This is a genomic window from Mesorhizobium sp. B2-1-3 (genome assembly GCF_006442495.1).
Taxonomy (GTDB): Bacteria; Pseudomonadota; Alphaproteobacteria; order Rhizobiales; family Rhizobiaceae; genus Mesorhizobium.
In genome coordinates, this window is sequence record NZ_VFWL01000015.1 from 55239 (window position 1) to 110834 (window position 55596).

At 63.6% G+C, this 55596-nt stretch carries 56 protein-coding genes and 1 pseudogene (2 of these 57 running past the window's edge); 26 read left to right on the forward strand and 31 right to left on the reverse strand.

The window, feature by feature from the left end; all coding sequences use genetic code 11:
• The 3 genes from FJ973_RS22410 to coaD form a co-directional block, all read right to left on the reverse strand.
• Positions 1-123, reverse strand: partial view of a peptidylprolyl isomerase gene (locus tag FJ973_RS22410; RefSeq protein ID WP_140525351.1) — the start only. 390 nt of this gene lie to the left of the window's left edge; only the first 123 of its 513 coding nucleotides appear in the window; it begins with the start codon at positions 121-123; its stop codon lies off the left edge, out of view.
• Between the two features lie 27 nt (positions 124-150).
• Positions 151-645, reverse strand: coding sequence for a peptidylprolyl isomerase (locus tag FJ973_RS22415; protein ID WP_224518951.1), 495 nt, complete (start codon positions 643-645; stop codon positions 151-153).
• A gap of 110 nt (positions 646-755) precedes the next feature.
• Positions 756-1256 carry a pantetheine-phosphate adenylyltransferase gene (coaD, locus tag FJ973_RS22420; RefSeq protein ID WP_140498825.1) on the reverse strand — a complete coding sequence of 167 codons (501 nt, stop codon included), beginning with the start codon at positions 1254-1256 and terminating at the stop codon, positions 756-758.
• Positions 1257-1450: 194 nt separating this feature from the next.
• Here coaD and FJ973_RS22425 point away from each other — a divergent pair, with 194 nt between their 5' ends.
• Positions 1451-1603, forward strand: a complete 153-nt coding sequence (locus FJ973_RS22425; protein WP_140498827.1) for a hypothetical protein — start codon at positions 1451-1453, stop codon at positions 1601-1603.
• 67 nt (positions 1604-1670) lie between these two features.
• On the opposite strand, the gene gyrA is transcribed toward FJ973_RS22425, so the two are convergent.
• Positions 1671-4469: a DNA gyrase subunit A gene (gyrA, locus tag FJ973_RS22430; RefSeq protein ID WP_140557758.1), complete on the reverse strand. Its 2799-nt coding sequence runs from the start codon at positions 4467-4469 to the stop codon at positions 1671-1673.
• Between the two features lie 183 nt (positions 4470-4652).
• Positions 4653-5483, reverse strand: a complete 831-nt coding sequence (locus FJ973_RS22435) for an AraC family transcriptional regulator (RefSeq protein ID WP_140557823.1) — start codon at positions 5481-5483, stop codon at positions 4653-4655.
• Positions 5484-5570: 87 nt separating this feature from the next.
• Between FJ973_RS22435 and FJ973_RS22440 the strand changes: the two genes are divergently transcribed.
• Both FJ973_RS22440 and FJ973_RS22445 read left to right on the forward strand, forming a co-directional pair.
• Positions 5571-6107 (forward strand): hypothetical protein, encoded by a 537-nt coding sequence (locus FJ973_RS22440; protein WP_140498831.1) that lies wholly within the window; start codon positions 5571-5573, stop codon positions 6105-6107.
• A gap of 173 nt (positions 6108-6280) precedes the next feature.
• Positions 6281-6910, forward strand: a complete 630-nt coding sequence (locus FJ973_RS22445) for a MarC family protein (protein WP_140498833.1) — start codon at positions 6281-6283, stop codon at positions 6908-6910.
• 5 nt (positions 6911-6915) lie between these two features.
• Here the strand turns inward: FJ973_RS22445 and FJ973_RS22450 are convergent, their stop codons facing one another.
• From FJ973_RS22450 to FJ973_RS22460, 3 genes are read right to left on the reverse strand one after another with little or no spacing between them, the layout of a single operon-like run.
• Positions 6916-7341, reverse strand: a complete 426-nt coding sequence (locus FJ973_RS22450) for an OsmC family protein (RefSeq protein ID WP_140498836.1) — start codon at positions 7339-7341, stop codon at positions 6916-6918.
• Positions 7342-7363: 22 nt separating this feature from the next.
• Positions 7364-7777 (reverse strand): DUF2306 domain-containing protein, encoded by a 414-nt coding sequence (locus FJ973_RS22455; protein ID WP_140557759.1) that lies wholly within the window; start codon positions 7775-7777, stop codon positions 7364-7366.
• 40 nt (positions 7778-7817) lie between these two features.
• On the reverse strand, positions 7818-8330 hold the full coding sequence (locus FJ973_RS22460; RefSeq protein WP_140498840.1) for a single-stranded DNA-binding protein: 513 nt from the start codon (positions 8328-8330) through the stop codon (positions 7818-7820).
• A 236-nt stretch (positions 8331-8566) separates the two neighbouring features.
• On the opposite strand from FJ973_RS22460, the gene FJ973_RS22465 reads away from it, so the two are divergent.
• The 9 genes from FJ973_RS22465 (at position 8567) to FJ973_RS22505 (ending at position 17039) form a co-directional block, all read left to right on the forward strand.
• Positions 8567-8881 carry a metalloregulator ArsR/SmtB family transcription factor gene (locus FJ973_RS22465; protein ID WP_140515307.1) on the forward strand — a complete coding sequence of 105 codons (315 nt, stop codon included), beginning with the start codon at positions 8567-8569 and terminating at the stop codon, positions 8879-8881.
• Positions 8878-9381, forward strand: coding sequence for an SRPBCC domain-containing protein (locus tag FJ973_RS22470; protein WP_140515306.1), 504 nt, complete (start codon positions 8878-8880; stop codon positions 9379-9381). The genes FJ973_RS22465 and FJ973_RS22470 overlap by 4 nt, the downstream gene beginning before the upstream one ends.
• Before the next feature lie 31 nt (positions 9382-9412).
• The gene (locus FJ973_RS22475) at positions 9413-10018 is read left to right on the forward strand and encodes an ATP-dependent Clp protease proteolytic subunit (RefSeq protein ID WP_140498846.1); all 606 of its coding nucleotides are present in this window, start codon (positions 9413-9415) and stop codon (positions 10016-10018) included.
• A 95-nt stretch (positions 10019-10113) separates the two neighbouring features.
• Positions 10114-10395: a hypothetical protein gene (locus tag FJ973_RS22480; RefSeq protein WP_140557825.1), complete on the forward strand. Its 282-nt coding sequence runs from the start codon at positions 10114-10116 to the stop codon at positions 10393-10395.
• 708 nt (positions 10396-11103) lie between these two features.
• Positions 11104-14025: an excinuclease ABC subunit UvrA gene (uvrA, locus tag FJ973_RS22485; RefSeq protein WP_140515305.1), complete on the forward strand. Its 2922-nt coding sequence runs from the start codon at positions 11104-11106 to the stop codon at positions 14023-14025.
• Between the two features lie 28 nt (positions 14026-14053).
• Positions 14054-14524, forward strand: coding sequence for a GNAT family N-acetyltransferase (locus FJ973_RS22490; RefSeq protein ID WP_140557761.1), 471 nt, complete (start codon positions 14054-14056; stop codon positions 14522-14524).
• Between the two features lie 42 nt (positions 14525-14566).
• Positions 14567-15379 (forward strand): DUF72 domain-containing protein, encoded by an 813-nt coding sequence (locus FJ973_RS22495; RefSeq protein ID WP_140557762.1) that lies wholly within the window; start codon positions 14567-14569, stop codon positions 15377-15379.
• 138 nt (positions 15380-15517) lie between these two features.
• A complete protein-coding gene (locus tag FJ973_RS31455; RefSeq protein ID WP_140557764.1) occupies positions 15518-15775 on the forward strand; it encodes a hypothetical protein in 258 nt (85 codons plus the stop codon).
• A gap of 112 nt (positions 15776-15887) precedes the next feature.
• Positions 15888-17039 (forward strand): GGDEF domain-containing protein, encoded by a 1152-nt coding sequence (locus FJ973_RS22505; RefSeq protein ID WP_140557766.1) that lies wholly within the window; start codon positions 15888-15890, stop codon positions 17037-17039.
• A gap of 51 nt (positions 17040-17090) precedes the next feature.
• Here FJ973_RS22505 and FJ973_RS22510 read toward each other — a convergent pair whose 3' ends face one another.
• From FJ973_RS22510 to urtA, 6 genes are all read right to left on the reverse strand, one after another.
• A complete protein-coding gene (locus FJ973_RS22510) occupies positions 17091-17267 on the reverse strand; it encodes a hypothetical protein (protein WP_140498860.1) in 177 nt (58 codons plus the stop codon).
• A gap of 230 nt (positions 17268-17497) precedes the next feature.
• Positions 17498-18193: an urea ABC transporter ATP-binding subunit UrtE gene (urtE, locus tag FJ973_RS22515; protein ID WP_140557767.1), complete on the reverse strand. Its 696-nt coding sequence runs from the start codon at positions 18191-18193 to the stop codon at positions 17498-17500.
• A gap of 69 nt (positions 18194-18262) precedes the next feature.
• Positions 18263-19009 (reverse strand): urea ABC transporter ATP-binding protein UrtD, encoded by a 747-nt coding sequence (gene urtD, locus FJ973_RS22520; protein WP_140557769.1) that lies wholly within the window; start codon positions 19007-19009, stop codon positions 18263-18265.
• A gap of 6 nt (positions 19010-19015) precedes the next feature.
• Positions 19016-20245, reverse strand: a complete 1230-nt coding sequence (gene urtC, locus FJ973_RS22525) for an urea ABC transporter permease subunit UrtC (protein ID WP_140557770.1) — start codon at positions 20243-20245, stop codon at positions 19016-19018.
• Positions 20242-21858 (reverse strand): urea ABC transporter permease subunit UrtB, encoded by a 1617-nt coding sequence (urtB, locus tag FJ973_RS22530; RefSeq protein ID WP_140557772.1) that lies wholly within the window; start codon positions 21856-21858, stop codon positions 20242-20244. Before urtB ends, urtC begins: the two co-directional genes overlap by 4 nt.
• A 106-nt stretch (positions 21859-21964) precedes the next feature.
• A complete protein-coding gene (gene urtA / locus FJ973_RS22535; protein ID WP_140498870.1) occupies positions 21965-23275 on the reverse strand; it encodes an urea ABC transporter substrate-binding protein in 1311 nt (436 codons plus the stop codon).
• Between the two features lie 313 nt (positions 23276-23588).
• Here urtA and FJ973_RS22540 point away from each other — a divergent pair, with 313 nt between their 5' ends.
• Positions 23589-23987, forward strand: coding sequence for a hypothetical protein (locus FJ973_RS22540; protein WP_140498872.1), 399 nt, complete (start codon positions 23589-23591; stop codon positions 23985-23987).
• 66 nt (positions 23988-24053) lie between these two features.
• Here the strand turns inward: FJ973_RS22540 and FJ973_RS22545 are convergent, their stop codons facing one another.
• The 3 genes from FJ973_RS22545 to FJ973_RS22555 form a co-directional block, all read right to left on the reverse strand.
• The gene (locus FJ973_RS22545; RefSeq protein ID WP_140557774.1) at positions 24054-25625 is read right to left on the reverse strand and encodes a GMC family oxidoreductase; all 1572 of its coding nucleotides are present in this window, start codon (positions 25623-25625) and stop codon (positions 24054-24056) included.
• A 47-nt stretch (positions 25626-25672) separates the two neighbouring features.
• Positions 25673-26203, reverse strand: coding sequence for a gluconate 2-dehydrogenase subunit 3 family protein (locus tag FJ973_RS22550; RefSeq protein ID WP_140557776.1), 531 nt, complete (start codon positions 26201-26203; stop codon positions 25673-25675).
• A 72-nt stretch (positions 26204-26275) separates the two neighbouring features.
• Positions 26276-26671: a VOC family protein gene (locus FJ973_RS22555; protein ID WP_140498876.1), complete on the reverse strand. Its 396-nt coding sequence runs from the start codon at positions 26669-26671 to the stop codon at positions 26276-26278.
• Positions 26672-26917: 246 nt separating this feature from the next.
• Here FJ973_RS22555 and FJ973_RS22560 point away from each other — a divergent pair, with 246 nt between their 5' ends.
• Entirely contained in the window at positions 26918-27223 is a 306-nt protein-coding gene (locus FJ973_RS22560; protein WP_140498878.1) for a ribbon-helix-helix domain-containing protein, read from the forward strand.
• A gap of 70 nt (positions 27224-27293) precedes the next feature.
• Here the strand turns inward: FJ973_RS22560 and FJ973_RS22565 are convergent, their stop codons facing one another.
• From FJ973_RS22565 to FJ973_RS22575, 3 genes and pseudogenes are all read right to left on the reverse strand, one after another.
• Complete coding sequence (locus FJ973_RS22565) at positions 27294-28016, reverse strand: DeoD-type purine-nucleoside phosphorylase (protein ID WP_140557778.1); 723 nt, start codon at positions 28014-28016, stop codon at positions 27294-27296.
• A gap of 143 nt (positions 28017-28159) precedes the next feature.
• Positions 28160-28384, reverse strand: a pseudogene (locus FJ973_RS22570) (transposase); the annotation flags it as partial.
• Between the two features lie 82 nt (positions 28385-28466).
• Complete coding sequence (locus FJ973_RS22575) at positions 28467-29309, reverse strand: oxidoreductase (protein ID WP_140557780.1); 843 nt, start codon at positions 29307-29309, stop codon at positions 28467-28469.
• Between the two features lie 49 nt (positions 29310-29358).
• Here FJ973_RS22575 and FJ973_RS22580 point away from each other — a divergent pair, with 49 nt between their 5' ends.
• Positions 29359-29985, forward strand: coding sequence for a TetR/AcrR family transcriptional regulator (locus FJ973_RS22580; protein WP_140498884.1), 627 nt, complete (start codon positions 29359-29361; stop codon positions 29983-29985).
• A gap of 55 nt (positions 29986-30040) precedes the next feature.
• On the opposite strand, the gene FJ973_RS22585 is transcribed toward FJ973_RS22580, so the two are convergent.
• Positions 30041-32617 (reverse strand): response regulator, encoded by a 2577-nt coding sequence (locus FJ973_RS22585; RefSeq protein WP_140557782.1) that lies wholly within the window; start codon positions 32615-32617, stop codon positions 30041-30043.
• Between the two features lie 244 nt (positions 32618-32861).
• Between FJ973_RS22585 and FJ973_RS22590 the strand changes: the two genes are divergently transcribed.
• Positions 32862-33596, forward strand: a complete 735-nt coding sequence (locus FJ973_RS22590; RefSeq protein ID WP_181168436.1) for a flagellar biosynthetic protein FliO — start codon at positions 32862-32864, stop codon at positions 33594-33596.
• Between the two features lie 133 nt (positions 33597-33729).
• Here the strand turns inward: FJ973_RS22590 and dksA are convergent, their stop codons facing one another.
• On the reverse strand, positions 33730-34146 hold the full coding sequence (gene dksA, locus FJ973_RS22595) for an RNA polymerase-binding protein DksA (protein ID WP_140498888.1): 417 nt from the start codon (positions 34144-34146) through the stop codon (positions 33730-33732).
• A 271-nt stretch (positions 34147-34417) separates the two neighbouring features.
• On the opposite strand from dksA, the gene FJ973_RS22600 reads away from it, so the two are divergent.
• From FJ973_RS22600 to FJ973_RS22615, 4 genes are all read left to right on the forward strand, one after another.
• Positions 34418-34921, forward strand: a complete 504-nt coding sequence (locus FJ973_RS22600) for a histidine phosphatase family protein (protein ID WP_140557784.1) — start codon at positions 34418-34420, stop codon at positions 34919-34921.
• Between the two features lie 62 nt (positions 34922-34983).
• On the forward strand, positions 34984-36462 hold the full coding sequence (locus FJ973_RS22605; RefSeq protein ID WP_140557785.1) for a YcjX family protein: 1479 nt from the start codon (positions 34984-34986) through the stop codon (positions 36460-36462).
• Complete coding sequence (locus FJ973_RS22610; protein WP_140498894.1) at positions 36459-37580, forward strand: YcjF family protein; 1122 nt, start codon at positions 36459-36461, stop codon at positions 37578-37580. The genes FJ973_RS22605 and FJ973_RS22610 overlap by 4 nt, the downstream gene beginning before the upstream one ends.
• A 90-nt stretch (positions 37581-37670) precedes the next feature.
• On the forward strand, positions 37671-38222 hold the full coding sequence (locus tag FJ973_RS22615) for a hypothetical protein (RefSeq protein ID WP_140498896.1): 552 nt from the start codon (positions 37671-37673) through the stop codon (positions 38220-38222).
• Between the two features lie 86 nt (positions 38223-38308).
• On the opposite strand, the gene FJ973_RS22620 is transcribed toward FJ973_RS22615, so the two are convergent.
• On the reverse strand, positions 38309-38575 hold the full coding sequence (locus tag FJ973_RS22620) for a hypothetical protein (RefSeq protein WP_140547541.1): 267 nt from the start codon (positions 38573-38575) through the stop codon (positions 38309-38311).
• 263 nt (positions 38576-38838) lie between these two features.
• Between FJ973_RS22620 and FJ973_RS22625 the strand changes: the two genes are divergently transcribed.
• On the forward strand, positions 38839-40674 hold the full coding sequence (locus tag FJ973_RS22625; RefSeq protein WP_140557787.1) for a monovalent cation:proton antiporter-2 (CPA2) family protein: 1836 nt from the start codon (positions 38839-38841) through the stop codon (positions 40672-40674).
• Positions 40675-40685: 11 nt separating this feature from the next.
• Positions 40686-41231, forward strand: coding sequence for a DUF924 family protein (locus tag FJ973_RS22630; protein WP_140557789.1), 546 nt, complete (start codon positions 40686-40688; stop codon positions 41229-41231).
• Here the strand turns inward: FJ973_RS22630 and folK are convergent.
• From folK to folP, 3 genes are read right to left on the reverse strand one after another with little or no spacing between them, the layout of a single operon-like run.
• A complete protein-coding gene (gene folK, locus FJ973_RS22635; RefSeq protein WP_140498903.1) occupies positions 41223-41750 on the reverse strand; it encodes a 2-amino-4-hydroxy-6-hydroxymethyldihydropteridine diphosphokinase in 528 nt (175 codons plus the stop codon). The genes FJ973_RS22630 and folK overlap by 9 nt on opposite strands.
• Positions 41734-42093 (reverse strand): dihydroneopterin aldolase, encoded by a 360-nt coding sequence (folB, locus tag FJ973_RS22640; protein WP_140498905.1) that lies wholly within the window; start codon positions 42091-42093, stop codon positions 41734-41736. The genes folK and folB overlap by 17 nt, the downstream gene beginning before the upstream one ends.
• A 3-nt stretch (positions 42094-42096) precedes the next feature.
• Entirely contained in the window at positions 42097-42951 is an 855-nt protein-coding gene (gene folP, locus FJ973_RS22645; protein WP_140557791.1) for a dihydropteroate synthase, read from the reverse strand.
• Between the two features lie 119 nt (positions 42952-43070).
• On the opposite strand from folP, the gene FJ973_RS22650 reads away from it, so the two are divergent.
• Positions 43071-43688 (forward strand): DUF922 domain-containing protein, encoded by a 618-nt coding sequence (locus tag FJ973_RS22650; protein WP_181170937.1) that lies wholly within the window; start codon positions 43071-43073, stop codon positions 43686-43688.
• A 240-nt stretch (positions 43689-43928) separates the two neighbouring features.
• The gene (locus FJ973_RS22655; protein WP_140557794.1) at positions 43929-45404 is read left to right on the forward strand and encodes an MDR family MFS transporter; all 1476 of its coding nucleotides are present in this window, start codon (positions 43929-43931) and stop codon (positions 45402-45404) included.
• A gap of 11 nt (positions 45405-45415) precedes the next feature.
• Here the strand turns inward: FJ973_RS22655 and FJ973_RS22660 are convergent, their stop codons facing one another.
• The 3 genes from FJ973_RS22660 to FJ973_RS22670 form a co-directional block, all read right to left on the reverse strand.
• The gene (locus FJ973_RS22660) at positions 45416-46450 is read right to left on the reverse strand and encodes an NAD(P)/FAD-dependent oxidoreductase (protein WP_140557796.1); all 1035 of its coding nucleotides are present in this window, start codon (positions 46448-46450) and stop codon (positions 45416-45418) included.
• A 333-nt stretch (positions 46451-46783) separates the two neighbouring features.
• Positions 46784-47104: a 2Fe-2S iron-sulfur cluster-binding protein gene (locus tag FJ973_RS22665; RefSeq protein ID WP_137931040.1), complete on the reverse strand. Its 321-nt coding sequence runs from the start codon at positions 47102-47104 to the stop codon at positions 46784-46786.
• Between the two features lie 98 nt (positions 47105-47202).
• Positions 47203-47571 carry an Hpt domain-containing protein gene (locus tag FJ973_RS22670; protein WP_140498914.1) on the reverse strand — a complete coding sequence of 123 codons (369 nt, stop codon included), beginning with the start codon at positions 47569-47571 and terminating at the stop codon, positions 47203-47205.
• A gap of 272 nt (positions 47572-47843) precedes the next feature.
• Between FJ973_RS22670 and FJ973_RS22675 the strand changes: the two genes are divergently transcribed.
• Positions 47844-53996, forward strand: coding sequence for a kinesin (locus FJ973_RS22675; RefSeq protein ID WP_140557797.1), 6153 nt, complete (start codon positions 47844-47846; stop codon positions 53994-53996).
• Positions 53997-54094: 98 nt separating this feature from the next.
• Complete coding sequence (locus FJ973_RS22680; RefSeq protein WP_140557798.1) at positions 54095-54709, forward strand: 3'-5' exonuclease; 615 nt, start codon at positions 54095-54097, stop codon at positions 54707-54709.
• Between the two features lie 27 nt (positions 54710-54736).
• On the opposite strand, the gene FJ973_RS22685 is transcribed toward FJ973_RS22680, so the two are convergent.
• Both FJ973_RS22685 and FJ973_RS22690 read right to left on the reverse strand, forming a co-directional pair.
• A complete protein-coding gene (locus FJ973_RS22685) occupies positions 54737-55336 on the reverse strand; it encodes an ABC-type transport auxiliary lipoprotein family protein (protein WP_224518948.1) in 600 nt (199 codons plus the stop codon).
• Between the two features lie 94 nt (positions 55337-55430).
• A protein-coding gene (locus FJ973_RS22690) for an MlaD family protein (RefSeq protein ID WP_140498920.1) crosses the window boundary here: on the reverse strand, positions 55431-55596 show its 3' portion. It continues 1208 nt past the right edge of the window; 166 of the gene's 1374 nt are visible here — the last part of the coding sequence; its start codon lies off the right edge, out of view — the gene reads right to left on this strand; the stop codon is at positions 55431-55433.

The following is a 55596-nucleotide window of genomic DNA, read 5'->3' on the forward strand; positions in this document are numbered from 1 at the left end:
GCGGGCCAGTTCCTTGATGCGGGCGACATGGCCGGGCGCCAGGTCGGGAAGCATTTCGATGACGACCTTGCCCTTGGTCGTTTCCATGATGAGCGCGTTTTCGCGATCCTTGATGTCGGCCATGTCTGATATCCTTTTCAAAAAACAGAACTATTTGTCGGCGGCGATGCGCACTTTGATCATCCGGTCGGGATCGGTGACCGTGCCGTTGTCGGCCTCGTCGCCCTTCTTGATGTGGTCCACCAGTTCCATGCCGCTGACGACATTGCCCACGATCGTGTACTGGCCGTCGAGCGGCGGCGCCGGCGCGAACATGATAAAGAACTGCGAGTTTGCCGAATTCGGATCCTGCGAGCGTGCCATGCCGACCACGCCGCGCTTGTAGTGCTCGGTCTGCGAGAATTCCGCCGGCAGGTCCGGCAGGTCGGAGCCGCCGGTACCGACAGCCTGGGCGTTGAAGCCCTTGTTCATGTTGCCGAATTTGACGTCGCCTGTCTGCGCCATGAAGCCGTCGATGACGCGGTGGAAGGCGACGTTGTCATAGGCATGCTCACGCACCAGCTTCTTGATCTGCGCGACATGCTTGGGCGCGAGATCGGGACGCAGCGCAATGGTCACGTCGCCGTCCTTCAACGTTATGATCATGGTGTTTTCCGGGTCGGCGGCATAGGCTGAGGCCGATGCTGTCACGAGACCGGCAAGCACGACGAGGAACGAGGCGAGCTTTTTCAGCTGCATGGTCTTCTCCGAGAAACCTATTTTGCGAATTTAGCGGTGAGCGCACCGGCAACGGCGGCCGGCACGAAAGGGCGGATGTCGCCGCCCATCGAGGCAATCTGGCGGACAAGTGTGGCGGTAATGGTTCTGACCGAGGGGCTGGCGGGCAGAAAAACCGTTTGCAGCTCAGGCGCCATCGTTTCGTTCATGCCGGCCATCTGCATCTCGTAGTCGAGATCGGTGCCGTCGCGCAGGCCGCGGATCATGATCGAGGCTCCCTGTTTCCTGGCCGCATCGATGACCAGCCCGTCGAAGGCGACCACCTTGATGCGTGTGCCGTCGCGGCCGAATTCGGCCTTGGTCGCGGCCTCGATGAGTTCGACCCGCTCCTCGAAGGAAAACAGCGGCTTCTTGCCGGGATGGATACCGATCGCCGCATAGACGATGTCCGCCACGGCCAGCGACGCCTTCAGCACGTCGAGATGGCCGTTGGTCAACGGGTCGAAGGAGCCGGCATAAAGGGCGATGCGCTCGGTCATGCCGGTGCTTCTAACGGGCGCGCGGACGGAAGGCAAATCTCATTGATGCGATCCCCTTGAACCTTTTTGCAGGGATGAACGACAGATGAATGCGCCGATCACGAACGCTTCACGCAGCGTTCACTACCTTGCCCCTTTAAGAAGATGAAACCAAAGTCCCATGTAAGCGTTGTAGAGCGCAGGAGAACACGCACATGCTGATCTACATGCTCGCCACTGCAATGACCGTCGCCATGCTGATCGCCACTGTATTCGGGCTGCATCAGGAGGCCCAGCGCGTCCGCATCAAGACCAACGCCAAACGCTTCGAAGGGTTCGGGCCCCGCAAGCCTCACCGTCACTATTGAGTTAGCCTGAATTTGTTGCGACGCGCCGGCCGATTGGCCGGCGTTGCCATGTCTGTCCAAGCCAGACTTATTGCGCATCATCCAGGCCGGCATCGGCCGCCGGATCGATCTCGGCACCAACCTCGACGATTTCTTCCTCGTCCGATTGCGGCTCGGAAATCCGCTCGACCGAAACCACCTTCTCGCCTTCCGCCGTGTTGAAAATGGTCACGCCCTTGGTGGCGCGGCTGGCGAAGCGGATGCCATTGACCGGCACCCGGATAACGGTACCGCCGTCGGACACCAGCATGATCTGGTCGTCATTGCCGACCGGGAAGGTTGCCACCAGCCTGCCGATCTCGGCCGTCTTCGACACGTCGGTGGCCCGAATGCCCTTGCCGCCGCGTCCGGTCAGACGGAAATCATAGGACGATGAGCGCTTGCCGTAGCCGTATTCCGTCACCGTCAGCACGAACTGCTCATGCGCCTTGAGGAACTCATAGCGCTCGTCCGACAGCTCCGCCTCCTCGCCGACCTCTTCGTTGGTCAACGCGATCTCTTCCTCCTCGCCTGCCGGGATGCCGGCGGCCAGGCGCCGTTCGGCCACCACGCGCTTCAGATAGGCGGCGCGTTCGGCCGGCGGCGCATCGACATGCTCGATGACGGCCATCGAAATGACGCGATCGGTTTCGGCCATGGCGATGCCGCGCACGCCGACCGAGTTGCGGCTCTGGAAGACGCGCACGTCGCCGACGGAAAAGCGGATGCACTGGCCGGAGCTGGCGGTCAGAAGCACGTCGTCATTGTCGGTGCAGGTCTCGACGCCGAGGATCTCGTCGCCCTCCTCCTCCAGCTTCATGGCGATCTTGCCGTTGCGGTTGACCTGGACGAAGTCGGAAAGCTTGTTGCGGCGCACCGTGCCGCGCGTGGTGGCGAACATCACGTCGAGCTCGCCCCAGCTCGTCTCATCCTCCGGCAGCGGCATGATGGTGGTGATGCGCTCGCCCTGCTCCAGCGGCAGCATGTTGATCAACGCCTTGCCGCGCGACTGCGGATTCCCGATCGGCAGGCGCCAGACCTTCTCCTTATAGACGATGCCGCGCGAGGAGAAGAACAGCACCGGCGTGTGCGTATTGGCCACGAACAGGCGGGTGACGAAATCCTCTTCCTTGGTCGACATGCCCGAGCGACCCTTGCCGCCGCGGCGTTGCGCCCGGTAGAGCGACAATGGCACGCGCTTGATGTAGCCGGAATGGCTCACCGTCACGACCATGTCCTCGCGCTGGATCAGGTCCTCGTCTTCCATGTCCGCGCCGCCTTCGCTCAGCTCGGTGCGGCGCGGCGTGCCGAATTCGTCGCGCACGGCCGCGAGCTCGTCCTTGACGATCTGCTGGACGCGGGCGCGGGACGAAAGGATATCGAGATAGTCGACGATCTCGGCGCCGATCGTGTTCAACTCGTCGGCGATTTCGTCGCGGCCGAGAGCCGTCAGGCGCTGCAGGCGCAACTCCAGGATCGCGCGCGCCTGTTCCTCGGACAGATTGTAGGTGCCGTCCTCGTTGATGCGGTGGCGCGGGTCGTCGATCAGGAGGATCAGAGATTCGACGTCGCCGGACGGCCAGCGCCGCTCCATCAACTGCTCGCGCGCCGTCTGCGGGTCCGGCGCGGTGCGGATCAGCTTTATCACTTCATCGATGTTGGCGACGGCGATTGCGAGGCCGACCAGCACGTGGGCCCGGTCGCGCGCCTTGCGCAGCAGGAACTTCGTGCGCCGGGTAACCACCTCCTCGCGGAAGGACACGAATGCCCTCAGCATATCGGTCAGCGTCAGCAGTTCGGGCTTGCCGCCATTCAGCGCCACCATGTTGGCGCCGAAAGAGGTTTGCAGCGGCGTGAAGCGATAGAGCTGGTTGAGGATGACGTCGGCCACGGCGTCGCGCTTCAGCTCGACGACGACCCGATAGCCCTGGCGGTCGCTCTCGTCGCGAATGTCGGAAATGCCCTCGATGCGCTTGTCGCGCACCAGTTCGGCCATCTTCTCGATCATCGACGATTTGTTCACCTGGTAGGGAACCTCGGTGATGATGATCGATTCGCGGTCATTGCCGCGGGCCTCGATGTTGACCTTCCCGCGCATGACGATGGAGCCGCGGCCGGTCGAATAGGCGCTGTAGATGCCGGAGCGGCCGAGCACGATGCCGCCGGTCGGGAAATCCGGCCCCGGAATGATTTCCATCAGCGCCGGCAGGTCGATGGCCGGATTGTCAATGATCGCGATCGCGGCGTTGCAGACTTCGCCCAGATTGTGCGGCGGGATGTTGGTGGCCATACCGACGGCGATGCCGCCCGAGCCATTGACCAGCAGATTGGGAAAGCGCGCCGGCAGGACCTTCGGCTCGCTGCCGGAAGCATCGTAAGTGTCCTGGAAATCGACCGTATCCTTGTCGATATCCTCCAGCAGTTCATGCGCGACCTTGGTCAGCCGCGACTCGGTGTAGCGCATGGCCGCCGGCGGATCGCCGTCGATCGAGCCGAAATTGCCTTGCCCGTCGATGAGCGGCACGCGCAGCGACCAGTCCTGCGCCATGCGCACCAGGGCGTCATAGATAGAGGCGTCGCCATGCGGATGGTATTTACCCATCACGTCGGCGACCGGGCGCGCCGACTTCACATATTTGCGGTTCCAGTGATAGCCGCTCTCATGCGCGGCGAAGAGAATGCGGCGATGCACCGGCTTCAGGCCGTCGCGCACGTCGGGCAGCGCACGGCTGACGATCACGCTCATGGCGTAATCGAGATAAGAGCGCTGCATCTCCTCGATGATCGAAATCGGCTCGATGCCGGTGGGGCCGCCGTCGGCGCCGCGCGGTGTTTTTTGGTCGGTCAAATCGGATCACAATCTAAACAGGAATCACTTGCCGTATATATAGGAAGCGCGGCCGAAACTCCAATGTCGACGGCACTTTTCCCGTGTCGATTTTGGCGGTGATTTCAAAAGGATACCGGTGATTGCGACGATATGGCCGATGTGCTTTTCGGAGCCGTCGACGCAAAGGCCCGCCATCTCGTGTTAGCGGCGGCCCGCGCGGCGGGCGCGATAGCCGCCGGGCGTCTCGCCCATTTCGCGCCGGAAGCGGCGATTGAAGGTCGAAAGGTCCCCGAAGCCGGCCTCGAAGGCGACCGTCGAGATGGCCTCGTCCGAAGCGTGGAGCCGCACTGCTGCCCGGTGCAGCCTGGTCCTCAGCAGAAACCGGTAAGGGGTCATTCCGGCAATCTGCCGGAATGTGCGCAGGAAATGATACGGACTGGTCGCCGTCTCCCGCGCCAGCACGGCCAGCGAAAGTGGCTGATCGGCATCGATCTCGATACGCCGAACCGCCTCCGCGACCCGTTTCTGGTCGCGGCGGCTGGGTGTCCGCGTCATCTTGGTGTGCCCTGAGCTTGCGGCGACAGCCGCGCCGGCAATGCGCAAGCCGAGTTCCTCGAAAGCAGCGGTTTCGGCCATATCGCGCGCGGCCTCCGCTTCGGCCAGCAGCGGCATCAGCATCGGCAGTGGCGGCAACCTTGGCGCCTCGAAGGCCAGCATTCTGGCGCCTGGTACGTTCTCCACGATCCGTTCCATATGAGCCGGAGCAAAATGGAAGGAGAGGCAGCGGTCGCCGGCGCCGTGCTCGTGGCCGCATTCGTAGCATGTGCCGGGATTGCCAAGCAGCACCGCGCCTGGCGCGAGCATCGCGGTACCCTGGCTGGCGCGATAGCGGAAGGTGCCGCTGGTCACCGCGGCGACGCAGAATGTCCTGTGCTCCTCCTCGAACGGCCGGTCGCCGGCGCCGGCCGTGCACACCACGTCCGACACCTGCCAGCCTGGCCCCGAGGCAATGATCCTGTCGCTCGTCGTCATAGCCTGAAAGATAGCAATTTTTCCCAAGCGCAGAACCCTGCCCCGGCCTATCGCTTGCGGTCTCTTGACAGCATGAAGGCACCAGCCATGACCAACCAGCCCACTTTTACCGAAGCCCTGCACAGCGACGGGCCCGCCCCCGGCTTTGCCGAGAATTTGGATCTCTACGGCCGCTTCGTCGGCGCCTGGACCTTCGATGCCAGCCGTCATCTCGAGGACGGCACCGTGCTGACCGGACGCGGCGAGGTGCATTTCGGCTGGGTGCTGGAAGGCCGCGCGATCCAGGACGTCTGGATCCTGCCCGCGCGCGATGCCGGCCCCTCGCCTTCTCTCGGCAAATGGACCTTTTATGGCACGACCTTGCGCGTCTACGATCCCGGCGCAAACGCCTGGCATATTTTCTGGAGCGATCCGCGCAACCAGTATTACAGCCGCCAACTCGGTCGCGCCGAAGGCGACACGATTGTCCAAGTGGGCGCCGACGGCACCGGTTCCTCCGTACGTTGGAGCTTTTCACGAATAACCGAAAATTCCTTCCGCTGGCTCGGCGAGCGCTCGCACGACAATGGCGCGACATGGCGGCTCGAAGTGGAGTTCCTGGCGCGGCGCTCTGGCCGTACCTGATCAAGCAAGCCCGCGACGCAAACTCAGGCATTCCCTGCGTTCTTTCGCGTCTCCCTCGGCCCAGCCGGCTTTCGCAGAGTTCGCGAGCCGCCTCTCCCCAGCCGGTTTCCTCCGTCCCTGCTTTGCTCTACCAATGTCGGGATGCGGGCTCGGCCCGGCGGGAGGGGTGAGAGATGCCGAGTTTCGACAGCCTGTTCAACGCCTTCGTCACCATTCTGGTGACCATCGACCCGCCCGGGCTGGCGCCGCTGTTTCTGGCGATAACGCGCGGCATGAACCGCGAGGAGCGCCAGCAGGTCTCGGTCCGCGCCTCGGTCATTGGCTTCCTTGTGATGGCGCTGTTCGCGGTTGCCGGCGCGTCGATCCTGTCGGTGTTCGGCATCACGCTGCCGGCATTCCGCGTCGCCGGCGGGTTCCTTCTGTTCTTCATCGCTTTCGAAATGGTGTTCGAGCGCCGGCAAGACCGCAAGGAGAAGATCGGCGACGTCGCCATCACCAAGGACATGATCCACAACATCGCCGCTTTCCCGCTGGCGATCCCGCTGATCGCCGGCCCCGGCGCGATTTCGGCGACTGTCCTGCTCTCCGGCTCGTTTCAGGGCTTTGGCGCCCAGGCGGCACTGGTCGGCATCATCTTCGTCTGCCTCGCCATCACCTATCTCGTGTTCGTGCTGTCGGAGCGCATCGACCGCATCCTCGGCCAGACCGGCCGTTCGATCCTGACCCGCCTGCTCGGCGTTATCCTGGCGGCACTTGCCGTCCAGTTCGTGGCTGACGGCATCAAGGCGCTGATGGCCTCATAGGCCGCTTATTTTGCCGTCGTGTCGATAATTTCGAAATCGTGGGTAATGGCGGCGGTCTTGGACATCATGGCCGAAGCCGAACAGTATTTTTCGATCGAGAGATCGATCGCCCGCTTCACCTTGTCGGGCGACAGCGCCCTGCCCTTGACGATGAAATGCATATGAATGCGGGTGAACACCTTGGGATCGGTCTCGGCTCGGTCGGAATCGAGCTCGACCACACAGTCCTCGATCGCCTCGCGCCCCTTTTCGAGGATATGGACGACATCATAGGCCGAGCAGCCGCCGGTGCCGATCAGCACCAGTTCCATCGGGCTCGGCCCCGGCGTTCTCCCTTCAGGGCCGAACGCGGTCCCCAGTACGACCTTATGGCCTGTGCCGGACTCGCCGACGAAGGTGCGTTCCTCGACCCATTTGATGCGTGCTTTCAACTGATATTCCTTCCACTCGGGATCACGGTCTGGCTTGCGCGACGCCGAAGACCACGTCGTGCAAGATTCTGCCGGGCACCAGCGTAAAGACACCGGCACCCACCAGTGCAAAGATATACAACGCAATCATCGCCTTGCGGTGCTTGGCGACGCGGTGATTGCGTGCATGCCAGACCGCCAGCGGCACCGTGACCAGCACCAGGATCGACAAGAGATGGATCGGGCTGAAAGGGCCAATGAGCTGTATCTGCTGGATCCAGAAACTCGAGATGGCGACGGCCAGCATCAGCGCCGCCCAGAGATAGCCCATCGCGCGGTGGCGCAGCGTGCCTTTCGGCAGCGCCAGCTGCACGCCGCCTATCGCCAGCGCGGCAAAGGCCGCGAGCGCATGCCATGGGATCGGAGGACGTGCCGATAGGAGCGGTCCGAGCGACATCGCGCCCTCTCCTCAAATGCCCGTCACGCCGTGTCGATGCTCAGAACGGAATTTCGTCGTCCAGCTCGCGCGACGAACCCCCGCCGCCCTTGGGAGCGCCGCCGCCACGATTGAAGCCTTCGTTCGGGCCGGACTGGCCGAAATCGGAACCACGGCTGCCGCCGCCGGAATAACCCCCGACCTGGCCGCCCTCACCCTGGCCGCGCGCGTCCAGCATCTGCAGCTCGCCGCGGAATCTCTGCAGCACGACTTCCGTCGTGTATTTGTCGGCACCGGTCTGGTCTTGCCATTTGCGTGTCTGCAACTGGCCCTCGACATAAACCTTCATGCCCTTCTTCAGATACTGCTCGGCAACCTTGGCGATGCCCTCATTGAAGATGACGACATTGTGCCACTCGGTCTTTTCCTTGCGCTCGCCGGAATTCTTGTCGCGCCAGCTTTCCGATGTTGCGATGCGGATGTTGACGACCGGCTCGCCAGAATTCAGGCGGCGGATCTCCGGGTCCGCTCCGAGATTGCCGACCAGAATGACCTTGTTGACGCTACCCGCCATGATACTTCTCCGCGCTCGTCCGAAACAAATTTTTGTCGCAGCACCTTACAGGTTGCGCACACCCGTTGCCTGCTGTGGCTGCCTTTTCCCACAAGGTTTTTGTTCTCTTTTCGTTCCTATATGCATCGCCGCTCATTGTCAAGGAATGGCAGCAATGCCGGAGCCGCCAGCTTCCCTTCATATGGGCCGTAAAACATCGCTTGCCAAATCGATAAGTATCGACTTATGCTTTCGCCATGATCGAAGCGGAAATTTTCCGGGCGCTGGCCGACCCCACCCGACGCGCCGTCTATGAACGCCTCGCCACCAGCGAGATGACGGTGTCGCAGCTGCGCACCGGCATGACGGTATCGCAGCCGGCTGTGTCGCAGCACCTGGCGGTGCTGCGCGGCGCAGGCCTGGTGGTCGAGCGGCGGGCGGGCCGCAACGCCTATTACCGCGCCGATCCGCAAGGGCTCGACCCGCTGCTTGGCTGGATCGAACGCTACCGGACGTTCTGGCCCGAGCGCATCGAAAAACTGAGGACGGTTCTCAAGGACATGGACCAATGACGCACGCACCAGTGACCGACGAAAGCCCTGCGCGGACCGCCCCCGACGCGATCGAGTTCGAGTGCGATCTCCCCGAGCCGCCGGAAAAGGTATGGCGGGCGCTGACCGTGCCCGAATTGCTTGCGGCCTGGATGATGCCCAACGACATCAATCCTGAGATCGGCAGCAATTTCGCCTTTGCCGGGCCGGATGCGCCGATCGAATGCGAGATCCTCGATGCCGAGCCCGGAAAAAGGCTTCGCTATTCCTGGCGGGAACAGCCGCGGCCCGACGAGGAACGGAACCCGCTCGACAGCATCGTCACCTTCACGCTCGCCCGCACCGTTTCGGGCGGCACGCATCTGCATATTATCCATGAAGGCTTTGCCCGTGCGGCGACATCCGCCGCCAGGCCCATGGTGACCATGGCAGGCGCCGGCTGCCGGCTTTCATTCGCTGCGCGTGCCTCCGGCCGCCGCCCCGCAGCCAATTCATTTTGCCTTCTGCAGCGCGCCGCTTGAGTGGCCGACACATGAAAAACGGAGAGAGACGATGACCGGTTTTGCCAATCTGGTGCCGATGGTGATCGAGCAGTCGAGCCGCGGCGAGCGCGCCTTCGACATTTTCTCGCGGCTGCTGCGCGAGCGCATCGTCTTTATCAACGGCGAGATCAACGACGGCATGTCGGCGCTGGTCTGCGCCCAGCTTCTGTCGCTGGAATCGGATAATCCCGACAAGGAGATCTCGCTTTACATCAACTCGCCTGGCGGCGTGGTGACCAGCGGCTTCGCCATCTACGACACGATGCAATATGTCAGCTGTCCGGTGTCGACGGTGTGCATGGGCTTTGCCGCCTCGATGGCTTCGTTCCTGCTGATGGCTGGCACGCCGGGACGGCGCATCGCGCTGCCCAACGCCAGCCTCGTCCTGCACCAGCCGCTGGGCGGCTTCCAGGGTCAGGCATCGGACATCCAGCGTCACGCCGAAGGCATCCTGCGCACCAAGCGGCAGATGACCGAACTCTATGCGCGTCATTGCGGCCGCACCTATGAAGAGGTCGAGCGCACGCTCGACCGGGACTATTTCATGACCGCCGAGGAAGCGAAGGCATGGGGTCTCGTCGATCATGTCTACGATACCCGCAAAAAGGCGGCGTGACCGGCACAAGCACGATGAATTGCGACGCCCCGCCGTCCGGCGATTTGATGACCGCCGGTCTGGCCACCTCGGCGGGGCGGCGCTATAACCGCCCGATGATCGACAGCCGCTTATTCCGACCTTGGCGTCTTGCCGTCACTATTTTCGCCGGTGCGCTCATGCTGGCCGGCGGCGCCTTTGCCAACGACAGCCAGAAAGGCAGCCTGCCCGGTGTGGCCGGCGATTATCGCATCGCCAAGCCGGCCCCGCAGCCCGAACCCGATGACGCCTCCCCCGCCAACGGTAACGGCCGGTTCAAGATCGGCGATACCGATGTCAGTATTTCCGGCAGCATCACGGTCGATGTCGGCGCTGGCGGGATCAAACCGCCGCGGTAGCTGACATGTCGGGGCCGTCAGTACCTGCGCGTTCCCCCAAAAGAGCAGCCCCGCCGTGCTTTTAGCAAACGGACGGGGCTTTTCTGGATCTATAATCCAATCTTTCGCCGGGAATGTTTTACCGGCTTTCGATTTCGGATGCTTCGCGGCGTTCAGCCGACGATCCGACCAGTAGTCTCTGATTTTGGTGCATCCGGCAGGGTCACGTCGGAAGGCGCTCGCGTCTCCCTGGCATTCATGCCTGCCGCGGCTCCAGTCACTGCTGGAGCCTCAAGGGACTGTCCGGTGGCGTCATGCTCCACTCCTGTGTCCGTTGCGACAATCGTCGTCAGAAGCACTGATCGCAGTAGCCCGCGGCGTCTCGCAGGCCGCCTTTGGGCGGCGAGGCCATCGAAAGACAGCCGGCTTCATTGACGTGTGGAGTCTGCTCCCCTCAGCCGGGGACGTCAACCGCTCGATGTCCGATCGGAAAAATTGTGATCGAGCGACATATCCCCTGATGGGAACCACGCCGCCTGCTCCACCGCTTTTGTCAGGAGCGTGTTCGGTCTTTGTTCTTTCCGCTTGCCCGTTCGTGCGAAAGACGGTTAAACGACTTGGTCGAGAATTGTGGCGTCTCTCGACGCGGCGGCAAAAATACCTACATAGGGGACGGCCGGGGAAAACCCGCCGATCCCACAAATTCCAGATCTGAGGCGGCGACCGGCAATGGCCGACCATAAATATCTTTCCATTCGCGGGGCGCGCGAACACAATCTGAAGAATGTCGATCTCGACCTGCCGCGTGACAGCCTGATCGTCATGACGGGCCTGTCGGGCTCCGGCAAATCGTCGCTTGCCTTCGACACCATCTATGCCGAAGGCCAGCGCCGCTATGTCGAGAGCCTGTCGGCCTATGCGCGGCAATTCCTCGAAATGATGCAGAAGCCGGATGTCGACCAGATCGACGGCCTTTCGCCGGCCATCTCCATCGAGCAGAAGACCACTTCGAAGAACCCGCGCTCGACGGTCGGCACCGTCACCGAGATATACGACTACATGCGGCTTCTATTCGCGCGTGTCGGCGTACCCTATTCGCCCGCCACCGGACTGCCGATCGAGAGCCAGACGGTGTCGCAGATGGTCGATCGCGTGCTGGCGGTCGAGGAAGGCACGCGCCTGTTCATCCTGGCGCCGATCGTGCGCGGCCGCAAAGGCGAGTACCGCAAGGAATTGCTCGAGCTGCAGAAAAAGGGATTTCAGCGCGTCAAGGTCGACGGCGTCTTCTATGAGATCGCTGATGTGCCGCCACTCGACAAGAAATACAAGCACGACATCGACGTGGTCGTGGATCGCATCGTCGTGCGTGGCGACCTCGCAACGCGCCTTGCCGATTCCATGGAGACCGCGCTGAAGCTCGCGGAGGGGCTGGCGGTGGCGGAGTTCGCCGATAAGCCGCTCGATGCCAGTCAGACGGGCGAGGATTCGGTCAACAAGTCGAAGAACGAGACGCATGAGCGCATCCTGTTCTCGGAAAAATTCGCCTGTCCGGTCTCCGGCTTCACCATTCCCGAGATCGAGCCCAGGCTGTTCTCGTTCAACAACCCGTTCGGCGCCTGCCCGACCTGCGACGGGCTGGGCAGCCAGCGCGCCATCGATCCCAATCTGGTCGTCCCCGACGAGAACGTCTCGCTGCGCGACGGCGCCGTCAGCCCATGGGCGAAATCGACTTCACCCTACTACGTGCAGACGCTGGAGGCTCTCGGCAAGGCTTACGGCTTCAAGCTCGGCGACAAGTTCAAGGATTTGACCGGGGAAGCCCAGGAAGCCATCCTGCGCGGCACAGGCGAGCGCGAGATCACCTTCCAGTATGATGACGGCCTGCGCTCCTACAAAACGACCAAGACCTTCGAGGGCGTCATCCCCAACCTCGAGCGGCGCTGGAAAGAGACCGAATCCGCCTGGATGCGCGAGGAAATCGAGCGCTTCATGTCGGCCACCCCCTGCCCGGCCTGTCGTGGCTACAGGCTGAAGCCGGAAGCGCTGGCGGTGAAGATCGCGGGCAAGCACATCGGCGAAGTGACCGAACAGTCGATCCGCAAGGCCGACCAGTGGTTCACCGACCTGCCGGCGCAGCTCAACGACAAGCAGAACGAGATCGCCGTGCGCGTGCTCAAGGAAATCCGCGAGCGGCTGCGCTTCCTCAACGACGTCGGCCTCGACTATCTCACTTTGTCGCGCAATTCCGGCACGCTGTCGGGCGGCGAGAGCCAGCGCATCCGGCTGGCATCGCAGATCGGCTCCGGCCTCACCGGCGTGCTCTACGTGCTGGACGAACCGTCGATCGGCCTGCACCAGCGTGATAATGCGCGCCTGCTCGACACGCTGAAGCACCTGCGCGACATCGGCAACACGGTCATCGTGGTCGAGCATGACGAGGATGCCATCCTGCATGCCGACTACGTCGTCGACATCGGCCCGGCCGCCGGCATCCATGGCGGCGAAATCATTGCCCAGGGCACGCCTCAGCAGGTGATGGCCAACCCGAATTCGATCACCGGCAAATACCTTTCGGGCGAGCTCGAAGTGGCGACACCTGCGGTTCGCCGCGAGGCGAAGAAGAACCGCCGCCTGAAAGTCGTCGGCGCACGCGGCAACAATCTGAAGAACGTCACCGCCGAAATTCCGCTCGGCACCTTCACCGCCGTCACAGGCGTATCGGGCGGCGGCAAATCGACCTTCCTGATCGAAACGCTGTTCAAGGCGGCCTCGCGCCGCATCATGGGCTCGCGCGAGCATCCGGCCGAGCACGACCGCATCGAGGGCCTGGAGTTCCTCGACAAGGTCATCGACATCGACCAGTCGCCGATCGGACGGACCCCGCGCTCCAACCCCGCCACCTATACCGGCGCCTTCACGCCGATCCGCGACTGGTTCGCGGGCCTGCCGGAAGCCAAGGCGCGCGGCTACCAACCGGGCCGCTTCTCCTTCAACGTCAAGGGCGGCCGCTGCGAGGCCTGCCAGGGCGACGGCGTCATCAAGATCGAGATGCACTTCCTGCCCGACGTCTACGTCACCTGCGACGTCTGCCACGGCAAGCGCTATAACAGAGAGACGCTCGACGTGCTGTTCAAGGGCAAGTCGATCGCCGACGTGCTCGACATGACGGTCGAGGAAGGCGTCGATTTTTTCGCCGCCGTGCCCGGCGTGCGCGATAAGCTCGACACGCTGAAGCAGGTCGGCCTCGGCTACATCCATATCGGCCAGCAGGCGACGACGCTGTCGGGCGGCGAGGCGCAGCGGATAAAACTCGCCAAGGAGCTGTCGCGCAAGGCGACCGGCAAGACGCTCTATATCCTAGACGAGCCGACCACTGGCCTGCACTTTCACGATGTCGCCAAGCTGCTGGAAGTGCTGCACGAACTGGTCGACCAGGGCAACACGGTGGTGGTGATCGAGCACAATCTCGAAGTGATCAAGACCGCCGACTGGGTGCTCGACCTCGGCCCCGAGGGTGGCGACGGCGGCGGCGAGCTGGTCGCCTCCGGCACGCCGGAAGCGATCGTGCGCGAAAAACGCAGCTACACCGGCCAATTCCTCAAGGAATTGCTGGAGCGACGCCCCGGAGGCAAGCGCGAAGCAGCGGAGTGATGGCGGGCTGGCGTTGGGAACCTCCGGAATGAAGATCAGGAAAGCCCTCGCCCCGGATGTCACCGCCGTCATGACTCTGACCACGGATGCCTACGCGCCCTACACCGCGCTGTTGGGCGCGCCGCCGATCCCGGTCACCGAAGACTATGCGCCGCGCATCGAACGCGGCGAGGCCTGGCTGCTGGAGAGCGGCGGCGACCTGGCCGGGCTGATCGTCCTGGAGCGGCACGAAGACCACGCGATGATCTTCTCCGTCGCGGTGGCGCCAGGATTTCAGGGCAAGGGCTTCGGCATCGCATTGTTGAAACATGCGGATCAGCAGGCGCGCCTGTGGGGCGTGCCGGAGGTGCGGCTCTACACCAATGCGAAAATGGAGCGCAACATCGCGCTCTATTTGGCCTACGGCTATCGCGAAACGGGTCGCCGGCCCAATCCCTACCGGCCAGGATGGGTGCTCGTCGACATGGCAAAGCCGGTCGACGAGGTCACGATGGCCTGATTTTTCTGAACGCGGCCAGACTTCTGAAACGGGAGGACGACAATGAGCAAATCGGGAACAATCCGCGCCGGCATGGGCGGCTGGACCTTCGAGCCGTGGGACACGTCCTTCTACCCGGAAAAACTCCCCAAGGCCAAGCAGTTGCAATACGCCAGCCGGCAGGTACCGAGCATCGAGGTCAACGGCACCTACTATTCCAGCTTCAAGGAACCGACCTTCGTCAAATGGGCCAATGAGGCCCCCGACGGTTTCGTCTACTCGCTGAAGGGCAACCGCTTCGTCACCAACCGCCGCGTGCTGGGCGAAGCCGGTGAATCGATGATGCGTTTCCTTGGCTCCGGCGTCGCCGCGCTCGGCGATAAGCTTGGGCCGATCCTTTGGCAGTTCGCGCCGACAAAGAAATTCGATCCCGACGATTTCGAGGCTTTTCTGAAGTTGTTGCCGGAAAGCCAAGACGGTGTCGCGTTGCGCCACGCGCTCGAAGTTCGCAACGACAGCTTTGTCGTGCCGGAATTCGCGGCCCTCGCGCGCAAATACAAGGCGGCCATCGTCTATGCCGATCACGCCAAATATCCTGATATCGCCGATATCACCGGCGATTTCATCTATGCGCGGCTGCAGACCGGCTCGGATGACAATCCCGACTGCTACACGCCAAAAGGCCTCGATGAATGGGCGGCGCGGGCCAAGGTCTGGGCGGAAGGCAAGCAGCCGGCCGATTTGCGGCGCGCCGACCCTGCTACCGACGCGCCGGTGCAACCGCGCGACGTGTTCGTCTACTTCATCACCGAGGGCAAGGTGCGCGCGCCCTTCGGCGCCATGGCGCTGATGAAGCGAGTGACAGAAACCAGCTAAGCGGCAAGCCTCTGCGGCTATTTCCATTTGCATGAATTGCCGGCGTCAACAGCCTCTGTCGGAACCTCAAGGCGTCATCGTCGTTTTGCCTTGGTGGCGGGTTCCCGCGCGGGAAAACCAGCAGAAAAGCGAGGAAGGATGGCTGTCATCCTTATCGGTGCGTTTCTCATCGTCGCCGGCGTTGTGTATATGGCGGGCGCAGCTCTCAGGCGTGGACGGCTCAGCGATCCGGCACCTGCAGCTTCGGATCGACGGATGCCAAATCTCGCAAGGCAGGCCCCGACGCTTGAGCCACGCCGGCGCGGCCTCGGTTTCCTAGGCGTGTCACAGAATTGGCCGGGTCTGCTGATGATGGCGGTCGGTGCGGTTCTGCTCCTGTCGGCGGTAGTCCTCTAACGCCGTGCAAGCTTGGCTTTTTCGCCGCGATCGTAACCTTATCGACACTTCCTTGCGTCATGACTCCAGCAACGTCAGGCTGCAGGGTCGTCGCGGGCAAGGAACGAGGGGCATGTCGCTCGACTACAACTCACTTCTGCTGGCGGTCGGTTTCTCCGCTGCCTGCCTGAGCCTGACGCTGTTCGGCACATGGCTCACCGCCCGCACCGACAAGTTCCTGCTCACCTGGGCGCTCAGCGCCTTGCTGGTGGTGGGCGAGGTCTTCACCTATGACGCCTATATCGACGCGCCCAGGCGCGGCCTCGGCATCGCCACCTTCACCTTGCTGCTGGTCGGCTTCTCCATGATGCTGGGCGCCGCCTACCAATTCAGAAGCGGCGGCTCGCCGGTCTCCAGGATTTTAATCGGCAGCGGCATTTCGCTGGCGGTGGCGCTGCCGCCCATGGCTCTCGGCTATGACGGGCTCGGCTTCATGTTCGAGAATCTGTTCGCGGCCCTGCTCCTGTTCGCAACCGCCGCCGAATACTGGAAGGGCCGCGCCGAGGCCCCAGCGCTTACCATCGGCGCCGCCGCACTCTATTCGGCGACCGCCATGTCCTTCCTGCTCTGCGCGACGGTTTTGGCATGGGACGGCAAGCTGATCCTGAGCCATGCGCCAAGGAACTGGGCCGAGGATCTCAGCCTCATCGTCGTCATCGCCAGCATGACCGGCATCGGCGCCTTGTCGCTGGCCCTCAACCAGGGGCGTCTGGCGGGGCATCACCGCCGCAACGCGCTGACGGATCAGCTGACCGGCCTGCTCAACCGCCGCGCGCTGTTCGACCTCTTTGGCGATTCTCCCGTCGGCGCCTTTACCGCCGTGGTCGTGTTCGACCTCGATAGCTTCAAGGCCATCAACGACCAGTTCGGCCACGCGACGGGCGATGAGGTGCTGAAAGTGTTCGCCAAGGAGCTTGCCGGCAACCTTCGCCCGACCGATGTCGCCGCGCGCATGGGGGGCGAGGAGTTCGCGGTGGTGCTGAAGCGGACTTTGCCCGAAACAGTGGAAAACACGGCCGAGGCGATACGAACCTCGTTCGCCGCGCGCCGCATCGACACCGAGAACGGTCCCCTGACGTGCACCGTCAGCGCCGGCTTTGCTTTCGGCACCAAAGAGGGCCTGAGCTTCGACAAGGTGCTCAGCGCCGCCGACAAGGCGCTCTATGCCGCCAAGCGCGGCGGCCGCAACCGCGTCACCGCCTCTCCATTCCGGCGCGCTAGCTGACCAAGCGCATCAATGCCGTGCCCATCATTGTTGAATGGCCGAATGCGGCTTTTACGCCGCCATGACAATTTCATTGAAGGCATCGAGGTCGACATAGAAGACCTTGGTGATCTCCTCGATCAGCTCGTCGTGGTCATAGCCCTGGGACTTCAGAATGTTGATGGCTGTGATGATGTCGACGCGCTCTGTGAGCCGCCGCTTCTGGTAGTCCTCGACGTAACGTTCCATGGCTGCCCCTTGGCCTGTATGCCCAAACGCGTTGAACGACAGAGATCGCAGGGAGGATGCTAGGAACGCATGCTTGCGCGGAACTTGCCCGTCGCCCACCTCGATCTGCGACAAACCAGACTGATACGGAAGCGGCCGACTCACAAAGCCATCGGAAGACTAGCATGTAGTATTGAGCCTGCCAGCGGGTGTTGAAGAAAGATTGAGTAATCTTTCATCAGGAGATGGATTTACACCGTCAGGAACTTCCTGACATCCGCCCGGTCGAGATCTTCGGCAGGACCAGTATGGACGATCTGGCCGCGGTCCATGATGTTGACTTCGTCGGCGAGTTCGCGGCAGAAGTCGAGATATTGCTCCACGAGAAGAACCGCAATGCCGGCCTGGTCGCGCAAATAGCGGATGGCGCGGCCGATGTCCTTGATAACAGACGGCTGGATACCTTCCGTCGGCTCATCGAGCACCAGAAGCTTGGGCCGCATCACCAGCGCCCTGCCGATGGCGAGCTGCTGCTGCTGGCCGCCGGAGAGATCGCCGCCGCGGCGGCCAAGCATCTGCTTGAGCACCGGAAACAATTCGAAGACATGCGCCGGCACGTTGCGGTCGGCCCGTTTCAGGGGCGAGAATCCCGATTCAAGGTTTTCCCGCACGCTGAGCAGCGGAAAGATCTCCCTGCCCTGCGGCACGAATGCGATGCCCGACCGGGCGCGGTCATACGCCGCGCTCCGGTCGAGCGCCTTCCCCTCGAAGGCAACGCTTCCGCTCGTCAGCCTGTGGTGGCCGACGATCGATCTCATCAAACTGGTCTTGCCGACGCCATTGCGGCCGAGCACGCAAGTGATCTTGCCGGCGCCCGCCTTCAGCGACACGCCGCGCAGCGCCTGGGCGGCGCCGTAGTGGAGCGTGGCATCGGAAACTTCGAGCATGTCAGCGCCTTCTCCAGAACCGGAGGAAGGCAAGATCGAAGCGATGGAATTGCACCCGCCAAACCATGCTCATCTCCCCAGATAGACTTCGACGACGCGTTCATCGGCAGATACGAAATCGAGCGTGCCTTCTGAAAGCACCGAGCCCTCATGCAGGCAGGTGACCTTGACGCCGAGCTCGCGCACGAAATGCATGTCATGCTCGACGACGATCACCGAATGGTCGCGGGCGATCTCCTTGAGCAGGCGCGCGGTTTCCTCGGTTTCGGCGTCGGTCATGCCGGCGACCGGCTCGTCGACCAGCAGCAGCTTCGGATCCTGCGCCAGGAGCATGCCGATCTCCAGCCACTGCTTCTGCCCATGGCTGAGATTGGCGGCGAGCTCGTCGCGTTTGTCGCCGAGCCGGATGGTCCCGAGGATGTCATCGATCTGCCGCGTCTCGGCGGGCGAGCGTCGATGGAACAGCGCCGGGAAGATCGAGCGCGGCCCCTTCAGCGCCAGCATCAAATTTTCCTCGATCGTATGGCTTTCGAAAACCGTCGGCTTCTGGAATTTGCGGCCGATGCCCATCATGGCGATCTCGGCCTCGTCATGCCTGGTGAGATCGACCTGGCCGTCGAAGAACACCTCGCCCTCGTCGGGCCGTGTCTTGCCGGTGACGATGTCCATCATCGTGGTCTTGCCGGCGCCGTTGGGGCCGATGATGGCGCGCATCTCCCCCTTGTCGAGCACCAGCGACAGATTGTTGATGGCGCGAAAGCCGTCGAAGGAAACCGAGACCCCGTCGAGATAGAGAATGGTGTTCGACTTCGACATCGCTCGTTACTCCGCCGGCTGTGGTTCGAGGCTGGACGAGGACCATTCGCCGGGTGTTCTGGCCGCCGCCTGCACGACTTTGGACGGCGCGATTTCACCATCGGCGCCGGCCTCCTCGGCCAACGATGCCGCGCGCAGCGCCTTGGCGTTGCCGCGCCGGCTATCCCACATGCCGATGATGCCTTTCGGCAAGAGCAGCGTCACGGCGACGAACACGCCGCCGAGTGCGAACAGCCACAGTTCAGGCAGCACGCCGGTGAACCAGGATTTTCCGGCGTTGACCAGCAGCGCACCGATGATCGGCCCGATGATGGTGCCGCGCCCGCCGACCGCGGCCCAGATCACCACCTCGATCGAATTGGAGGGTTCGAATTCGCCCGGATTGATGATGCCGACCTGCGGCACGTAAAGCGCGCCCGCGACGCCGGCCATGACAGCTGAAACCGTGAAGGCGAACAACTTCACATTCTCAGCCCGCCAGCCGAGGAAGCGGGTGCGGCTTTCGGCATCGCGCACCGCCATCAGCAGCTTGCCGTATTTGGAGCCGACGATCGCCCAGGTGACGAAGACGCCGAGCGCAAGCATCACCGCGCTGGCCGCGAACAGCGCCGAGCGGGTCACGTCGGCCTGGACGTTGAAGCCCAGAATGTCCTTGAAATCGGTCAGGCCGTTGTTGCCGCCGAAGCCCATGTCGTTGCGGAAGAAGGCGAGCAGCAGCGCATAGGTCATCGCCTGTGTGATGATCGAGAGATAGACGCCTGTGACGCGGCTGCGGAAGGCGAACCAGCCGAAGACGAAGGCGAGCAGGCCGGGCACCGCGAGCACCATGAGGCCGGCGAACCAGAAATGGTCGAAGCCGGTCCAGAACCAGGGCAGCTCCTTGTAGTTCAGGAATACCATGAAATCAGGCAGGATCGGGTTGCCATAGACGCCGCGCGGGCCGATCTGGCGCATCAGATACATGCCCATCGCGTAGCCGCCGAGCGCGAAGAAGGCGCCGTGGCCGAGCGAAAGGATGCCGCAATAGCCCCAGACAAGATCGAGCGCCAAGGCAAGCAGCGCGTAGCAGAGATATTTGCCGGTCAGCGCCACGATATAGGGCGGGACGTAGAAGGCGCTCGTCGGTGACACAGCAAGATTGAGCAGAGGGCCGACGATCGCGGCCGCGAGCAGGATGAAAATGGTGATGGCGATGCGGCGGTCCGCGCCCGCGGCGAAGAAGCGTCCCGACATCATGCTTCCACCGCCCTGCCCTTGAGCGCGAACAGGCCGCGCGGGCGCTTCTGGATGAACAGGATGATCAGCACCAGCACGACGATCTTGCCGAGCACGGCGCCGGCATAGGGTTCCAGGAACTTGTTGACGATGCCCAGCGAAAAGGCGCCGACCAGCGTGCCCCACAGATTGCCGACGCCGCCGAAGACGACGACCATGAAACTGTCGATGATGTAGCCGCGGCCGAGATTGGGCGAGACATTGTCGATCTGGCTGAGCGCCACGCCGGCAATGCCGGCAATGCCGGAGCCGAGCGCGAAGGTCAGCGCGTCGACCCATGGCGTCCTGATGCCCATAGAGGCGGCCATGCGGCGGTTGGCGGTGACGGCGCGCATCTGTAGGCCCCAGGGGGTGCGCTTCATCACATAGAGCAGCACGGCAAAGACGCTAAGCGCGAAGACCAGGATCCAGAGCCGGTTCCAGGTGATGGCAAGCTGGCCGACATCGAACGAACCCGACATCCAGGAGGGATTGCCGACCTCCTGGTTGGTTGGCCCGAAGATCGAGCGCACTGCCTGCTGCAGGATCAGCGAAACGCCCCATGTCGCCAGCAGCGTCTCCAGCGGCCGGCCGTAGAGGAAGCGGATAATGCCGCGCTCGATGGCGAGGCCGACAAGCCCCGCGACCAGGAAGGCAAGTGGCAGCGCGATGACCAGCGACCAGTCGAACAGGCCGGGAAACGACGTGCGGATCACCTGCTGGACGACGAAGGTCGTGTAGGCGCCGAGCATCACCATCTCGCCATGCGCCATGTTGATGACGCCCATGACGCCGAAGGTGATGGCAAGCCCGATCGCTGCCAGCAGCAGCACCGAGCCCAGCGAAATGCCATACCAGATGTTCTGTCCGGCGTCCCACAGGGCCAGCGTCGAATTGATGTTGGCGATAGCCGCCGTCGCGGCTTCCTGCACTGCGCCCAAGGCATTGGCCCCTGCCGAGGTGAGCAGCGATACCGCATCGCGGTCGCCGCGCGCGCCGATCAGGGCGATTGCCGCGAGCTTGTCGGCATCAGGCCGATCCGAGCTCAGAATCGACGCGGCACGAGCCTGTTCCAGCAAGGTCTTGACACTGGCGACCGTCTCATTGGCGATCGCAGCGTCGAGCGGCTCGATGTTTGCGGAATCGGGCGTCTTGAACATGGTGTCGGCGGCGGCGAGCCGCACGGCCGGATCCTTGGCGCCAAGCGTCAGCGTGCCCAGCGCATCGCGGATGGTGCGGCGCAGCGTGTTGTTGACCTTGATCTTGGTGATGTCGTCCTTGGCTGCTTCACCGGATGGCTCACCGCTCAGCGGGTCGAAAAGCTGGACCCGTTCGCCGCCTTCCTTGCCGACGAAGACCAGGGAATCGATCTTGCGGATGTAAAGATTGCCATCGGCGAGTGCCGCAAGAGGCCACTCCACTGCCGGATCGCCGGTCGCCGCCAGGTCGTGAACGACAGCTCCCGTCTCCGAAAAACCCTTGGCGGCGGCGAACTTGGCGATGATGCCACGCAGATCGGCTTCGCCGGCGCCCGATGACGACAGCGTCGCCAGCAAGAACAGCAGTGTCAGGCCAAGTGCGCGGAAAAGGTTCATCGGCGTCAGGCGACTCTTCAGGGTTGAGTTGGACGTCCGGACGGCGAAGGAACCGTCCGGACGCTCGCGGTCATGGGCATGGACCTGAAGGTCCAGCCCGGGAGGATCAGTTTGTGCCCTTGCCGCCGCATTTGCCGGTGGCGACATTGAAGTTGCCGCAGGACAGAGGCGCCCGCCAATCGGAGATCAAGTCCTTGGAGTCGGGCAGGTAATCCGACCACTCGTCGCCCATCACCAGCCCCGGCGTGCGCGAGACCGTCTCGAACTGGCCGTCGGCCTGGATTTCACCGATCAGCACCGGCTTGGTGATGTGATGGTTCGGCATCATCGTCGAATAGCCGCCGGTCAGGTTCGGCACCGAGACGCCGACCATGGCGTCAATCACCTTGTCCGGATCGGTGGTGCCGGCCTTCTCGACCGCCTTCACCCACATGTTGAAGCCGATATAGTGGGCCTCCATCGGGTCGTTGGTGGTGCGCTTGTCGTTCTTGATGAACTTGTGCCAGTCGGCGATGAACTTCTTGTTCTCGGGCGTGTCGACGCTCTCGAAGTAGTTCCAGGCGGCGAGATGGCCGACCAGCGGCGCCGTGTCGAGACCGGCAAGCTCCTCCTCGCCGACCGAGAAGGCCATGACCGGGATGTCCTCGGCCTTGATGCCCTGGTTGCCCAGTTCCTTGTAGAACGGCACGTTGGCGTCGCCGTTGACGGTGGAGACGACGGCGGTCTTCTTGCCGGCCGAACCGAACTTCTTGATTGCCGAGACTTCGGTCTGCCAGTCCGAGAAACCGAACGGCGTGTAGTTGACCATGATGTCTTCCGCCGCGACGCCCTTGGCCTTCAGATAGGCCTCGAGGATCTTGTTGGTGGTGCGGGGATAGACATAGTCGGTGCCTTCCAGCACCCATCGCTTCACCGAGCCGCCATCCTCGCTCATCAGATAGTCGACGGCCGGAATGGCCTGCTGGTTCGGCGCCGCGCCCGTATAGAACACGTTGCGCTCGCTCTCCTCGCCCTCATACTGGACGGGATAGAACAGGATGTTGTCGAGTTCCGAGAACACCGGCAGCACCGATTTGCGCGACACCGAGGTCCAGCAGCCGAACACCGCCGCGACCTTGTCCTTGGAGATCAGCTCGCGCGCTTTCTCGGCGAAGAGCGGCCAGTTGGACGCCGGATCGACGACGACCGCTTCGAGCTTCTTGCCGAGCAGGCCTCCCTTGGCATTCTGCTCGTCGATGAGCATCAGCATGGCATCCTTCAGCGTCGTCTCCGAAATCGCCATCGTGCCGGACAGCGAATGGAGGATGCCGACCTTGATCGTGTCGTCGGCCGCCTTCGCGGGCGCCGACATCGACAGGCCGGCAGCGACCACGCCCGCCGAAAACATTTTTGTTATTGTCGAGAAATTACCCCTCATGCCTGACACTCCCAAGCTGATTGATTGCAACGCAACACTACGAAGCAACCCCCATGCCAATCGCCGAGGCGGTTTCGTGGAAGGAGTTAATGCTCAATATTATCAGTGGATTGACATATCGTGCTTAGAGAAAGCGTGAGGGCCGGTTAAAAATTGGTTGAGGGAAATTTGCGCAGCGCACACGGTTTTTGCCTAATTTTCGTCCAATTTCTCCAAATGCCTAGATTTTGATCTCCGGACGCGGGCCGCACGCGACAGATATTGCGGTACGGCACACAAATGGGGCAAGTTCGCCCCTCAACCGAGCGACGTCATGGCATCCGGAATTTCACGCATCTCTACCGGCCTATTGTTTCTGGCGGCGGCGACCGGGGCGGCGCGAGCCGACTTCAGCGACGGCAAGATGCCCGACGGCATTTATCATTGCGAGGTCTACCTGCTCGGCATGTTCCTCAACCTCGGCGACATCACCATCAAGGGAAACGTCTATACCGGCCCAGTCACCTTCGGGACCGCCCAGCAGGGCTACAATTACCAGATGGACGCAAATGGGGTGATCTCCTGGCTGGGACCGCTCGGCGGCTACACCGCCGGCGGCAACTCGTTGTCCCTCACTCAGGCAACTCTGGATGGTCAGGGCCCGCCCTCGTTCGACATCATCATGAGACAGCCCGACGGCGCCTTCACCGCCTCGACCTGCACCAAGGGCTGAAAGTCGAGAAAAATGGCGCGGAACCCCGGTCGGGGCTCCGCGCCAGCAGGCAGTCGGGAGGTGGAACTAGATGCTTCTCGCTGACATTTGGCTGGCGATGTAATCGGCCTGCCGGATCGCCAGCGAGACGATCGTCAGCGTCGGGTTCTCGGCCGCGCCTGTCGTGAACTGGCTGCCGTCGGAAACGAACAGGTTATTGATGTCGTGCGTCTGGCCGTGCTTGTTGACGACGCCTTCGGCCGCCTTCTCGCTCATCCGGTTTGTGCCGAGATTATGGGTGGAAGGATAAGGCGGCGTCGGGAAAGTACGCGTCGCTCCAACCGCATCGTAGAGCGCCGTGGCCTGTTTGTAGGCATGATCGCGCATCGCCGTATCGTTGGGATGATCGTCGAAATGCACATCGGCGATCGGCATGCCGTGCTCGTCCTTTTCGTCGGCATGCAGCGTGATGCGGTTTTCTTCGCGCGGCATGTCCTCGCCGACGATCCACAGCCCTGCCATGTGGTCGTAGTGGTCGAGTGCGGTGGTGAAGGAGCGGCCCCAAGCGCCGGGATCGAGGAAGGCCGCCATAAACGGCAGGCCGAGCGAAAGCGTCTCGAATTCGTAGCCGCCGACGAAACCGCGCGATGGATCATGCCGCGCCTCGTCGCGGATGATGCCGGCCATCGTGGTGCCGCGATACATGTGCACCGGTTTGTCGAAGATGGCATAAACCGAGCCGGTGGTGTGGCGCATGTAGTTCTTGCCCACCTGCCCCGATGAATTGGCGAGGCCGTCAGGGAACTTGCTCGAAGCCGAATTGAGCAGCAGGCGCGGGCTTTCAATCGAATTGCCGGCGACGGCGACGATGCGGGCCTTCTGCTCCTGCAGCTTGCCGTCCTTGTCGGCATAGACGACGCCGGTCACCTTTCCCGAGGCGTCATGGTTGATCTTGACGGCCATGGCGTTCGGCCTCACCTCGAGATGGCCTGTCGCTTCGCCTTTCGGGATCTCGGTGTAGAGCGTCGACCATTTGGCGCCCCATTTGCAGCCCTGGAAGCAGAAGCCGGTCTGCTGGCAGGACATCCGGTCGTCACGCTCGACCGAATTGATCGCCATGTTGCCGGTGTGGCATTCCTTGTAGCCGAGCTTGTCGGCGCCAGCCTTCAACAGCTTGAAATTATTGTTGCCCGGCAGCCTCGGCCAGTCATTGGTGCCGGTGACGCCCATCTTGGCTTCGGCCTTGGCGTAATAAGGCTCCATCTCGGCCAGTGTCACCGGCCAATCGAGCAGGTTCGCGCCCTCCACCTTGCCGTAGGTCGAGGCGGTCTTGAACTCATGCTCCTGGAAGCGCAGCGAAGCGCCGGCCCAGTGCGTGGTCGAGCCGCCGACCGATTTCACGATCCAGGCCGGCAGGTTCGGAAAATCCCTGGCCACGCGCCAGTCGCCCGAAGTCGTGCGCTTGTCTTTCCAGGCGAGTTGGGCAAAGGAGTCCCACTCGTCATTGATGAAGTCGTCGAATTCGTGGCGAGCGCCGGCCTCCAGGATCACGACGTCGATGCACTTCTGGGCGAGTTCATTGCCGAGTGTGCCGCCGCCGGCTCCCGAGCCGATGATGACGACCAAATTGTCGTTTTTCAGATCAAACGCTGCTGCCATGGTTTCCTCCCATGATTTCGATTTTGCTGGGTGACGAGAGGAGCGGCTCAGAGCCACTCGATGTCGTCGAAGCCGCGCGCGATATAGCCGCCCTTGGAATAGGATTCGCCCTCATAGCCAAAGACTGGCCAGACCTCCTTCTGGTTGTAGAGGCTGACGACGAGGCCCCCGCGCACCGCCTGGAAGAAAGGCGTGGCTTCGACCTGCTTCAGCACTGCGACACGCTGATCCTCCCAACCAAGGTTCCGGTAGCCGCCCTTGCCGGACCTCTTGTCGAGATCGGCGATGCCGTTCTCGATGAGATCCCTATGTGCGGCATCCTTGCCGGCCTGATCGTCATGGCTCTTGACCGCGATGGCGTAATATTTGTCGGGAAGCTGATCGTGCGGGTAGACGTCCCGCGCCATCTGGATCAGCGTCGCCATCGTCTCCGGCTTCAGCGCCGACGTTTCGAGGCCCCAAGCATGTTCGGGGCTGATGACCGCGCTGCCGGAAATGACGAGCAAGGCTCCGACGCCGCCGCGCTTCAGAAGCTCGCGCCGCGAAAGCCCGGGTCTGCTTTCATAGATCGTGACCATATTTTCCTCCCTGCTTGCTGGTTGCATCCATGGGATGCCTTGGCTGGCGCCGCGCACGCGCGGCCGCGATCTCTATTGGAACCTGCCTCCTCGTTGCAGAACCTCGATCCTGTAGCCGTCCGGATCCTCGATGAAGAAGAAGCGTGCGATCAGCGAACCGTCACGGTTGAATTCGACGATCTTCTTCGGGTTGAGGCCGAGCGCGCCGAGCCGATCGTGCTCGCCGTCGAGATCGACGACCGAAACCGCGAGATGGCCGTAGCCATCGCCAAGCGCATAAGGCTCCTGCCGACCCTTGTTCACGGTCAGTTCGACTTCGAATTGCGTCTCGGCATTGCTGAGGTAGATGAGCGTGAACGTGTCGAAATCCAGCCTTTCGGCGACATCGAGGCCGAAGGCATTTCTGTAGAAATCGACGGAGCGGGTCTCGTCGAGAACCCGGATCATGGTGTGGATTGCCTTCGCCAAATCAGTCCTCGCCACTCGATGCTTCGAAGATGATTATGCGCGGCGACGGCAAAAGATGGTGGCAGCCGGTTACCACGCTCCGAAGATCGACTCGCCTGACAATCGCAAGGACGAAAGTCCGATTGCTGTTCAGCCGATTTTGCCTGAGAATGCTGTCGGGGACAAAGGCCGCGTCGCCTCTGGCGGCAAAAGCATCTGTCCACCCAAAATCAACGCCAAAAATCAACGAACGTGGGAGGTTGTCGGATGTGCAGGGTATTTGCGGCCCAGGACCCCGAAGGTTATCGTCAGATCAACCGGTCGATCCGCATCGACGGATATTCGACCAGCATCCAGCTTGAGGCGACGTTTTGGGCACTGCTCGACGAAATCGCCGAAAGCCAGGACCTGACGACGCCGAAATTCATCTCGAAACTCTATGACGAGGCCATCGAGATCAATGGCGAGATTCCCAACTTCGCCTCCATGCTGCGCACCACCTGCGCGCTCTATCTGCGCAGCCACCGGCCGGGCATGGAAGACCAGATGCCGCCGAAATGGGAAGCCGCCTGAAGATCCAGAAAAGTGCCCCCCGGCTTTGTGTTCGGAATGCATCAGGAACTGGGGCGGCTCGGCGGGCCTATCACGCACCGGGCCGATCGGCGGCGGCGATTTCCAGCGCCAGCCGCGTCATGTCGGTAAAAAGATCCTGGCGCTCTGCATATTGGGTCTGTTCGCCGCTGTCGATATCGTCGACCACCGTGCAGATCGATAGCGCACGGGCCCCGAAATGCCTGGAAATGCGATAGAGCGCACTGGTCTCCATGTCCACGGCTAGTGCGCCGGCTGCCTGCGCATCGGCAAAACGGGCGCGTCCCTCCGGATGGTGGAAGACGTCGCTGCATGCCGTCAGCCCGGCACGATGGTCGATGCCGAGTTCGGCCGCCTTCGCCAATGCGCGAGCAAACAGCGCCGGGTCCGGCCCGGCTGCAGCGTCATAGAGGCCGAAAACCTGACCGCTTCGGGCGCTTTCGGGCCGCACCGATTGCGAGATGACGAGGCTGCGCAGTTTTACGTCAGCGGTCAGCCCGCCGCAGGTGCCAGTACGGATCAAGGTCCGCACGCCATAGCCGTCCAGCAGTTCATGCGCATAGATCAGAAAGGAGGACCCGCCGATGCCGGTCGCCTGGATGCTGATTGGCTGACCACGAAACAGGCCAGTGAAGCCAAGGGCCCCGCGCCGGCGGTTGATGCAGCGCGGGGCCTCCAGGAATGTCATGGCCATCCATTCGGCGCGCTGGGGGTCGCCCGGCAACAGCACAATGTCGGCGTAGTCACCCTCGCTGGCTTCGATGTGTGGCGTCAACAGCTCGTCCCTGCCGTTTCATCCACAATCATGGCCTTGTCGCTGTATTGCGCAAGAGGCATTCGGGAACGCTAATACACGGAAACTTCGTTTCAGGACGACAATATCACGAAAACAAAGAGTTAAAGCGGCCGGCGACTCTATCAAAGCTGAACTGTTCTGGACGTAGACTCATAAGCGCGGAGCCACAGCCGCATCGAGGCGAGCTGGACCATGGCGAGGAAGTTGGTGGCGAGCTTGTCGTAGCGGGTGGCGACAGGCCGGAAGTGCTTCAGCTCAGAGAAGAACCGCTCGATCAGGTTGCACTCGCGATAGAGCCGCTTGCTGAAGCAAGGCTTCACTTGGTTGCTCTTCGGCGGGATGTTCGGCCGGCGGTCAGGTCGAGCCGCCCCAATTGCAGGCTGATGAAGACGCGCGGCGCGTCTTCATCAGCCGACCCACTCCAAGCGCTCATGATGCGAAGCTGGTTGATCGCGAAAGCTCCTCCCACGCGCTGATTTCGCTCCCCATCGCGTCGAGCTTCTGGTCGACCAGCCCCAGCGCGTCGTCGCCCAGGAACAGCCGTACCGGCGGGTTCGCGGCATCGACCAGCACAAGCAACGCCTGCGCGGCCTTGGCCGGATCGCCCGGTTGGTTGCCGCTCTTGGCCTGTCGCGCGGCGCGGATCGGGTCCATGACCGCGTCATAGTCGGCAATGCTGCGCGGCGTGCGATCCATCGAGCGTCCGGCCCAATCCGTGCGGAATTGGCCGGGAGCGAGCGCCGTCACCCGAATTCCAAAGCCTGCTACTTCCTTGCCGAGCGCTTCGGAAATGCCTTCGAGCGCGAATTTGCTTCCGCAATAGAAGGTGATCCCGGGCATGGTGATGAAGCCGCCCATGGACGTGACGTTGATGATATGGCCGCGACGCCGCTCGCGCATGCCCGGCAGCACCGCCTTGATCATCGCGACGGGCCCGGAGACGTTGGCGGCGAACTGGCGCTGGAGATCGTCCATGGAGGACTCCTCCAGCACGCCCTCATGGCCGTAACCGGCGTTGTTCACCAGCACGTCGATTGGACCCGCCTGCCGTTCCGCCGCGGTGACAGCCGCCGGGACCGTCTCGAAATCGGTCACGTCCAGCAAGAGCGGGTGGGCGCGATCGGGCGCGAGCGCGGCGAAGATCTCGGCGTCGGCTTCCCGCCGCACGGTGCCGATCACCCGATGGCCCGCTTCAAGCGCGCCTCTTGCAAATGCTCGCCCCAGCCCGGAGCTGACACCGGTGATGAGGAATGTCTTAGGGGTGGAAGTCATGGTTCACTCCGGGCTATGATTGAAACTATATCATGATATAGATAACAGCATGACACCAAACAAGACCAAGGTTGCTCCGACCGCCACGCGGGGTGAGCCGCTTCGCCGGCGTGTGATCGATGCGGCGGAGCGACTGCTCCGACAGGGTAAGGCCGATTTCTCGATGCGCGACCTCGCCACCGAGGCCGGAGTCAGTTTCGCGACGCCGTTCAATCAGTTCGGGAGCAAGGCCGCGATCATGCATGCCCTTTCGCGGCGGCGGATCGATACGATGGCCCAGCGCTTTGCCGGGATGTCACCGCCTGCCGATGCCGCAGGCCGCGTGCTGTTGGCCATCGATACCGCGGTCGAGGTGATGCTGGAGGAGCCGGAGATAAACCGGGCCGTGATGGGATGGATCGGCACGGCCGGCCCGTCCCCCGGAAAGGTCCTAGCGCACTCCACAACCTTGTGGTCGCTGGCCCTTGGAGCGGGCGAAGGCTTGATCGCGGCCGGCAGGCAGGAGGCGCTGCGCAGTTTGCCGGAGCAGCTCGCATTTGCCTTTCGTGGGGTCCTGTCATTCTGGACCGCCGGCGAACTGCCGGATGAGGCGCTTGCCTCGAAGGCGCGAGAGATCGCAAAAACCTTGCTGCTCGGATTTGCTGAACGGCCGCTATTCGGCGATTCCGCCTCCTAAGCTGCCCTCCGGGAACCACCAATCTCGGCCATTTCCCGATTTATGGGTTCACGGCCTAAGACTCCAGCATGTCCTTGACGATCGTTGCCAACTGCTTGAGCGAAAACGGTTTCGGCAGGAATCCGAAATGCGCGTCCGCCGGCAGGTTCCTGGCGAATGCATCCTCGGCATAGCCGGACACGAAGACGAACTTGATGTCCGGCTGGCGCTTGCGCAGTTCGCCGAGCAGCGTCGGCCCGTCCATCTCCGGCATCACCACATCCGAAACCACGATGTCGACCTTGCCGCCGAGCGCTTCGAACACTTCCAGCGCCTCGACTCCGGAGGACGCCTCGTGCACGGTATAGCCGCGCGAGGTCAGTGCCCGCATGCCGCCCATGCGCACCGCATCCTCGTCCTCGACCAGCAGCACCGTGGCCGAGCCGGACAAATCCTTGCCTGTCTCGGCCGACTTGGCAGGCACCGCTGCCGGTGCTTCCCCGGGTTCGCCTGCCTTCTTTGCCTCGGCGATGTGGCGCGGCAGGAAGATGCGGAAGACCGAACCCTTGCCGACCTCGGAATCGCAGAAGATAAAGCCGCCGGTCTGCTTGATGATGCCGTAGACCATGGACAGGCCAAGGCCGGTGCCCTTGCCGACTTCCTTGGTGGTGAAGAACGGTTCGAATATCTTCTTCAGCACGTCGGGCGCGATGCCGCTGCCGGTGTCCTCGACCTCGGCCACCACATAGTCCGCCGGAGTGAGTTCCCGGTAGGGAAAAGTCTTGCACTCGTCGGCGGTCACATTGCGGGTGCGCACCGTGAGGTCGCCGCCCGCCGGCATTGCATCGCGCGCGTTGACCGCCAGGTTGACCACCACCTGCTCGAACTGGCCGATATCGACCTTGACCGGCCAAAGATCGCGACCGTGATCGATCTTCAGCTTGATGTCGTTGCCGACCAGACGGGCGAGCAACATCCTGAGATCGGCGAGCACGTCGGTGAGGTTCAGCACTTCCGGCCGCAGCGTCTGCTTGCGCGAAAAGGCCAGCAACTGCCGCACCAGCGAGGCTGCCCGGTTGGCATTCTGCTTGATGTTCATGATGTCGGGGAAGGATGGGTCCGACGGCCGATGGTTGGTCAGAAGCAGATCAGACGCCATGATGATGGCGGTCAGCACATTGTTGAAGTCGTGCGCGATGCCGCCGGCAAGCTGGCCGACCGCCTGCATCTTCTGGCTTTGCGCCATCTGCCCTTCGAGCGCCTTCTGCTCCGTCGTCTCGACGGCGTAGACGATGGCCGACTCCTCGGCCCCCTCGCCGCCTGTGCCGTCGGCGACCGCATTGACGTAAAAACGGATGTGGCGCTCCTCATTGCCGGGCAGAAGCGTGTCGATCGGCTCGATATCGGCCTGCCGCTGCCTTGCCTTTTCGAAGGCCGCGGCAAAGGCCGGGCGGTCACGTTCGTGGATGACGGTGTCGAGCCGCATGCGGCGATCGACGGCGTCCCGGTCGACGACCGATGAAAACAGCGAAAGGAACGGCGCATTGGTGCGCAGGATGCGCCCGCTGGCGTCGACGCCGGCGATCGCCATCGGCGTCGAGTTGAAGAAGCGGGTGAACCGCACTTCCGAAGCGCGCAGGTCCGCCGAGGCGTCCTCGCCTTGCGTGCGGTTGAGCACGATCGTGCGCGTCGGACCGTTGAGGCCTTCGCGGCTGGCTGAAACGCGATGCATGAAGCGCACCGGCAGCGCCTCGCCCGTCATTGTCGTGAGGTCGAGATCGATGACCGCGTTGCGCGTCGTACCGGGGTCGGCCTTGACCGAGCGCACCAGCGCCATGCCGTCGCCGGCGACGATCTCCGGCAGGGAGACGGCGCCGGGCGTGAAGCTGGCAAGGTCGATGCCCAGCCATTCGGCGAGCGTGGCGTTGATATAGGTGACGCGGCCTTCCTGGTCGGCGGAAAAGAAGCCGGCGGGCGCGTGGTCGAGATGATCGATCGCCTTCTGCAGGTCCAGGAAGAAACGCTCCTGCTCGGCGCGTTCCTGCGAAATGTCGGCAAGTTGCCAGGCGAGCATCGGCGGCCGCTGGCCCGGCACGCTGAAAGCGCGGGCGCGGGCGCGATACCAGCGCGCGCCTGGCTCAGCGCCAGGCTTGATCGACTGCGCGAGCCGGAACTCGCCGTCGCCCGGCTGGCCGTCACGCAGGCCGGAGGCCAGTCGGTAGATGGTGACCGAAGCTTCCGGAACATCCGAAAGCAGCCCTTCGACCGTCTTCAGGTCGGCCGCGGAAGAGGCTCCGGTCATGTCGGCATAGGCGCGGTTGGCATAGACCACGCGGCCCTTGGTGTCCGTGACCAGAAGACCCTGCGACATCGAATCGACGAATGCCTTCGACAGTTCGTCGCCCGTCGAGCGTGGAGTGATCTGCACGAAGCCGATCGCCGTGGCGAACAGGAAGCCGACGCCGATCATCGCCAGCACGCCGAGCATGCCCAGCAGGAAAGGGTCGCCGAGCCGCTCGCGAAACAGGCCGAAAACGATCGCGGCCCCCGTCAGGACGGCAATGAAGATGACGAGCCGGGTAACGGCGCCCGGCCGCGTGTTCTGATCGACGATCGGTACCGGATAGAAATCGCCGCGCGTTTCCTTGGCCATGTGCCCCCTGCTCTTGAAGTCCGGTGTTCCGATACTCGCCGCAATGTGTGCCGACGCCCGCCCCTGTCGGGTTGAATCATATTCTCCCGGTCCCGAAAAGGCCCGGGCGGCAAATGTCAGATAAAAATGATGTCGGCCGGCCCTCCAGTGTTTCAAGCTGTTCATGAAGCGTGAAAGGCAACTTGCGGTAGCCCGCCGCAACGGTCTAGTGTCGCGTCACTTCCAAACCGATCAGGGGGAACCAATGCTGCAATGGCTGGATAGCGTAGCGGGCCCCGGCTATGTAGCGGCACTGCTGTGGACCTTCGCGGCGCTGGTCCTGCTGGTTATCGTCCTCATCATCGTCAAACTCGTTCGCAACCTGACCTTCGGCACCTTTGTCGCGGGCGGCCGGAACCGCAAGACGCGGCTTGCGGTCATGGACGCCACCGCCGTCGACAGCCATCGCCGCCTGGTGCTGGTGCGCCGCGACGACATCGAGCATCTGCTTTTGATCGGCGGCCCGACCGATGTCGTCGTCGAGCGTGACATCCGCCTTTCTGCGCCACGCCGTCCCGCGCTGACCGGAGATGGCGGTTCGCAGCAGCCTGTCGCGGTGGCAAAGCCGCGTCCGCCTCAGCCCACCCCGGCGCCGGCGAGACAGGCACCTGCTCCGCAGCCGGTGAGCGCAGCGCCCGCCCGCCAGCGCGCTCCGGAGCCGGTGCCGAAGCCGGCGGCGCAGGGTTATCAGCCGACCAATGTCACGCCGCTGCCTTCCTACGGCTCCGCAAACGTCAATGCCGTCCGGCATGCCCCGCCGCCGGCTTCACCACCGCCGGGGCAGGAAAGCATCGATGAAACGCTGATGAAGGAACTCGAGGTTTCGCTCGACCAGCCCCGCTCGAGCAGTCCGGCGACCAAGCCGGTGGCAAAAACACCGCCGTCGCTCGACGATGAGATGACCAGGCTTCTGGGCGAACTCTCCAGCCAGAAAAGGTGAGCAGCGCTTGCGCCCGGTCCGAAAAACCGATCGGGGTTATGCGCATCACCCGGGTTCTGAAAAAAGAAACGGCCGGAAAACCGGCCATTTCGAGAGCGATATCGCTGAAATCTTCTTGAATGCAGACCGCAGGCTAATCGTCGCGATAGACCTTCTCGCGGCGCTCGTGGCGCTCTTGCGCTTCGATCGACAAGGTTGCGATCGGGCGGGCATCCAGCCGCTTCAGCGCGATCGGTTCGCCGGTCTCCTCGCAATAGCCGTAAGTGCCTTCCTCGATGCGCTGCAAGGCCGAATCGATCTTTGCGATGAGTTTCCGCTGGCGGTCGCGCGCCCTGAGTTCGATGGCGCGGTCGGTTTCCGAAGAGGCGCGGTCGGCTAGATCGGGATGATTGGCGTTTTCCTGCTGTAGGATTTCGAGGGTTTCGCGCGCTTCGCGCAATATGTCATTCTTCCAGGTGACGAGCTTTGAGCGGAAGTAGGATTTCTGCCGCTCGTTCATGAACGGCTCGTCTTCGGAGGGTACGTAATCGGCGGTAACGGCATCGTTCATTCGACTCACCCAAACAGCCCCAAATTTGGCGCCTATATATTCGCGGTCAAACGCCTGCACAAGCGCAATCGATTACCGATTCACGCAATTGTTAATCTGCCTCGATGAGCGCGATTGAGGTGATTCGGGCTGGTCTTAGGTACCGGATCCTTCGAACTGGCGGCCGCCGGCTGATGATTCGTCATGTCCGAAAAACGACTGCCATTGTGCGCCACGCCGTTCTTGTGGCTAATCACGGCACGGTTCGGGCTGTTGGCACGGTGGAGGTTGGGTGAGCAGGCTTTATCTGTTGAGGCACGCCAAAGCCGGATGGGCGCTGCCCGGCATGCGTGATTTCGATCGCCCGCTCGATGCGTCCGGCCACGCTGATGCGGAGGCGATGGGCATCGCCATGCGGTCGCGCTCCTATGTGCCCGATCTGACGCTTTGCTCCACAGCCCGGCGCGCGAAGGAGACGCTGGAAGGCGTGGCCGGTCGGGCCGACACCGGCCGGGTTCTGTTCGTCGACGCGCTCTACAGCGAGGACGCGGCCGCGTACCTCAGCCTCATCCGGGACAATGGTGGGGTGGGTTCGATGCTGCTCGTCGGCCACAATCCGATGACGGAGGATCTCGCCATGGCGGTGTCCGGCGATGGCGAGGAAAGCGCCCGCGCCATGCTCAATCATGGTTTCCCGACCTCGGGCCTGGCGGTCGTGCGCTTCAGCGGCGATCTTGCCGGGGCCGCCCAGGGTGCCGGGTATCTCGAGGCATTCCTGACGCCGGCTGACCTCTGACGCCATTTCAAACCAGAACGGCAACGCCTATATCGGACCTGTCGCAGCCTCGAGAGACAATTTTGGCATCATCGCTGACCACTTTCACCGACGAGGCGAGAATTGCCCTCGACACGCTTTCGGGCCGCGCCAGCGGGCTTTTTTCGCCGTCGCTGCGGCTGGGCGTCACGGGCCTTTCCAGGGCGGGCAAGACGGTTTTCATCTCGGCCCTGGTCCACAATCTTATTCATGGCGGGCGCCTGCCGCTGTTCGAGGCGCAGAAATCCGGGCGCATCGCGCGCGCTTTCCTCGAAGAGCAGCCCGACGACGCGGTGCCGCGATTCCAGTACGAGGACCATATCGCCGCCTTGGTGAACGACCGCGTCTGGCCCGATTCGACACGCGCCATCTCCGAATTGCGGCTGACCATCGAATATGAATCGGCCTCCGGCTGGAACAGGATGTTTTCCTCCGGAAAACTGTCGGTCGACATCGTCGACTATCCCGGCGAATGGCTGCTCGACCTGCCGCTGCTCGGCAAGTCCTTCGCCGATTTTTCGCGCGAAGCCCTTGAAATGGCTGCGTTGCCGGTGCGCGAGGACCTGTCGCGGGCCTGGCGGGCGCTATCGGCCGAGATCGATCCGAACGCCGATGCCGAGGAGATGACGGCGCGCCGCCTGGCCGAGGATTTCGCCGCCTATCTCAAAGCCTGCAAGCTCGACGAGCGGGCGCTTTCGACCTTGCCGCCGGGCCGTTTCCTGATGCCTGGCGATCTCGAAGGCTCGCCCGCATTGACCTTCGCGCCTCTAAACAGCCTGGGCGACAAGCGCCCGCGCAGCGGCTCGCTGCATGCGATGATGGAAAGGCGCTACGAGGCCTACAAGACCCATGTCGTCAAACCCTTCTTCCGCGAACACATCACCCGGCTCGACCGCCAGATCGTGCTGATCGACGCCATGCAGGCGCTGAACGCCGGCCCCGGAGCCATGGCCGACCTGGAGCGCGCGGTGACCGAGATCCTCGCCTGTTTCCGTCCTGGACGCGGCAGCTTCCTCACCGATCTTTTCTCGCGGCGCATCGATCGTATCCTGATCGCCGCCACCAAGGCCGACCACCTGCATCACGACAGCCATGACCGCTTGCAGGCGATCGTGCGGCGGCTGGCAGACCGCGCCGTGGCGCGGGCGAATTTCACCGGCGCCGGCGTCGACGTCGTCGCCATGGCGGCGGTGCGCGCAACACGGGAAGGCACCGTCAAACAGGGCCGCGAGACATTGCCGGTCATCATCGGCACACCGCTCGCGGGCGAGACAATCAATGGCGACACCTTTGACGGGAAAGCTGAAACGGCCATATTTCCCGGTGATTTACCGGAGAAAATTGATGCTGTCTTCGAAGCTCCCGGGGGAGCGCGCAGGCAGGACAATACCGACCCGGCGATCCGCTTCGTGCGTTTTCGCCCGCCAAAACTCGAGCGCACGGCCGAGGGCGTCATGCTGTCACTGCCGCATATCCGGCTCGACCGTGCCTTGCAGTTCCTGATCGGAGACCATCTGGCATGACCGCGCCCCGCAAGCCGGCGGCATTCCGCATCGAACCGGAGGCCACATCGCAGCAGGACGCGGCGCAGGCGCGCCGTGCCCAGGCCGGGGCGCCGGAGGCGCGCCGTGTCCAGACCGACACACAGCGCAAGCCCCGCGCGGTGAAGAGCGATGTCGCGCTGGTCATCCCGTCGGAGATCGACGTGTTCGACGAGCCGGACATCGTCGCTGCCGAACCGCCGCCGGCGGTCGCTCGCAGGAAACGTTCATTGCTTGGCTCCATCTTCTTCGGCGCGTTCGGGGTGCTGGTTTCGCTGGCCATCGGCCTGTGGACCGATCAGCTCATTCGCGATCTGTTCGCGCGCGCCGAGTGGCTGGGTTGGCTGGCCGCCGGCATGGCTGCCGTCGCCGTGCTGGCGCTGGTGGTGATCCTGATTCGCGAGTTCCTGGCGATCGCCCGGCTTGCCGAGGTCGAAAAGCTGCAGAAACGTGCGCTCGATGCGATTGCACGCGACGATCCCAAGGCGGCGCGATTGGTGGTCGACGAGCTGTCGGCCTTCGTCGCGGCCAAACCCGAAACGGCTGCGGGCAGGCGCGCGCTGGCCGATCTGCGCGACGAGATCATCGATGGCGCCAATCTGGTGCGTCTCGCTGAGGCGGAGATCCTTGGCCCTCTCGACGCCAGGGCCAAGATCATGATCCTGGAAGCCGCCAAACGCGTGTCGCTGGTGACGGCCGTCAGTCCGCGTGCGCTCGTCGACGTAGCCTATGTCGTGTTCGAGGCCGGGCGCCTCATCCGGCGCCTTTCGGAACTCTATGGCGGGCGGCCGGGAACACTGGGTTTCTTTCGCCTGGCGCGCAGCGTGCTGGCGCATCTGGCGGTCACCGGTTCGATCGCCGTCGGCGACAGTTTCGTCCAGCAGATCGTCGGCCACGGCCTGGCTGCGCGCCTCTCCGCCAAGCTCGGCGAAGGCGTCGTCAACGGCATGATGACGGCGCGCATCGGCATCGCCGCGATGGAGACGGCGCGCCCCCTGCCCTTCAGTGCGGCAAAACGGCCGGGACTGGGTGATTTCCTCTCCGCGCTGACATCGTTCGCAAGCAGGAAGGAAAGCGAGAACACCCCGCCTGGCAAGTGAACGACGACCTTGGCAGTGACGAAGCATTAACCAATCTTGTTCATGGTCGCACTGGTTCCAAAACAGCCTCTTTGTTGCCGGGTGTCGTCGATGAAAAGCGTAATTCTGTCCAGCCTGTTGCCCCTGGCGGTTGCGATCACCACTGTCGCCGGCATTGCCGCACAGGCGTCCGCGGCGGAGCCGGACAAGCAGTTCTTCCGGTCCGCCGAAGGCAAGTGGGTGGGCCCGGGCGAGATCGTCGCCGGCAAATACAAGGGCACGAAGTTCAATTGCAGCTTCACCGGCTCGACGCCCGACGGCAAGATGGGCATGACGCTCGACGGCGGCTGCCGTGTGGGCATGTTCACCCAGCCGATGTCGGCCAAGATCGAGCGCAAGGGGCGCGATTACAAGGGCTCCTTCATGGGCGGCGCGGCCGGTGCCGGCCTCGATATCATCGGCGGCAATGTGGTCGATGCCCGCAAGGTGGTGTTCACCATCAACCGCAACCAGCTGCGCGGCGTCATGCAGGCACGCATCCCCGACGACAATTCGATGACGGTGACGGTTGCAGTGCGCGTCGCGGACCAGCTGGTGCCGGTGATCGGCATGAGCCTGAAGCGGGTCGACGCGATCGAAGTCGGCTCCATCGCGCCGAACTGAGCGCGTATCAACCGCCTGTAACCAAACACAAAAAGAGACGGCGGCCCATCGCCACCGCCTCCTTTTGTAGACGTCGATAGGAACGATCAGCCCTTGATCGCCGCCGTCACCTCATCATAGGCCTTGCAGGCGTCGGCCAGGGTCGTGGTGCCCTGATATTTGGTCGTCACCTCTTGCACCTTGGCCGTCAGATCGGCCGCCTTGGACGGATCCTTGGTAACCGCCTCCTGCAGCGCGGCGGCCATGTCCTGCGCCTTCTTGGTGGCGACCTCGGCCGTGCACTCAGGCGCCTTGGAGCAAGCCGAGCCGGCGAGCACCGCCAGGCCGACGGCAACGAGCAAAAACTTCTTCATGTCAGTCATCTCCTCAAAAAGGGCGCGGCTTGATCGCCACACCCTCCACTGGCCGAAGCCGAGCGTGCTTAACCTCCGATTGCAGCCAGACGCAACGCGGCCTCGCGCTCAACTTGTGTAACGTGCCTGCAACTTTGCCCGCCGCAGGATTCGGGCTGTTACATGCCCGCCGAAGCCCCTATCCTTGGGGCGCTGGCGCCTGATCCGAGGCGTCTTGACCCGACCGCACAGGCTGCGGTCCTCAAACGAGCGGAATGGCGGGAATGGCGGCAGAGGCAGCGGGCAGCGAGCTTGTTCAGGTGGTGGCGCTGCTCGCCGCGGGTGTTGTCACCGTTCCGATCTTCAAACGTATGGGCCTGGGTTCGATTCTCGGCTATCTGGCCGCGGGCGTGGTGATCGGCCCGTTCGGCATCGGTGTGTTTTCCGAATCGGGAGCCATCCTCCACGTCGCCGAGCTCGGCGTCGTGATGTTCCTGTTCATTATCGGGCTGGAGATGCAGCCGTCGCGGCTCTGGGGCTTGCGCCGCGAGATCTTCGGCCTGGGCGCGCTTCAGGTCGGGGTCTGCGCGGTCTTGCTGACCGGTGTGGGAATAGCCGGAGGCTTTTCCATCGCGCAATCCTTCGTCGCCGGAGCCGGCTTCGTGCTGACCTCGACGGCGATCGTCATGCAGCTTCTGGAAGAGCGCGGCGAAATCGCCTCGCCCAAGGGCCAGCGCATCGTCTCCATCCTGCTGCTGGAGGATCTGGCGATCGTGCCGCTGCTGGCCCTGATCGCGTTCCTGGCGCCAGGCGGCACCGACACCAGCCTGTCGGAGCGGCTGGCCGAGGTCGGTATCGGCCTTGCCGCGATCATCGGCCTGGTGCTGGCCGGACGTTTTCTGCTCAACCCTTTCTTCCGTATCCTGGCGGATGCCCGCGCTCGCGAGGTGATGACGGCGGCCGCCCTTCTGGTCGTTCTCGGATCCGCCCTTGCCATGCAGCTCAGCGGCCTGTCGATGGCGATGGGCGCGTTCCTGGCCGGCGTGCTGCTGTCCGAATCGACCTTCCGCCACCAGCTCGAAGCCGATATCGAACCGTTTCGCGGCATCCTGCTCGGCCTGTTCTTTCTCGCCGTGGGCATGTCGCTCGACCTGCATGTGGTGGTTCAGAACTGGCGGCTGATCGCCGTCTATGTCGTTGCCTACATGGTCATGAAGGCGCTCGGCATCTACATCGTCGCCCGCATCCTGAAGTCGGGCCATCGCGAGGCGCTGGAACGCGCCGTCTTCATGGCGCAAGGCGGCGAATTCGCCTTCGTCCTCTATTCGGCCGCCGCTTCCGTCGGCATCATCGACGGCCAGGCCAACGCGACGCTGACGGCCATCGTCATCATCTCCATGGTGCTGACGCCGCTGGCGATCGTCGCGTTGCGGTATCTGACGCCGCTCGACGAGCTGTCGCTGGATGGCGTCGACGTCGCCGAAGGGCTGACCGGCAGCGTGCTGATCATCGGATTCGGCCGCTTCGGCCAGATCGCCAGCCAGCCATTGCTGCTGCGCGGCATCGACGTGTCGATCATCGACAACGATGTCGAGATGATCCAGGCGGCGGCCGATTTCGGCTTCAAGGTCTACTACGGCGACGGCACGCGGCTGGACATCCTGCACGCTGCCGGCGCCGGGCGCGCACGCGCCGTGCTCATCTGCGTCGACAAACCCGATGCCGCCGTACGCATCGCCGAGCTCGTCAAAGCCGAGTTTCCCTTGCTCACCGTGCTGGCGCGCGCCTTCGACCGAGGCACCGCGCTACAGCTCATCCGCACAGGCGTCGACTATCAGCTGCGTGAAACATTCGAATCGGCGCTGGTTTTTGGCGGTTCGACGCTGGAGGCCCTGGGCGTCGACCCGGAAGACGTCGCCGAGGTGGTCGAAGACGTCCGCCGCCGCGACACCGCCCGCTTCGAGACGCAACTCGCCGAAGGCATCCGCTCCGGACAGCGCTTCCTGAAGGGCAATATCGGCACGCCGATCCCGACGCCGCTCTCCACGCCGCGCCGCCCCGGCCAGGCGCTCAACGAGGAAACGGCCGGCGTTCTGCACAAGTCCGAGCCGGCGGATTGATAGGAGAAAGCATGGATTTGGACAGCGGAGCCCTGTCGGTCACCAGATTCTGGCGTGATGCCGGAGCGGACGCATGGTTCGAGAAAAGCGATGTTTTCGACGGCGATTTCCGCAACCGCTTTCTTGAGCTGCATTACGCGGCCGCACGGCGCGAATGCGACGGCTGGTCGGAGCATGCCGAAGGCTCGCTGGCGTTGATGATCCTGCTCGATCAGTTTCCGCGCAACTGCTTTCGCGGCACCGGCCACATGTACGCCACGGACCCGCTGGCGAAGCATTTCGCCCAAAAAGCTGTAACGGCCGGCCAGGACCTGGTGCTCGAACCGGAATTGCGGGTGTTCCTGTATCTGCCGTTCGAACATTCGGAATTGCTCGCCGACCAGGAACGGTCGGTCGAGCTCACCGCGGCCAACGCGCCGGACTACCTCAAATACGCCGAAGAACACCTCGACATCATCCGGCGCTTCGGCCGTTTTCCGCACCGCAACAAGATGCTCGGCCGGGAAACCACGCCGGAGGAAAAAGTCTTTCTGGACGATGGCGGGTTCTCAGGCTGACGCTGGTCTATCCAGCCACCAGTCGCGGCCCGACGGCAGGCGTTCGATACCGGCCGCATCGACGGCGGCCAGCCGCTCCGAGACGCTTCGTCCGCTTACGGCAAGATCGGGCGCGATCTCGGCCAGAGGCGCCAGCACGAAGGCACGTTCAAGCATGCGCGGATGCGGCACTTCCAGGCCGGTTTCGTGGATGACGCGGTCGCCGAAAACCAGGATGTCGATATCGATCAGGCGCGGCCCCCAGCGCTCCTCGCGCACGCGTTTCAGCTTGCGCTCGGCATCGAGGCACAGGTCGAGCAATGCCCGCGGCGAGAGCCGGGTCGAGAGTTCGGCGGCGGCATTCAGGAAGTCGGGCTGGTCGAGCTTGCCCCAGGGCGGCGTGCGGTAGAGCGAGGACACCGCGGCTACGCGAGTGGCGGCATCGGCGTCGAGCAGGCGCAGCGCCGCCGCCATCGAACTCGCCGGATCGCCGAGATTGCCGCCAAGGCTGAGATAGACGGTGTTACTGCGGCCAGACAACGGTCACCTCGACGTAATCGAGCACGCCGGGCACCGGCGCATTCGGCTTGCGGACCGTGATTTCGGCTTTCCTGATCTGCGGGAAGCGTTCCGTCAGGGCTTTTGCGACTTCCAGGGCCAGCGCCTCGATCAGGAAGCGCCTGTGTCCGGTGATGATCTCCTCGATCACCGTGAAGGCAACACCGTAATTGACGGTTTCCCCGATGGCATCGTCGACCAGCGCGCGCCCGGGCTCCACGGTGAGCGAGGCGTCGACATAGAAGCGCTGGCCGAGCGCCTCCTCCTCGTCCAGCACGCCGTGCCGGGCAAAGAAGGCGCAGTTCTTCAGGCGGATGACATACATGGTTCAGCGTCCCGAAGCGGCGGCGGTTTCGCGCGCCAGCATAGCATCCGCCACGGCCAGCGCGTCCACGTTGATTGCGACATCGTGGACGCGAAACAGGTCGGCGCCCTTCAATCTAAGTATGACGCTTGTCGCCGCAGTCCCAGCCCCTCTTTCGGCGGCATCGCGGCCAGTGACGGTGCCGATGAAGCGTTTTCGCGAGGTTCCGGCCATCAGCGGAAATCCGAGGGCGTTGAGCTCGGAAAACCGCGCCATCAGGTCGAGGTTATCCTCGGCCGTCTCCTTGGCGAAGCCGAAGCCGGCATCGAGAACGATATGATCGTCGGCGATGCCGTGTCGGCGGGCGATTTCAAGCGATTTTTCGAGGAACGCGAACTGGTCGGCGATGACGTCGGGCAGTTTCCGGCGATCCCGCCCGGTATGCATGATGATGAGCCCCGCGCCGGTTTCGGCTGCGACACGCGCAATGTCCGGCTCGCGCTGCAAGCCCCAGACGTCGTTGACGATATGCGCCCCGGCCGCGACGGCCAGCCGCGCGGTCTCCGCACGATAGGTGTCGACCGAAATCAGCACCTCGCCGGAACGCGCCAGCGCCTCGATCACCGGCAGGATGCGCGCCTGCTCCTCGCCCGCCGTGATCGCGGACGCGCCCGGCCTGGTCGATTCACCGCCGACATCGACGACCAGGGCCCCTTCGCCCAGCATGCGGCGCGCCTGGACCAGCGCGGTTTCGGCGGCATCGAACAGACCGCCGTCGGAAAAACTGTCGGGCGTGACATTGAGAATGCCGACCACCACGGCCTTGTCGCCAAGGTCGAGATGGCGTCCGTGCGCCAACTGCCATCGCCTCGCCGTCATTGCTTATCAACCATGGGGCTCATCAACCGTGTGGCTCATCAACCATGTGTGATCCGCACCAGATCAATTCCGTTGCGCCGGCAATGGCCGTAAAGCAAGGTAGGACGAGAGGCAACCTGATGAAACGAACCCTGCTTTGCGCATTGCTGCTTGCCGCCACCGCCGTTCCGGCGGGCGCGGCCAATCTCGTCAAGACATATAGCTACTTCGCCGTTGGCGGCAGGACGCTAGAAGACATCGAGGCACAGCTTTCCAAACGTGGTCCGCAGGTGAAGAGCACGGGCTCGCGGCATCCCGGCGCCACACAGATGGCCTTCACCACGCGCATCAGCTATGCCGGGCAGTCCGGCTCCTGCCGGATCGCCGACGCCGCCGTGACCGTCAAGGTCAAGGTCATCCTTCCCGAATGGAGCCGCCCACGCAAGGCCGACGCGGATGTGCGGCTGTTCTGGGACACGCTGTCGTCCGACATCAAGCGCCATGAGGAACGCCATGTCGAGATCGCCAAGAATCACGCCCGCGAACTGGAAGACGCGCTGAAAGCCGCTTACCCGCAGAAGGACTGCGATGCGGCGAAGGCCAAGGCCGCCCAGATCACCGCCGCCATTCTCGCCAGACACGACCGCGCCCAGGTGCAGTTCGACCGCGTCGAAAGCGTCAATTTCGAAAGCCGCATCCTGCGGCTCCTGCGCTATCGCGTCGAGCGCATCGGCAACGGCCGGTTGCCGCCGACCTGAATGTCCTGATGCATGTCGCCTAAGGGGCGGCGGTGCGAGCCAACCGGGCCGAAGCGTAGTGCCAGCTTCGAAAAATTTCCGGGCAACGGTCGAAATCGGCCTATACGGGACGACATATCAGGGGTTGGCAAGGGCACGACCTTTCAAACACGAGCATCACGACCGATCGCGCCGCGGATGCAACCCGGCTAGCCCAGCCGACGCACCGGACGGCGCGCGCAAGCATATGGACGAAAGATTATGGACCAGGCTGTCGACAATCAGGCCGTGGCGGCCGCGAGCGCGCCGCTGACGGAAAGCGAAAAGAACGCCATTATCGGCGGCGTTCTCCTGTCGATGCTGCTGGCAGCACTTGACCAGACCATTGTGGCACCGGCCATGCCGACCATCGCGCGAGCGCTCGGCCACGCCGAGTACCTGCCCTGGATCGTGACCGGATATCTCCTGACCGCAACCGCCATGGCGCCGCTCTACGGCAAGATCTCCGACGTCTACGGCCGCCGGCCGACCGTCTATGGCGCGATCCTCATCTTCCTCGCCGGCTCGCTGGTCAGTGCGATGGCGCCCAACATGTTCGTGCTGGTGATCGGCCGCGCGATCCAGGGCGCCGGCGGCGGCGGGCTTTTCGCCCTGGCGCAGACCGTCATCGGCGACCTCGTGCCGCCACGCGAGCGGGCACGCTATGCGGCCTGGATCTCGGGCACCTGGGCAGTCGCCAGCATCGCCGGGCCCTTGCTCGGCGGCACGTTCGCCGAACATCTCCATTGGTCGCTGATCTTCTGGATCAACATTCCGCTCGGCATCCTGGCCATGGCCATCATCAACAAGCCGCTGCGCAAGCTGCCGGTCGCGGCAAGACGGCATCGCATCGACGGGCTCGGCGCGCTGCTTCTCGTCGCCGCCACGGCCCTGCTGCTTCTGGCGCTGAACTGGGGTGGCAGCGAATACCCCTGGCTATCGACGGAGATCCTGGGGCTCGTCGCCAGTTCCTTGGTCCTGTGGGGCGCCTTTGCGCTGCGGCTGCTGCGCGCAACCGAGCCGCTGATTTCGCTCGAGGTGCTGAGCAACCCGATCGTCCTTGCCGGCACGCTCTCCATGTTCCTTCTGCAGGCGGCCAATATCGGCCTGTCTGTCTACTTGCCGGTCTATCTCCAGTCGGTCATCGGCCTGTCGGCAAGCGAATCCGGCACCGCCCTCCTGGGGCTGATGCTTGGCACGGTGGCCGGCGCGACATTCAGCGGGCGCACCATTCCGCGTTTCGTCCATTACAAGCGGATCGCCATCTTCGGATTGGCCTTCGCCGTTCTATGCCTCGGCGCCCTCAGCCTGGTGGCGGGGCACGCCTCGCTGCTGGTTGTCGAGATCCTGACGACATGCGTCGGGCTCGGCAGCGGAACCACCTTTCCGGTGGCCACGGTGTCTGTCCAGAACGCAGTCGACCCCAGGCACCTTGGCGTCGCCACCGGCGTTCTGACGTTCCTGCGCTCGCTGGGCAGCGCGCTCGGCGTTGCTATCCTCGGTGCGGTCGCCCTGGGCAACGGGCTGCCGCTGGCGGGCGAAGGCGCGCAGGCGACCGGCGCCGGTGCCGAAGCTGCCGCCTTCGGGCTGATCTTCGTCGCCGCCGTGGTGATGTTGATCATGGCGCTGCTGACGCTCAGCCTGATGCCCGAAAAACCGCTGCGCGGCCATCCCGAGGCCCCCGTGCTGGCGGACTGAAGCGATACGCGTCAGGAGGCCTCCGCCACACCGAGCTTCTTCTGCAGGCTGGTCGACGAGGTCGTGTATTGGAAGACGATGCGTTCGCCCGGGCTGACGATGCGCTTGGCGGCCTGGGCCATCAGCGCGACCTCGTGAAAGCCCGACAGGATGAGCTTCAGCTTGCCGGGATACCAATTGATGTCGCCGACCGCGAAGATGCCCGGGACCGACGTCTGGAACTTCTCGGTGTCGACCGGAATCAGGTTCTCGTGAAGGTTGATCCCCCATTCCGCAATCGGTCCGAGCTTCATGGTCAGGCCGAAGAAGGGCAGCATCCGCGTGCAAGGAATTTCGATGTCGCCCTCCGGCCCCTTGATCAGGGCGGACGACAGTTGGCCGGCGGCGCCGGTCAAGCCGGTCACTTGCCCGACCTGGAAATCCAGCTGCTTCATCTCCTGCATGGCGTACATCTTGTTGACGCTGTCGGGGGCGGCGCGGAACTCCGGGCGCCGGTGGACCAGGGTCACGCTTTTTGCCACCGGCTGCAAATTGAGCGTCCAGTCCAGCGCCGAATCGCCGCCGCCAACGATAACGAGGTCGTGGCCGCGAAAGTCTTCCATCCGGCGCACCGAATAGAAGACGCTCTTGCCCTCATAGGGTTCGATGCCCGGGATGGGCGGGCGTTTCGGCTGGAACGAGCCGCCGCCGGCGGCGATCACCACCACCTTGGCCTCGAACACCTCGTTCTCGTCGGTGGTGACGCGAAAGCCGCCGTCCTCCAACCTCTCCAGGCTGGAGACCATGCGATTGTAGGTGAAATCAGGCTTGAACGGCGCGATCTGCTCGAGCAGCTTGTCGACCAGCCCTTGCGCCGAGATCGACGGCCAGCCGGGAATGTCATAGATCGGCTTTTCCGGATAGAGTTCCGCGCATTGGCCGCCGGGCCGGTCGAGGATGTCGATCAGGTGGCACTTCATGTCGAACAGGCCGAGCTCGAACACGGCGAACAGGCCGACCGGCCCTGCCCCGACAATGAGTACGTCTGTCCTGGTGATGCCGGTCATGGTGCGCGCCTCGCTGCTGGATTGGCGTGAGACTGCATGACCTCCGGCTTGCTGCCAAGCGGCAGCCGCAAAAATCAGAGCTGCGAACTCGGGTTGCAAGGGATGGACGACTGCCAGTCCGGCTGCCCCGCCACCTTTTCATGGCAGGGCAGCTTCTCACGATAGGAATTTTTTCTTGACGGGGTGCCCGCAACTATGGTAGATATTTGGTTGTGGTGCTGAGTTGCGCCGGAGGCCCGCCGCACAGGCGGGTTTTCCATTCAAGGCGACGTCAACAGCCGGCCCCCAAGGAACCCCCTGCCCGGATTCATTGCCTCGGGCAAAAATCGGCTTTTAGCCTTGGCGCTCGGGCACCCGCACCACCAGTCCGTCGAGCGCGTCGCGCACCTTGATCTGGCACGATAGCCGCGAATTCGGCTGGACGTCGTAGGCAAAGTCCAGCATGTCCTCTTCCATTGCTTCCGGCTCGCCGACTTCCGCCGTCCAGGCCTCGTCGACATAGACGTGGCAGGTTGCACAGGCGCAGGCGCCGCCGCACTCCGCTTCGATACCCGGCACGGCATTGCGGATGGCGTTTTCCATGACCGTCGAGCCGTTCTCGGCATCCACGTCGAAATGTGTGCCGTCATGGGCAATGAAGGTCAGTTTGGTCATTTGTCACCTGAGGGAGTTTCCGCCGAGATAATCACTCGGGCACACAAGTCAACTGCGGCGAGAAAGCGCCGCTCGGTGACGTTTTTCCGCAAACGGGTCTAGCGGTTGATGGCGGCGATGAAATCGCGCACTTCGTCGATCAGTTTGCCGAGCCGCGTAAGCGTCTGGCTGTCTTCCGGCTGCCGTTCTATCTCGGTGGCGCAATCGGCAATGGCAAAGGCCCCGACACCACGCGCCGAACCCTTCAGGCCGTGCGCCAGGAGCAGCCGGTCCTTGATGTCCGCATCGACTATCCTGTCGCGCACCGACAGCGCCTGTTGTACAAAGAGCGCCAGCACCTCCTGTTCGAGGCCGCGGTCGCCCATCGTCTGCCGCGCAAGGTGTGCCAAATCGATCGGTCGGGACCGCCTCGTTCCCGATACATCGCCCCCGGGCATTGAGAAGGCAATGCCGCTTTCGCCACGCATGAACTCGAACTCCGCTTCTTCGGCCGCCTGAAAAACTAGGCGAATCCAATGGACAACGGGTTAATGGATGGCCGGAAAAAATGTTGCGAAAGCGGCGCCGGAATCACGCTTCCGTTAACCTTATATTTAAAGTTTTACGTATCCCGCGGAATGCATGTTTTCTTTACCCCCCTGTGTCATTACGATACGAGGGGTCCATTTTCAGCCTCCTGCGCGTGGGTGCGACAACCAAAATCATAAGCCCGCGGCAGCTAGTACAGGGTAGCGAAGGCATGGCGAAGAAAACAACGACGACCAGATCTCTGGACAACGATGTGGCCAGGGAACTCGAGAAGGCACTCGATCTCGACCTCAGCGGCGACACCGGCAGCGGCGACCTCGATATAGCGGCCTCGATGGAAGATCTGGAAGCGCAGATATCCCAGGCCGCCGACGAATTGGCGCGCGAGGGACGCAATCAGACGCAGGCACCCGTCGTCAACCAAGCCCAGGCCGCGAATCCCGCGCCAAAGACCAGACCCGCCGAACTGCGCCCCGTCGAAACACGCAATGGCGGTCAGCCCGCCGGCTTCTCGCCGGCCAATGACGATCGTCAGAAGGATTACAAGACGCTTCTGCACAGCCTCAACCGGCGCGCCTCGAACACGATCTACTGGGTTATCGCCTTCGTTTCGCTGGCCTGGATCGCCGGCGCGGGCGGATTGGCCAACCTCCTCTTCGGGCCGAGCATCTGGAGGATCCGCACGCTCGACCAGTTCTTCGCCCGTCCCGAACTGATCGGCCTTGCTGTCGCGGCCATCGTGCCGGTCATCCTGTTCTGGGCCTTCGCCGCCATGATTCGCCGCGCGCAGGACATGCGCATCGCCGCCCAGTCGATGACGGAAGTGGCCTTCCGCCTCACCGAGCCGGAAAACATGGCCCAGGATCGCGTCATGATGATCGGCCAAGCCGTCCGCCGCGAGGTGGCCGCCATGGGCGAAGGCATCGAACGCACGCTGGCCCGCGCCGTCGAACTGGAAACGCTGGTCCACAGCGAGGTCAACCAGATCGAGCGCTCCTATTCGGAAAACGAAACCCGCATCCGCTCGCTCGTCGACGGGCTCGGCAGCGAGCGCGAGGCGGTCGTCAGCCATGCGGAGCGGGTTCGCGCTTCGATCGCCGGCGCGCACGACACCCTCAAGGACGAAATCGGCGCTGCCAGCGACCTCATCCGCGACAGCATTCTCAATGCATCGACCAAACTGTCGATGACCATCACCAATTCCGGCGACACGCTTATCGACCGCATCAACGAAAGTTCGCTGTCGATCTTCGATTCGGTGGAAGGACGGCTCGACACCATAACCGACAAGCTTTCGACTTCCGGCGAGGCTTTCGCCAGCCTGCTCGACACGCGCATCGCCAAGCTGACGGACACGACAGACGGCCTGACCCGGTCGTTGACCGACCTGCTCGACGATCGCACCAACGGCATGGTGTCGCTGCTTGGTGGCGCCGCGCGCACACTCAATTCGGAATTCGAGGCCAGCCTCAACGGCATCGAGCGCACGCTCGCCGAGCGCGGCCAGGCGCTGATCAGCGAGTTCCAGACCCGCGCCGAGGCTCTCGACACCGGCACGCAGAAGCTCAACGCAGCACTCGAAGCCCGCGCCCGGCAGATCAACGAAACGCTGGTCGAACGCGCGCGCGAAATCGCCCACACCTTCGCCGAGAGCAAGGACACGCTGACGGCGATGATCGACCAGGGCAAGACCCAGATCGGCGCCGACATGGCCGATATCGTCACGTCGACCTCGTCCATGCTCGAAGCGCGCGCCAGCGATTTCGCCGGACGCATGGAAGCGGCGCGCCACGTCGTCTCGCGCTCGTTCGATGCCGATATCCAGCGGCTTGCCGATGCCCGCGTGGGCATAGAGGAAGCGGTCGAAAATCACAGCCGCAGCCTTTCCGAGAGCCGCGAGCGCATGGCGGCCGCGATGCAGGCCGATCTGGCCAAGTTCGCCGAGAGCCGTGCCGGCATCGATGCCGCGGTAACCGACCAGGTGCAGAAGCTGGCCGAAGGCCGCAGCCTGATCGCGCGCGCTCTCGAAGAAGATCTGCGCAAGGTCAACGAATCGCGCGCTGCCATCGACGCTTCGCTCGGCAGCCACCTCGAAAGGCTGGAAGAAGGTCGCAACCGGCTCTCCCAGGCTCTCAACGAAGACTCCGGAAAGCTGGTGCAAGCCCGTACAATCATTGACGAAATGGTTGCTGGGCATGTTGGCAAGCTGGCCGAGGGCCGCAACATTCTCTCGCGCGCGCTCGAAACCGACCTCGGCAAGCTTGTGGACACGCGCGCCGACATTGATGGCCTTGTCGCCGGTCAGGTCGAGAAGATCGCCGAGGGCCGCGCGGTACTCGCCAAGGCGCTGGAGAACGACATCGCCGGCATCAAGGACCTCATCGAGGCGCATTCGGCCAAACTGGCGGAAGACCGCTCGCAGCTCGGCCGTTCGCTGGAGGACGATCTGTCCAGCATACGCGGGCTGATCGAAGACCATTCGGGCCGCCTGGCCGAAGATCGCAGCCTGCTGTCGCAGACCCTTGAAGCCGACCTTGCCAAGCTCGCCGAGAGCCGCTCGAGCATCGACGGCCTGGTCGCCGGTCAGGTCGAGAAACTGGCCGAAGGCCGCGATATTCTCAGGCGGGCGCTGGAATCCGACCTCAACGCGATCAAGGGCGTCATATCGAGCCAGTCCGAGAGGCTGGCCGAGGACCGCGGGCAGCTGTCGCGGGTTCTCGAGGCGGACTTGCAGAACGTGAACAGCGTCATTGCCGACCACATGAACAAGCTGGTCCAGGACCGTTCGACCTTGTCGAAAGCGCTTGAGGAGGATCTCGCCAAGCTGGCCGAAAGCCGTTCGAGCATCGACGGGCTGGTGGCCGGCCAGGTCGAGAAGCTGGCCGAAGGCCGCGACATCCTGCGCCGTGCGCTGGAAGCCGATCTCAACACGATCAAGAGCACCGTCGCCGATCAGTCCCAGAAACTGGTCGAAGATCGGGGACAATTCGCCCGGGCGCTCGAAGCCGACCTCGAAAACGTCAACAGTCTCGTCAACAGCCACTCCGAAAGGCTTGTCCAGGATCGTTCGGCGCTGTCGAAGGCACTCGAAGACGATCTGGAAAACGTCAACGGACTGGTCAATAGCCACTCCGAGCGGCTTGTCCAGGAGCGTTCGGTGCTGTCGAAGGCACTCGAAGACGATCTCGCCAAGCTGGCCGAAAGCCGCTCGAGCATCGACGGCCTTGTCGCCGGCCAGGTCGAGAAGCTGGCCGAAGGCCGCGACATCCTCAAGCGCGCGCTGGAGGCCGATTTGCAGAGGCTGTCGGAGAGCCGTGGCGATCTCGACGGCATCATCGCCGGACATGTCGGCAAGCTGGCCGAAGGCCGCGACGTGCTGAGCCGCGCGCTGGAAGACGATCTCGGCAGGCTCGCCGAGACCCGCAAGGACATCGATCGTTCACTGTCGGGTCACATCGACCAGATCGCGGCCAGGAGCACCGACATCTCCGCTGCGATCGCCGCCGACGTGGACAAGATCGAGCAGGCGTTCAGTCGCCAGACCGGCATCATCGAGGAGCGTGCGGGCACGATGGAGCGTGCGCTGTCGACAGGCGTCGACAATGTGCGCAACGTGCTCGAGAAGAGCGCCGTCTTCGTGGCCGGTGCCTTGCGCGAGAAGGTCCTGGAGGTCACCAGCGTCCTGCATGAGCAGGCGGGCCAAGCCTTCTCCGATGCGGATCGCAAGATCGCCGAGCGCGCCGAGCAGACCTCGGCCGCCCTGCTGGCTCGGGCCGAAGACATCGCCCGCACCTTCGAGGAGGCGGATCGCCGTCTCCACGCCCGTGCGGAAGACACGTCGAGCGCCTTGCTTGCCCGCGCGGACGATGCGTCCAGTTCCTTGCTGGCGCGAGCCCATGAAACCGCCGATCAGCTTGCGGCCCGTGCAAGCGAAATCGCCGGCACGTTCGACACGGCCGACCAGAAGCTGGCCGCCCGCGCCCAGGAGACCGCCGACCAGTTGGCGGCTCGGGTGAGCGAGATTGCCGGCACCTTCGACGCGGCCGACCAGAAGCTGGTTGCCCGGGCCGTCGAAACGGCACAGTCGCTGGCCGCCCGCGCCGGCGATATCCTGCGCAATTTCGAAGGCGCCGATCAGCGGCTCGGCATGCGCATCGGCGAATCGGCCGAAGCTCTTGCCGCGCGTGCAGCGGATCTCGGCCGCATCTTCGACGCCGCCGACCAGCACCTGGTCTCGCGCATCGCCGAAGGTTCGGAAGCGCTGTCAGGCCGCGCCTCCGAAATCGCCCGCATCTTCGATGATGCGGACAACCGACTGGTTTCCCGCATCGCCGCCAGCACCTCGACCATCGGCGAACATGCGCAGAGCATCGTTGGCGCCTTCACCAGCACAGAGCAGAGGGTCGCCGACCGTGCGCGCCAGACCGGCCAGGAGCTGGCCGCGCATGCCCGTGAAATCGAGCAGGCGCTCGCCGGCGCCGACGAGCGGCTCGCATCGACCGCGGCAACGGCTGCTGCCCGCGTCGAAGAGCAGATCGCCAGCGTCGAGAACCGGCTCGCCCATACCGCCGAGACGATGGGCCAGAAGCTCAACGAGCAGGTGTCGAGCGCCGAGGCGCAACTCGTGTCGCGTGCCAACGTGATCGCGGAGACCTTCACCGCGGTCGGCCAGCATATCGGCCAGAGCACCAACGACGCAGCCAAGACGATCGGCGCCAACACCCGCGAGCTCAACACCATGCTCGCGGCACGGTCGGCGGAGATGTCGAAGATCCTCGATGAGACCGCGCGGCCGCTGGTCGAGCGTTTCGCCCAGGGCGGCTCGGAACTGCAAAAGAGCATGGAAGAGGTCACCGAACGTGCCGCCGAGAAGCTGCGCAGCGAAAACGCAGCCCTCGTCAACGCGCTCGCCAGCCGCACCGCCGAGACCCTTTCGGCGGTCGAAGGTGCCCGCTCGTCGCTATCCGACAGTGTCGCCGACCTGATCGGCCGAATGACCACGTCGAGCGCGCAGCTCGGTCAGCTGATCGAACAGGCCGCGGCCAATCTCGGCCAGGTCGACGAACGCCTGACCGGCAGCACGCAAAGCTTCGCGGCAACCACCGAGAAAGCGGCGCAGACCTTCGCCAGCTCGGCAAGGCTGGTCGATTCGAACACGACCAGGCTGACGGAACTGTCGTCGTCGACCTTGCGCGAGGTCGCGTCCATCGCCACCAAGTTCGATGAACACAGCCGCCTGCTCGCCGGTGCTTCGGACCTCCTGAGCTCGGCCCAGAGCAACCTCGAACACACGCTAGAAAGGCAGTCTTCACTCGAGGATCTCGCTGTCGGCCTGGTCAAGAAGTCGGAGGATCTCGAAAGGGTCATGCGCTCGTTCGAGAATCTGGTCGGCCAGACGCTGCAAAATGCGGAAGGCAGGACGCTGGAATCGGCCGACAAGATCCGCAACGCCATCACCGACGTCGTCGATTCGGCAACCAAGCGCTTCTCCGACGCGACCGAGGAAATGCGCCGCACCGCCGGCGCCATCAAGAGCGAGCTCGACCTCACCCGCGCCGAGCTCAAGAAAGGCGTCATCGAGATGCCGGAAGAGGCCAAGGAATCGACATCGGCCATCCGCCGCGCGGTTTCCGAGCAGATCAACGCCCTGAAGGAGCTTTCGGACATCGTTGCGAAGTCCGGCCGCAGTGGTGGAGAGCCCTCGGAATCGCGCAATTTGCGCCCGGCGCCGCAAGCCCCGGCAGCGCCCCGCGCGGCAGAGCCGCCGCGCCGCGCTCCCGCGCCACAGCCGGAACTTCGCGCGCCGCAGGCGCCGGCGGGCGGCACAGCGCTACGCGGCACGCTTGACCTGGAGCGCCCCGCCGACACGGCGCCGCGCCAGCGTCCCGACGCCGGCGCCCGCACGCAACAGGGCGGCTGGGTGCGCGATCTCCTGAGCGGGGCGTCACGCGAGGACGAAGCCAAGCCGGCAACACCCGCCGACGCACCGCGCGCCGCCCCTGCCCAGCGTTCGCCGCTTCACGTCGTGGAATCACTGAACTCGCTGTCCGTCGACATCGCACGGGCCATCGATCACGATGCGTCGATCGAACTGTGGAATCGGTACCGGCGCGGCGAGCGTGACGTGTTCACGCGGCGGCTCTATACGCTGAAGGGCCAGCAGACGTTCGACGAGATCCGTCGCAAGTACCAGACGGAGGCAGAGTTCCGCGCCGCCGTCGACCGCTACTGCGATGATTTCGAGAAGCTGCTGAAGGACGTGTCGCGCAACGACCGCGACAACATCATGGCGCAGACCTACCTGACCTCGGATACGGGCAAGGTCTACACCATGCTGGCCCACGCCAGCGGCCGCCTGCACTAGGCAGCGGCAGACAGCCAATGAAAAAAGGCGGGGGGACTTGTCTCCCGCCTTTTGGCTTGGAAGGGTGGACGTCGCATCCGGAACTGGATCTCTGACTCGTGAAGACGGCGATCATATTCGACTGCGAGTTTCTTTGCCTTGAGGGCTCGCAACGTCGATTCTGGTGCGCGGCCCACGATCCGGATCCGGTCATCGCGCAGATCGGCGCGGTCAGGCTTGGGCTCGAAGACGACTTTCCCGTCCTGGGCACGCACAAGGCCTATGTCAGACCGATCGACCGGTTTGGCAGGAGATACGCGCTCGACCCTTTCTTCACCGAGCTGACTGGCATCACAGAAGAAAAGCTGGAGATCGAAGGGGTCGCGCTAGGAGAAGCCCTTGTTGACATCGATCGTTTCTCGGGTGGGGCGCGATTCTGGTCCTGGGGCAAGGACGAACTGAACATGATAGCCATCAGCTGCTATATCGCAGGCATTCCCGCTTCCATCCCGGCGGCCCGTTTTGACAATGCCGTAAAGCTGCTGATCTCGGCCGGGATGCCGATCGAGGACCTGGCAAGGACGCCGAGCAACAAGCTTGCCGACTATTATGGCGTTGAACACCCGCCATTGCAGGGACACGACGCGCTCGATGACGCGCTGTCCGTAACCTACACCCTGCAGCACCTGATGAAGACTGGAAAGCTGCGGCCGGACGCCTTCGACCACTTGTAGCCTGATGGCGCCACCTGGGATCGCCGCTCAGATCGCCGAATCGGTCCAGCGCACGATCTGTTTGGCCGCGTCGCCGAAGGCAGCATCGAGCGCGCCGACATAGCCTTGGTTGCCGCTGCCCGAGACGGGCGCGGTCGCCGTAAAGCTCTTGGACGCACGCACCTCGCCATTGCGGTCGTTGAGGATGCGCACGAACAGGTCGACCTCGGCATGATCGCCGCCGTCGACACGGACTTCGAACGAACGGATCTCGACGATGACCTGGTAATCGATCGCCAGTCCCTCGCCCGGCTTGCCCACGCCGGCGAAGCTGCCCGAGCGCTGGAACGTCTCGGCCAGCCGAGCCTGCACGATCAGCGGCAGCCGGTCCGCCCATTGCGCGCCCTTGAGGTACTGGATCGAGCGTGGGGACGGCTTTATGACGATGTTCTGGCTGTCCAGCGCCTTGAGCGCGGATGGCTGGGCGATCAGGATCTGGCGACGGCTGTGGCCATGCGCCTCGACCGACGGCGCCGACAGTTCGAATGTGTCAAGCGGCGCAGGCCCGCCGCCTGGCAGCGCGGCACAACCGGCAAGGGTCAAGGCAAGCAAGGCCACGCCCGATCTGAACACAATCGTCGACTTCACGCGCGATCCCTGCTGTCCCCGGCCTCACTATCCCTGGATTGTAAAAACAACCCGCGGATGCAGACACTGTTTCTGGGGCGAGCCGAGACCGAAGTCAACGCCGCGCCCTGCCATCATACTGCCGAACCTCGCCCTCGCCGCCCGACAGGATGCGCTGCGGATTGCGGCTGAGGTCGGTAACCGCCTCCTCGATGCGGCTGATCGAACGGCGGCTGTCCTGAACCAGCGCCTCGACATTCGAAAGGCCCTGGCCGGAAAAC

What these genes read in the sequence shown, in the direction of transcription:
- FJ973_RS22650 (WP_181170937.1), top strand. Translation starts at nt 43,071, where the DNA reads ATGAAACGAACCCTGCTTTGCGCATTGCTGCTTGCCGCCACCGCCGTT.
- FJ973_RS22625 (WP_140557787.1), top strand. Translation starts at nt 38,839, where the DNA reads ATGGCGGCAGAGGCAGCGGGCAGCGAGCTTGTTCAGGTGGTGGCGCTG.
- FJ973_RS22665 (WP_137931040.1), bottom strand. Translation starts at nt 47,104, where the DNA reads ATGACCAAACTGACCTTCATTGCCCATGACGGCACACATTTCGACGTG.
- folP (WP_140557791.1), bottom strand. Translation starts at nt 42,951, where the DNA reads ATGACGGCGAGGCGATGGCAGTTGGCGCACGGACGCCATCTCGACCTT.
- FJ973_RS22620 (WP_140547541.1), bottom strand. Translation starts at nt 38,575, where the DNA reads ATGAAGAAGTTTTTGCTCGTTGCCGTCGGCCTGGCGGTGCTCGCCGGC.
- FJ973_RS22615 (WP_140498896.1), top strand. Translation starts at nt 37,671, where the DNA reads ATGAAAAGCGTAATTCTGTCCAGCCTGTTGCCCCTGGCGGTTGCGATC.
- FJ973_RS22440 (WP_140498831.1), top strand. Translation starts at nt 5,571, where the DNA reads ATGACCAACCAGCCCACTTTTACCGAAGCCCTGCACAGCGACGGGCCC.
- urtE (WP_140557767.1), bottom strand. Translation starts at nt 18,193, where the DNA reads ATGCTCGAAGTTTCCGATGCCACGCTCCACTACGGCGCCGCCCAGGCG.
- FJ973_RS22490 (WP_140557761.1), top strand. Translation starts at nt 14,054, where the DNA reads ATGAAGATCAGGAAAGCCCTCGCCCCGGATGTCACCGCCGTCATGACT.
- FJ973_RS22425 (WP_140498827.1), top strand. Translation starts at nt 1,451, where the DNA reads ATGCTGATCTACATGCTCGCCACTGCAATGACCGTCGCCATGCTGATC.
- FJ973_RS22445 (WP_140498833.1), top strand. Translation starts at nt 6,281, where the DNA reads ATGCCGAGTTTCGACAGCCTGTTCAACGCCTTCGTCACCATTCTGGTG.
- FJ973_RS22630 (WP_140557789.1), top strand. Translation starts at nt 40,686, where the DNA reads ATGGATTTGGACAGCGGAGCCCTGTCGGTCACCAGATTCTGGCGTGAT.
- FJ973_RS22495 (WP_140557762.1), top strand. Translation starts at nt 14,567, where the DNA reads ATGAGCAAATCGGGAACAATCCGCGCCGGCATGGGCGGCTGGACCTTC.
- FJ973_RS22540 (WP_140498872.1), top strand. Translation starts at nt 23,589, where the DNA reads ATGGCATCCGGAATTTCACGCATCTCTACCGGCCTATTGTTTCTGGCG.
- FJ973_RS22550 (WP_140557776.1), bottom strand. Translation starts at nt 26,203, where the DNA reads ATGGTCACGATCTATGAAAGCAGACCCGGGCTTTCGCGGCGCGAGCTT.
- FJ973_RS22470 (WP_140515306.1), top strand. Translation starts at nt 8,878, where the DNA reads ATGACGCACGCACCAGTGACCGACGAAAGCCCTGCGCGGACCGCCCCC.
- FJ973_RS22560 (WP_140498878.1), top strand. Translation starts at nt 26,918, where the DNA reads ATGTGCAGGGTATTTGCGGCCCAGGACCCCGAAGGTTATCGTCAGATC.
- coaD (WP_140498825.1), bottom strand. Translation starts at nt 1,256, where the DNA reads ATGACCGAGCGCATCGCCCTTTATGCCGGCTCCTTCGACCCGTTGACC.
- FJ973_RS22590 (WP_181168436.1), top strand. Translation starts at nt 32,862, where the DNA reads ATGCTGCAATGGCTGGATAGCGTAGCGGGCCCCGGCTATGTAGCGGCA.
- dksA (WP_140498888.1), bottom strand. Translation starts at nt 34,146, where the DNA reads ATGAACGATGCCGTTACCGCCGATTACGTACCCTCCGAAGACGAGCCG.
- FJ973_RS22510 (WP_140498860.1), bottom strand. Translation starts at nt 17,267, where the DNA reads ATGGAACGTTACGTCGAGGACTACCAGAAGCGGCGGCTCACAGAGCGC.
- FJ973_RS22545 (WP_140557774.1), bottom strand. Translation starts at nt 25,625, where the DNA reads ATGGCAGCAGCGTTTGATCTGAAAAACGACAATTTGGTCGTCATCATC.
- FJ973_RS22655 (WP_140557794.1), top strand. Translation starts at nt 43,929, where the DNA reads ATGGACCAGGCTGTCGACAATCAGGCCGTGGCGGCCGCGAGCGCGCCG.
- FJ973_RS22455 (WP_140557759.1), bottom strand. Translation starts at nt 7,777, where the DNA reads ATGTCGCTCGGACCGCTCCTATCGGCACGTCCTCCGATCCCATGGCAT.
- FJ973_RS22505 (WP_140557766.1), top strand. Translation starts at nt 15,888, where the DNA reads ATGTCGCTCGACTACAACTCACTTCTGCTGGCGGTCGGTTTCTCCGCT.
- FJ973_RS22575 (WP_140557780.1), bottom strand. Translation starts at nt 29,309, where the DNA reads ATGACTTCCACCCCTAAGACATTCCTCATCACCGGTGTCAGCTCCGGG.
- urtD (WP_140557769.1), bottom strand. Translation starts at nt 19,009, where the DNA reads ATGTCGAAGTCGAACACCATTCTCTATCTCGACGGGGTCTCGGTTTCC.
- urtA (WP_140498870.1), bottom strand. Translation starts at nt 23,275, where the DNA reads ATGAGGGGTAATTTCTCGACAATAACAAAAATGTTTTCGGCGGGCGTG.
- FJ973_RS22610 (WP_140498894.1), top strand. Translation starts at nt 36,459, where the DNA reads ATGACCGCGCCCCGCAAGCCGGCGGCATTCCGCATCGAACCGGAGGCC.
- FJ973_RS22585 (WP_140557782.1), bottom strand. Translation starts at nt 32,617, where the DNA reads ATGGCCAAGGAAACGCGCGGCGATTTCTATCCGGTACCGATCGTCGAT.
- FJ973_RS22670 (WP_140498914.1), bottom strand. Translation starts at nt 47,571, where the DNA reads ATGCGTGGCGAAAGCGGCATTGCCTTCTCAATGCCCGGGGGCGATGTA.
- FJ973_RS22435 (WP_140557823.1), bottom strand. Translation starts at nt 5,483, where the DNA reads ATGACGACGAGCGACAGGATCATTGCCTCGGGGCCAGGCTGGCAGGTG.
- FJ973_RS22675 (WP_140557797.1), top strand. Translation starts at nt 47,844, where the DNA reads ATGGCGAAGAAAACAACGACGACCAGATCTCTGGACAACGATGTGGCC.
- uvrA (WP_140515305.1), top strand. Translation starts at nt 11,104, where the DNA reads ATGGCCGACCATAAATATCTTTCCATTCGCGGGGCGCGCGAACACAAT.
- FJ973_RS22460 (WP_140498840.1), bottom strand. Translation starts at nt 8,330, where the DNA reads ATGGCGGGTAGCGTCAACAAGGTCATTCTGGTCGGCAATCTCGGAGCG.
- FJ973_RS31455 (WP_140557764.1), top strand. Translation starts at nt 15,518, where the DNA reads ATGGCTGTCATCCTTATCGGTGCGTTTCTCATCGTCGCCGGCGTTGTG.
- FJ973_RS22480 (WP_140557825.1), top strand. Translation starts at nt 10,114, where the DNA reads ATGATCGACAGCCGCTTATTCCGACCTTGGCGTCTTGCCGTCACTATT.
- FJ973_RS22580 (WP_140498884.1), top strand. Translation starts at nt 29,359, where the DNA reads ATGACACCAAACAAGACCAAGGTTGCTCCGACCGCCACGCGGGGTGAG.
- FJ973_RS22465 (WP_140515307.1), top strand. Translation starts at nt 8,567, where the DNA reads ATGATCGAAGCGGAAATTTTCCGGGCGCTGGCCGACCCCACCCGACGC.
- FJ973_RS22475 (WP_140498846.1), top strand. Translation starts at nt 9,413, where the DNA reads ATGACCGGTTTTGCCAATCTGGTGCCGATGGTGATCGAGCAGTCGAGC.
- urtC (WP_140557770.1), bottom strand. Translation starts at nt 20,245, where the DNA reads ATGATGTCGGGACGCTTCTTCGCCGCGGGCGCGGACCGCCGCATCGCC.
- folB (WP_140498905.1), bottom strand. Translation starts at nt 42,093, where the DNA reads ATGTATGTCATCCGCCTGAAGAACTGCGCCTTCTTTGCCCGGCACGGC.
- FJ973_RS22415 (WP_224518951.1), bottom strand. Translation starts at nt 645, where the DNA reads ATGATCATAACGTTGAAGGACGGCGACGTGACCATTGCGCTGCGTCCC.
- FJ973_RS22660 (WP_140557796.1), bottom strand. Translation starts at nt 46,450, where the DNA reads ATGACCGGCATCACCAGGACAGACGTACTCATTGTCGGGGCAGGGCCG.
- urtB (WP_140557772.1), bottom strand. Translation starts at nt 21,858, where the DNA reads ATGAACCTTTTCCGCGCACTTGGCCTGACACTGCTGTTCTTGCTGGCG.